The sequence below is a fragment of the Mycobacterium sp. 2YAF39 genome, assembly GCF_052114565.1.
Lineage (GTDB): Bacteria > Actinomycetota > Actinomycetes > Mycobacteriales > Mycobacteriaceae > Mycobacterium.
Genome location: NZ_JBFREZ010000001.1, coordinates 171,163 through 228,059, shown reverse-complemented (window position 1 = coordinate 228,059; position 56,897 = coordinate 171,163). Strand labels below are relative to the sequence as shown.

56 protein-coding genes and 1 pseudogene (2 of these 57 only partly in view) are annotated in these 56,897 nt (G+C 66.0%); 23 read left to right on the top strand and 34 right to left on the bottom strand.

Translation table 11 applies throughout. From position 1 onward, the window contains the following. The 5 genes and pseudogenes from AB4Z42_RS01090 to AB4Z42_RS01070 all read right to left on the bottom strand — a co-directional run. Nucleotides 1-178, bottom strand: the 5' portion of a protein-coding gene (locus AB4Z42_RS01090; RefSeq protein WP_442008067.1) for a DUF2599 domain-containing protein. The gene continues 233 nt to the left of window position 1, outside the view; 178 of the gene's 411 nt are visible here — the first part of the coding sequence; it begins with the start codon at nt 176-178; its stop codon lies off the left edge, out of view. 5 nt (nt 179-183) lie between these two features. Continuing rightward, nucleotides 184-480, bottom strand: coding sequence for a DUF2516 family protein (locus tag AB4Z42_RS01085; RefSeq protein WP_442007282.1), 297 nt, complete (start codon nt 478-480; stop codon nt 184-186). Between the two features lie 91 nt (nt 481-571). Next, nucleotides 572-652 (bottom strand): annotated as a pseudogene (locus tag AB4Z42_RS01080) (heparin-binding hemagglutinin); the annotation flags it as partial. Nucleotides 653-1,241: 589 nt separating this feature from the next. Then, nucleotides 1,242-1,646 carry a helix-turn-helix domain-containing protein gene (locus AB4Z42_RS01075; protein WP_442007281.1) on the bottom strand — a complete coding sequence of 135 codons (405 nt, stop codon included), beginning with the start codon at nt 1,644-1,646 and terminating at the stop codon, nt 1,242-1,244. 91 nt (nt 1,647-1,737) lie between these two features. Then, on the bottom strand, nt 1,738-3,045 hold the full coding sequence (locus AB4Z42_RS01070; protein ID WP_442007280.1) for a DUF445 domain-containing protein: 1,308 nt from the start codon (nt 3,043-3,045) through the stop codon (nt 1,738-1,740). 139 nt (nt 3,046-3,184) lie between these two features. Between AB4Z42_RS01070 and AB4Z42_RS01065 the strand changes: the two genes are divergently transcribed. After that, a complete protein-coding gene (locus AB4Z42_RS01065; protein ID WP_442007279.1) occupies nt 3,185-3,889 on the top strand; it encodes a TetR/AcrR family transcriptional regulator in 705 nt (234 codons plus the stop codon). Between the two features lie 4 nt (nt 3,890-3,893). Beyond that, the gene (locus tag AB4Z42_RS01060; protein ID WP_442007278.1) at nt 3,894-4,757 is read left to right on the top strand and encodes a polyphosphate kinase 2 family protein; all 864 of its coding nucleotides are present in this window, start codon (nt 3,894-3,896) and stop codon (nt 4,755-4,757) included. 22 nt (nt 4,758-4,779) lie between these two features. Here the strand turns inward: AB4Z42_RS01060 and AB4Z42_RS01055 are convergent, their stop codons facing one another. The 3 genes from AB4Z42_RS01055 to AB4Z42_RS01045 form a co-directional block, all read right to left on the bottom strand. Further along, nucleotides 4,780-5,634, bottom strand: coding sequence for a 3-hydroxybutyryl-CoA dehydrogenase (locus tag AB4Z42_RS01055; RefSeq protein ID WP_442007277.1), 855 nt, complete (start codon nt 5,632-5,634; stop codon nt 4,780-4,782). A gap of 134 nt (nt 5,635-5,768) precedes the next feature. Next, a complete protein-coding gene (gene aceA, locus AB4Z42_RS01050; protein WP_442007276.1) occupies nt 5,769-7,055 on the bottom strand; it encodes an isocitrate lyase in 1,287 nt (428 codons plus the stop codon). A 235-nt stretch (nt 7,056-7,290) separates the two neighbouring features. Then, on the bottom strand, nt 7,291-8,097 hold the full coding sequence (locus AB4Z42_RS01045) for an acyl-ACP thioesterase domain-containing protein (protein WP_442007275.1): 807 nt from the start codon (nt 8,095-8,097) through the stop codon (nt 7,291-7,293). 77 nt (nt 8,098-8,174) lie between these two features. Here AB4Z42_RS01045 and ramB point away from each other — a divergent pair, with 77 nt between their 5' ends. Both ramB and AB4Z42_RS01035 read left to right on the top strand, forming a co-directional pair. Further along, nucleotides 8,175-9,602 carry an acetate metabolism transcriptional regulator RamB gene (ramB, locus tag AB4Z42_RS01040; protein WP_442007274.1) on the top strand — a complete coding sequence of 476 codons (1,428 nt, stop codon included), beginning with the start codon at nt 8,175-8,177 and terminating at the stop codon, nt 9,600-9,602. Nucleotides 9,603-9,616: 14 nt separating this feature from the next. After that, nucleotides 9,617-10,168, top strand: coding sequence for a carboxymuconolactone decarboxylase family protein (locus tag AB4Z42_RS01035; protein ID WP_442007273.1), 552 nt, complete (start codon nt 9,617-9,619; stop codon nt 10,166-10,168). Here the strand turns inward: AB4Z42_RS01035 and AB4Z42_RS01030 are convergent. The 7 genes from AB4Z42_RS01030 to adh all read right to left on the bottom strand — a co-directional run bounded on the left by AB4Z42_RS01030 (nt 10,165) and on the right by adh (nt 15,357). Then, nucleotides 10,165-10,842, bottom strand: a complete 678-nt coding sequence (locus AB4Z42_RS01030) for a hypothetical protein (RefSeq protein WP_442007272.1) — start codon at nt 10,840-10,842, stop codon at nt 10,165-10,167. The two genes, AB4Z42_RS01035 and AB4Z42_RS01030, sit on opposite strands and share 4 nt — an antisense overlap. Nucleotides 10,843-10,849: 7 nt before the next feature. Next, on the bottom strand, nt 10,850-11,158 hold the full coding sequence (locus AB4Z42_RS01025) for a hypothetical protein (RefSeq protein ID WP_442007271.1): 309 nt from the start codon (nt 11,156-11,158) through the stop codon (nt 10,850-10,852). Continuing rightward, nucleotides 11,119-12,519, bottom strand: coding sequence for a dihydrolipoyl dehydrogenase (gene lpdA / locus AB4Z42_RS01020; protein ID WP_442007270.1), 1,401 nt, complete (start codon nt 12,517-12,519; stop codon nt 11,119-11,121). Before lpdA ends, AB4Z42_RS01025 begins: the two co-directional genes overlap by 40 nt. A gap of 9 nt (nt 12,520-12,528) precedes the next feature. Beyond that, on the bottom strand, nt 12,529-13,005 hold the full coding sequence (locus AB4Z42_RS01015) for a hypothetical protein (protein ID WP_442007269.1): 477 nt from the start codon (nt 13,003-13,005) through the stop codon (nt 12,529-12,531). Nucleotide 13,006: 1 nt separating this feature from the next. Beyond that, on the bottom strand, nt 13,007-13,285 hold the full coding sequence (locus tag AB4Z42_RS01010) for a putative holin (RefSeq protein ID WP_442007268.1): 279 nt from the start codon (nt 13,283-13,285) through the stop codon (nt 13,007-13,009). A gap of 99 nt (nt 13,286-13,384) precedes the next feature. Further along, nucleotides 13,385-13,825 (bottom strand): DUF779 domain-containing protein, encoded by a 441-nt coding sequence (locus AB4Z42_RS01005; RefSeq protein ID WP_442008066.1) that lies wholly within the window; start codon nt 13,823-13,825, stop codon nt 13,385-13,387. Continuing rightward, entirely contained in the window at nt 13,822-15,357 is a 1,536-nt protein-coding gene (adh, locus tag AB4Z42_RS01000; protein WP_442007267.1) for an aldehyde dehydrogenase, read from the bottom strand. The genes AB4Z42_RS01005 and adh overlap by 4 nt, the downstream gene beginning before the upstream one ends. A gap of 77 nt (nt 15,358-15,434) precedes the next feature. Between adh and AB4Z42_RS00995 the strand changes: the two genes are divergently transcribed. Next, complete coding sequence (locus tag AB4Z42_RS00995) at nt 15,435-17,432, top strand: prolyl oligopeptidase family serine peptidase (RefSeq protein WP_442007266.1); 1,998 nt, start codon at nt 15,435-15,437, stop codon at nt 17,430-17,432. Here AB4Z42_RS00995 and AB4Z42_RS00990 read toward each other — a convergent pair. Then, nucleotides 17,425-18,696, bottom strand: coding sequence for a Dyp-type peroxidase (locus AB4Z42_RS00990; RefSeq protein ID WP_442007265.1), 1,272 nt, complete (start codon nt 18,694-18,696; stop codon nt 17,425-17,427). The two genes, AB4Z42_RS00995 and AB4Z42_RS00990, sit on opposite strands and share 8 nt — an antisense overlap. Then, nucleotides 18,693-19,622 carry an EfeM/EfeO family lipoprotein gene (locus AB4Z42_RS00985; RefSeq protein WP_442007264.1) on the bottom strand — a complete coding sequence of 310 codons (930 nt, stop codon included), beginning with the start codon at nt 19,620-19,622 and terminating at the stop codon, nt 18,693-18,695. The genes AB4Z42_RS00990 and AB4Z42_RS00985 overlap by 4 nt, the downstream gene beginning before the upstream one ends. Before the next feature lie 98 nt (nt 19,623-19,720). Between AB4Z42_RS00985 and AB4Z42_RS00980 the strand changes: the two genes are divergently transcribed. Then, on the top strand, nt 19,721-20,617 hold the full coding sequence (locus AB4Z42_RS00980; protein WP_442007263.1) for a crotonase/enoyl-CoA hydratase family protein: 897 nt from the start codon (nt 19,721-19,723) through the stop codon (nt 20,615-20,617). On the opposite strand, the gene AB4Z42_RS00975 is transcribed toward AB4Z42_RS00980, so the two are convergent. The 7 genes from AB4Z42_RS00975 to AB4Z42_RS00945 form a co-directional block, all read right to left on the bottom strand. Continuing rightward, complete coding sequence (locus AB4Z42_RS00975) at nt 20,614-21,597, bottom strand: DUF2889 domain-containing protein (protein WP_442007262.1); 984 nt, start codon at nt 21,595-21,597, stop codon at nt 20,614-20,616. The genes AB4Z42_RS00980 and AB4Z42_RS00975 overlap by 4 nt on opposite strands. A gap of 31 nt (nt 21,598-21,628) precedes the next feature. Beyond that, complete coding sequence (locus AB4Z42_RS00970) at nt 21,629-22,483, bottom strand: hypothetical protein (RefSeq protein WP_442007261.1); 855 nt, start codon at nt 22,481-22,483, stop codon at nt 21,629-21,631. A gap of 28 nt (nt 22,484-22,511) precedes the next feature. Beyond that, entirely contained in the window at nt 22,512-23,369 is an 858-nt protein-coding gene (ppk2, locus tag AB4Z42_RS00965) for a polyphosphate kinase 2 (protein ID WP_442007260.1), read from the bottom strand. A gap of 71 nt (nt 23,370-23,440) precedes the next feature. Beyond that, complete coding sequence (locus tag AB4Z42_RS00960) at nt 23,441-24,967, bottom strand: aldehyde dehydrogenase family protein (protein ID WP_442007259.1); 1,527 nt, start codon at nt 24,965-24,967, stop codon at nt 23,441-23,443. Nucleotides 24,968-24,977: 10 nt separating this feature from the next. Then, nucleotides 24,978-25,547 carry a phosphoesterase PA-phosphatase gene (locus tag AB4Z42_RS00955; protein ID WP_442007258.1) on the bottom strand — a complete coding sequence of 190 codons (570 nt, stop codon included), beginning with the start codon at nt 25,545-25,547 and terminating at the stop codon, nt 24,978-24,980. Continuing rightward, on the bottom strand, nt 25,544-26,059 hold the full coding sequence (locus AB4Z42_RS00950) for a mycothiol transferase (protein WP_442007257.1): 516 nt from the start codon (nt 26,057-26,059) through the stop codon (nt 25,544-25,546). Before AB4Z42_RS00950 ends, AB4Z42_RS00955 begins: the two co-directional genes overlap by 4 nt. A gap of 18 nt (nt 26,060-26,077) precedes the next feature. Beyond that, entirely contained in the window at nt 26,078-26,467 is a 390-nt protein-coding gene (locus AB4Z42_RS00945) for a VOC family protein (RefSeq protein WP_442007256.1), read from the bottom strand. A 22-nt stretch (nt 26,468-26,489) separates the two neighbouring features. On the opposite strand from AB4Z42_RS00945, the gene AB4Z42_RS00940 reads away from it, so the two are divergent. Then, entirely contained in the window at nt 26,490-28,217 is a 1,728-nt protein-coding gene (locus AB4Z42_RS00940) for an N-acyl-D-amino-acid deacylase family protein (RefSeq protein ID WP_442007255.1), read from the top strand. Further along, complete coding sequence (locus AB4Z42_RS00935; protein WP_442007254.1) at nt 28,214-28,777, top strand: carboxymuconolactone decarboxylase family protein; 564 nt, start codon at nt 28,214-28,216, stop codon at nt 28,775-28,777. The genes AB4Z42_RS00940 and AB4Z42_RS00935 overlap by 4 nt, the downstream gene beginning before the upstream one ends. Here AB4Z42_RS00935 and AB4Z42_RS00930 read toward each other — a convergent pair. Together AB4Z42_RS00930 and AB4Z42_RS00925 are read right to left on the bottom strand one after the other, a co-directional pair. Further along, entirely contained in the window at nt 28,766-29,593 is an 828-nt protein-coding gene (locus tag AB4Z42_RS00930; RefSeq protein ID WP_442007253.1) for an SDR family NAD(P)-dependent oxidoreductase, read from the bottom strand. The genes AB4Z42_RS00935 and AB4Z42_RS00930 overlap by 12 nt on opposite strands. A 14-nt stretch (nt 29,594-29,607) precedes the next feature. Next, entirely contained in the window at nt 29,608-30,609 is a 1,002-nt protein-coding gene (locus tag AB4Z42_RS00925; RefSeq protein ID WP_442007252.1) for a zinc-binding alcohol dehydrogenase family protein, read from the bottom strand. 59 nt (nt 30,610-30,668) lie between these two features. On the opposite strand from AB4Z42_RS00925, the gene AB4Z42_RS00920 reads away from it, so the two are divergent. After that, nucleotides 30,669-31,043: a pyridoxamine 5'-phosphate oxidase family protein gene (locus tag AB4Z42_RS00920; RefSeq protein WP_442007251.1), complete on the top strand. Its 375-nt coding sequence runs from the start codon at nt 30,669-30,671 to the stop codon at nt 31,041-31,043. Nucleotides 31,044-31,174: 131 nt separating this feature from the next. On the opposite strand, the gene groL is transcribed toward AB4Z42_RS00920, so the two are convergent. After that, entirely contained in the window at nt 31,175-32,800 is a 1,626-nt protein-coding gene (gene groL / locus AB4Z42_RS00915; RefSeq protein WP_442007250.1) for a chaperonin GroEL, read from the bottom strand. 179 nt (nt 32,801-32,979) lie between these two features. Then, nucleotides 32,980-33,543 (bottom strand): TetR/AcrR family transcriptional regulator, encoded by a 564-nt coding sequence (locus tag AB4Z42_RS00910; protein WP_442007249.1) that lies wholly within the window; start codon nt 33,541-33,543, stop codon nt 32,980-32,982. 96 nt (nt 33,544-33,639) lie between these two features. On the opposite strand from AB4Z42_RS00910, the gene AB4Z42_RS00905 reads away from it, so the two are divergent. Together AB4Z42_RS00905 and AB4Z42_RS00900 are read left to right on the top strand one after the other, a co-directional pair. Beyond that, the gene (locus AB4Z42_RS00905; protein WP_442007248.1) at nt 33,640-34,548 is read left to right on the top strand and encodes an SDR family NAD(P)-dependent oxidoreductase; all 909 of its coding nucleotides are present in this window, start codon (nt 33,640-33,642) and stop codon (nt 34,546-34,548) included. Between the two features lie 127 nt (nt 34,549-34,675). Beyond that, nucleotides 34,676-35,197, top strand: a complete 522-nt coding sequence (locus AB4Z42_RS00900; RefSeq protein WP_442007247.1) for a cupin domain-containing protein — start codon at nt 34,676-34,678, stop codon at nt 35,195-35,197. Here the strand turns inward: AB4Z42_RS00900 and AB4Z42_RS00895 are convergent. Further along, a complete protein-coding gene (locus AB4Z42_RS00895; protein ID WP_442007246.1) occupies nt 35,187-37,733 on the bottom strand; it encodes an ABC transporter in 2,547 nt (848 codons plus the stop codon). The genes AB4Z42_RS00900 and AB4Z42_RS00895 overlap by 11 nt on opposite strands. A 229-nt stretch (nt 37,734-37,962) precedes the next feature. Here AB4Z42_RS00895 and AB4Z42_RS00890 point away from each other — a divergent pair, with 229 nt between their 5' ends. Continuing rightward, the gene (locus tag AB4Z42_RS00890) at nt 37,963-39,648 is read left to right on the top strand and encodes a DEAD/DEAH box helicase (protein WP_442007245.1); all 1,686 of its coding nucleotides are present in this window, start codon (nt 37,963-37,965) and stop codon (nt 39,646-39,648) included. On the opposite strand, the gene AB4Z42_RS00885 is transcribed toward AB4Z42_RS00890, so the two are convergent. From AB4Z42_RS00885 to AB4Z42_RS00865, 5 genes are all read right to left on the bottom strand, one after another. After that, nucleotides 39,645-40,784 (bottom strand): BTAD domain-containing putative transcriptional regulator, encoded by a 1,140-nt coding sequence (locus tag AB4Z42_RS00885; protein ID WP_442007244.1) that lies wholly within the window; start codon nt 40,782-40,784, stop codon nt 39,645-39,647. The two genes, AB4Z42_RS00890 and AB4Z42_RS00885, sit on opposite strands and share 4 nt — an antisense overlap. 151 nt (nt 40,785-40,935) lie before the next feature. Continuing rightward, a complete protein-coding gene (locus tag AB4Z42_RS00880) occupies nt 40,936-41,751 on the bottom strand; it encodes an HAD-IIA family hydrolase (RefSeq protein WP_442007243.1) in 816 nt (271 codons plus the stop codon). A 42-nt stretch (nt 41,752-41,793) separates the two neighbouring features. Next, nucleotides 41,794-43,248, bottom strand: coding sequence for a PH domain-containing protein (locus AB4Z42_RS00875; protein ID WP_442008065.1), 1,455 nt, complete (start codon nt 43,246-43,248; stop codon nt 41,794-41,796). Nucleotides 43,249-43,256: 8 nt separating this feature from the next. After that, entirely contained in the window at nt 43,257-43,739 is a 483-nt protein-coding gene (locus AB4Z42_RS00870; RefSeq protein WP_442007242.1) for a PH domain-containing protein, read from the bottom strand. Between the two features lie 5 nt (nt 43,740-43,744). Next, nucleotides 43,745-44,218 carry a nitroreductase family deazaflavin-dependent oxidoreductase gene (locus tag AB4Z42_RS00865; protein WP_442007241.1) on the bottom strand — a complete coding sequence of 158 codons (474 nt, stop codon included), beginning with the start codon at nt 44,216-44,218 and terminating at the stop codon, nt 43,745-43,747. A 53-nt stretch (nt 44,219-44,271) separates the two neighbouring features. Between AB4Z42_RS00865 and AB4Z42_RS00860 the strand changes: the two genes are divergently transcribed. The 11 genes from AB4Z42_RS00860 to AB4Z42_RS00810 all read left to right on the top strand — a co-directional run. Next, nucleotides 44,272-45,192: an SDR family NAD(P)-dependent oxidoreductase gene (locus AB4Z42_RS00860; RefSeq protein ID WP_442007240.1), complete on the top strand. Its 921-nt coding sequence runs from the start codon at nt 44,272-44,274 to the stop codon at nt 45,190-45,192. A 4-nt stretch (nt 45,193-45,196) separates the two neighbouring features. After that, nucleotides 45,197-46,111, top strand: a complete 915-nt coding sequence (locus AB4Z42_RS00855; protein ID WP_442007239.1) for an SDR family NAD(P)-dependent oxidoreductase — start codon at nt 45,197-45,199, stop codon at nt 46,109-46,111. Continuing rightward, nucleotides 46,111-47,307 (top strand): molybdopterin molybdotransferase MoeA, encoded by a 1,197-nt coding sequence (gene moeA, locus AB4Z42_RS00850; RefSeq protein WP_442007238.1) that lies wholly within the window; start codon nt 46,111-46,113, stop codon nt 47,305-47,307. The genes AB4Z42_RS00855 and moeA overlap by 1 nt, the downstream gene beginning before the upstream one ends. Before the next feature lie 40 nt (nt 47,308-47,347). Then, nucleotides 47,348-48,064, top strand: a complete 717-nt coding sequence (locus tag AB4Z42_RS00845) for a phosphatidylserine decarboxylase (RefSeq protein ID WP_442007237.1) — start codon at nt 47,348-47,350, stop codon at nt 48,062-48,064. After that, nucleotides 48,061-48,912: a CDP-diacylglycerol--serine O-phosphatidyltransferase gene (gene pssA, locus AB4Z42_RS00840; RefSeq protein WP_442007236.1), complete on the top strand. Its 852-nt coding sequence runs from the start codon at nt 48,061-48,063 to the stop codon at nt 48,910-48,912. Before AB4Z42_RS00845 ends, pssA begins: the two co-directional genes overlap by 4 nt. Before the next feature lies 1 nt (nt 48,913). Then, complete coding sequence (locus tag AB4Z42_RS00835) at nt 48,914-51,133, top strand: AAA family ATPase (RefSeq protein ID WP_442007235.1); 2,220 nt, start codon at nt 48,914-48,916, stop codon at nt 51,131-51,133. 41 nt (nt 51,134-51,174) lie between these two features. Continuing rightward, nucleotides 51,175-51,627, top strand: coding sequence for a DUF1707 domain-containing protein (locus AB4Z42_RS00830; RefSeq protein ID WP_442008064.1), 453 nt, complete (start codon nt 51,175-51,177; stop codon nt 51,625-51,627). A 123-nt stretch (nt 51,628-51,750) separates the two neighbouring features. Beyond that, nucleotides 51,751-54,627: a Na+/H+ antiporter subunit A gene (locus AB4Z42_RS00825; protein WP_442008063.1), complete on the top strand. Its 2,877-nt coding sequence runs from the start codon at nt 51,751-51,753 to the stop codon at nt 54,625-54,627. Further along, nucleotides 54,624-55,094: a Na(+)/H(+) antiporter subunit C gene (locus AB4Z42_RS00820; protein ID WP_442007234.1), complete on the top strand. Its 471-nt coding sequence runs from the start codon at nt 54,624-54,626 to the stop codon at nt 55,092-55,094. Before AB4Z42_RS00825 ends, AB4Z42_RS00820 begins: the two co-directional genes overlap by 4 nt. Beyond that, the gene (locus tag AB4Z42_RS00815) at nt 55,091-56,683 is read left to right on the top strand and encodes a Na+/H+ antiporter subunit D (RefSeq protein ID WP_442007233.1); all 1,593 of its coding nucleotides are present in this window, start codon (nt 55,091-55,093) and stop codon (nt 56,681-56,683) included. The genes AB4Z42_RS00820 and AB4Z42_RS00815 overlap by 4 nt, the downstream gene beginning before the upstream one ends. Next, nucleotides 56,680-56,897: the start of a Na+/H+ antiporter subunit E gene (locus AB4Z42_RS00810; RefSeq protein WP_442007232.1), read on the top strand. The gene runs 322 nt beyond the window's last position; the window shows 218 of its 540 coding nt (coding positions 1-218); the start codon lies at nt 56,680-56,682; its stop codon lies beyond the right edge, outside the window. The genes AB4Z42_RS00815 and AB4Z42_RS00810 overlap by 4 nt, the downstream gene beginning before the upstream one ends.

Here is a 56,897-nt window from a genome sequence, read left to right as displayed (position 1 = left end):
AAGCCTGACGTCCCGCGGCGGTCGGGTACACCCGCAGACTGGACAGGTCGCCCCATTTCGCCCACTCGACGTGGTCGACATACGGCGGGGCAGGCACCGGATTGGCGGCGGCGAGAGGCGCGAAGCCAAGGGACGCAAGCACACCGGCCGTCGCGATCGCCGCCGCGAAGAGACGCAGCTGACTCAACGGGACTTTCCCTGGATCTCCAGGATCTTCGGGCGTACGTCGACGAGATAGATGCCCGTCGCGACCGCAGCGATCGCGATGGCGAAGACGGACACCCCGGCGAGACTGGTGAGCACGCCGAACGCCCCTGCGCCGCCGATGATCAGCAACCACACCGGCTTGGTGAGCTTGCCGGCCGCGGTGTACGCGTCAGGCCGCTGCATGGCGGCGTGGACGAAGGCGTACAACGTGGCAGCCAGCACTACGACGGCCAAAAGTAAGAGGACGTAACCCGCCAGTGTTTGGAGCTGCACGCTCCAAGCGTATGCGGGCTACGTCCCCTGGTCGACTCTGAGCCGCCCGAGTCGGCGACTCAGAGCCGAAATGCTACTTCTGGGTGACCTTCTTGGCGGCCGCCTTCTTGGCCGGAGCCTTCTTGGCGGGAGCCTTCTTGGCCGGAACCTTCTTGGCGGCCTTCTTGGCAGGAGCCGCGGCCTTCTGGGCCTTCTTCGGCAGCTCGACGCCGACCAGCTTGGCGGCACGCTCGCCGACCGCGCGGGTCTGGGTCGCCACGTTGCCAAGCGCTTCCTGGGTCAGCTCGACGGCCTGGTCCGAAAGCGCCTCGACGCGACCGGCGGCACCTTCGAGGGCCGGCTGGCTGCGCAGCCGCTCGAGGGCGGCCTCGCCGCGCTCGACCAGCTTGTTGTAGGAGGTCGTTGCGGCCTCGGCGTAGGTCTCGGCGAACTTGCGCAGCTCGTCGGAGGTCAGCCGATCGCGCAGGTCACCGAACTGCGTCGGCAGCTCCTCCTGCAGCTTCGTCACGCGGGCGCGGGTCCCCTCGACGCGCGACTCGGCGTCGGTGCGGGCCTCGCCGGCACGCTCACGCAGGGTGGCGACGATCTCGTTGACGCGCTCGAGGGCCAGATCGGCTGCGCCGACCGCGGCAAGCAGCGGGGCCTTCAGGTCGTCAGCGGTGGGCTGGTTCTTGGCCGGAGTCTTCTTGGCCATGTCGGTGGTTCCTTTCGTTTCGTTTGTCGTGGTGATCGGTTCGAACTAATTCGGACGTTGAGGTGCTCTAGTCAGTCGTCGGCTCCTCATCGGTCTCGATGACTGCGGCTTCGTTCTGCTGACAGAACGAGGTGTAGATCTCGAGCAGCACCTGCTTCTGCCGCTCGGTGATCGCCGAGTCAGTGATGATCACGTCGCGGACCTGGTTGTTCTCGCTAGGTTCCAGAATCCCGGCCCTTATGTAGAGAACTTCCGCGGACACTCTGAGCGCCTTCGCGATCTGGTTGAGCACGTCGGCGGAGGGTTTCCGCAATCCCCGCTCGATCTGGCTGAGGTAGGGATTGCTCACGCCGGCCTTCTCGGCCAGCTGCCGCACCGATACCTGTGCTGCCTCGCGCTGCGTACGGATGAAGGTGCCGATGTCCTGCGCAGCGTTGGACACAACAGCGGCGATCTTCTCATCCTGCGTCACGCGTGACTCCCTCCCGCATCGGGTAACCCGATAGCGACACGCCCTACCGTACGACCGGGTGCTAACTTTTGCAAGCACTAGTTAGCGCAGGTCAGAAGAGTAGCTGAGCTATCGAATAGATCACAAGGCCCGCCAGCGAGCCCACCACGGTGCCGTTGATACGGATGAACTGCAGGTCACGGCCAACGTGCAATTCGATGCGTTGGCTGGCCTCATCTGCGTCCCACCGCTCGATCGTCTCGGTGATGATCGCTGTGATTTCCGCCCCATATTGCGTGACGAGGTGCTGAGCCGCCCGAACGATCCAGTTGTCGACCTTGTCCCGCAGGTCGACGTCGTCTCGCAGCGCTTCGCCGATGTGCACCACGGAGTCGGCGATGCGCGTCCGCAGCGCCGAATTCGGGTCGTCGACCGACTCGAGGAAAATCCGCTTGGCCGTCGTCCATGCGGTCTCGGCGGCCTTGGCGACCTCGTCGCGGGCCAGGATCTGCTCCTTGACGTTCTCGGCCCGCCGAATCGTGTCATCGTCGTGCTGCAGGTCATCTGCGAATTCGAAGAGGAACCGGGTGGCCGACCGTCGCAGTTCGTGTTCGGGGTTACGGCGCACCTTGTCGGTGAAGTCCATCAGCTCGCGGTGGATGCGGTCGCCGACGAGGTGGTCGACCCAGCGGGGCGACCAGGTCGGCGAGTCCCGCTCGACGACCCGCTCGATGATGTCGCCCCCATTGAGCGACCACTGGAAGGCGCGGTCGGCCAGCAGCTGGATCAGGGCTTCCTGACGTCCCTCAGCCAGCAGCGAGGCGAGCACCCGCCCGATCGGGGGGCCCCACTTCGGTTCGGCGACGCGCTTGACGATCATCCGGTCCAGCACGTGCTGGACATCCTCGTCGCGCAGCATCTCCACCAGAACCCGCAGGACCGTTGAGGTTTCGGCCGCCACACGCTCAGCGTGGGCGGAATCGGAGAGCCACTTGCCCAGCCGGCCCGCGACCTGGGCGTCGCGCAGTTTGGTCTCGACGACTTCGGCCGACATGAAGTTCTCCCGAACGAAGGTGCCGAGGCCTTCGCCGAGTTGGTCCTTCTTGCGCTTGATGATCGCGGTGTGCGGTATCGGAATGCCCATCGGGTGCTTGAAAAGCGCGGTGACCGCAAACCAGTCGGCCAGCGCGCCGATCATGCCCGCTTCGGCCGCGGCACGGACGTATCCGACCCACCCCGGCGCGCCGGTGGACTGGGCCCATGTGCAGACCAGGAAAATCGCCGTGGCGCCGAGCAGGAACGAGAGCGCGACCAGTTTCATCCGCCGCAGCCCGCGCCGACGCTCGTCATCCGCGGCACTGTCGACACCGGCCAGCGACTCGGCGATGCTGCGCCGTGGAGCGATCGGCGGCTCCGTCATTGTGTGTGCGCCGAGGTTTGGTCTGTGTGCCACACCTACATCATCCGCTACGACGCGGAGTGCGGGGCCGAGCCGACAACGCCTGAAACCCGGCTCGCCCGTACTATCAAGAAGAACTAGGGAATGGATTACGGCGATCGTGGCACAAGAGACCTCGTCCGTCACGGTCAAGAGCGATGGACGCAAGCGGCGCTGGCACCAGCACAAGGTGGAACGGCGCAATGAGTTGGTCGACGGCACCCTAGAGGCGATCCGGCGTCGCGGCAGCAACGTCAGCATGGACGAGATCGCGGCCGAGATCGGCGTGTCCAAGACGGTGCTCTACCGCTACTTCGTCGACAAGAACGACCTGACGACCGCCGTGATGATGCGGTTCGCGCAGACCACGCTCATCCCGAACATGGCTTCGGCGCTGTCGTCGAACCTCGACGGCTTTGAGCTGACCCGCGAGATCATCAAGGTCTACGTCGAAACTGTGGCCTCCGAGCCGGAGCCCTACATGTTCGTGATGGCGAACAACTCGGCCAGCAAGAGCAAGGCGGTCGCGGACTCCGAGCAGATCATCGCCCGCATGCTCGGCGTCATGCTCCGCCGCCGGATGTCCGAGGTGGGTATGGACACCGGTGGCGCGGCGGCATGGGCGTTCCACACCGTCGGCGGTGTGCAGTTGGCGACGCACTCGTGGATGTCGAACCCCCGCATCAGCTCCGACGAGCTCATCGACTACTTGACGATGCTGTCCTGGAGTGCGCTCTGCGGCATCGTCGAGGTCGGCGGATCGCTGGAGAAGTTCAGGCAAGAGCCGCATCCTCAGCCGGTTCTGCCACCGCAACTGCTTGACTGAGCGGATGAGCGAGTCCGACCTCCCGTCCCTGTGGACGCATGAGCCGCATATACACCTCGAGTTTCGTGCCGGCGACAAGGTCGCCGACATCGACACCAGCGCGACGCCGGGCTTCAAGGGGAAGAAGGCCGATGCACCGGGGCTGCAGGCCGAGCGCAACGAGCGTTTCGCGGAATTGCAGGAGATGCTCTACGCGAACAGCCGCTCCGGCGACACCCGATCGATACTCCTCGTACTCCAGGGCATGGATACCGCAGGCAAGGGCGGCATCGTCAAACACGTTGTGGGAGCGGGTAATCCACAAGGCATTCGGTACAGGAGCTTCGGAAAGCCGACCGAGGAAGAGATGTCGCACCACTACCTGTGGCGCATCCGCAACGCGCTGCCGACTCCTGGCCATATCGGGGTCTTCGATCGCAGCCACTACGAGGACGTGTTGATCGTGCGGGTGCACGACTTGGTGGCACCCGATGTGTGGGGCGCACGCTACGACGAGATCAACGCCTTCGAGAAGGCGCTCGTCGACGACGGCATGACGCTGATCAAGGTTGCGATGTTCGTGTCGCTCGATGAGCAGAAGCAGCGCCTGGCCGAGCGTCTCGACCGTCCGGACAAATACTGGAAGTACAACCCCGCCGATGTCGACGAACGGCTGAAGTGGCCGCTGTATCAGGAGGCGTACCAGGCGCTGCTGGACAAGACGTCGACCGACTACGCGCCGTGGCACGTGATCCCGTGCGACCGGAAGTGGTACAGCAGGCTGGCGATCACCGAACTGCTGATCGAAGCGCTCGAAGCGCTCGACTTGTCTTGGCCGCCAGCTGATTTCGATATCGAGGCGGAGAAGAAGCGCCTAGCTGAGGCCTAGTTCTCCGCCGAGTGCACGCTTGTCAGTACGTGTAGAAGCCCTGGCCTGACTTCTTGCCCAGTTGACCGGCTTCGACCATGCGCAGCAGCAGCGGCGGCGGTGCGTAGCTCGGGTCCTTGTACTCGTCGTACATCGAGTCGGCGATGAGCTTCATCGTGTCGAGGCCGATCAGATCGGACAGCCGCAGCGGGCCCATCGGATGCGACAGCCCGGCGACGATCGCCGTGTCGATGTCCTCGACTGCTGCGACACCCGCTTCCGCCATCCGGATGGCGGACAACAGATAAGGCACCAGCAGCGCGTTGACGACGAAACCCGAGCGATCCCCGCAGCGCACCACCTTCTTGCCGAGTACCTCGCTCGCGAACTGCTCGGTGCGCGCGGCGGCCTCGGGAGAAGTGACGAGCGTGCTGACGAGTTCCACCAATGGCAGGACGGGCACCGGATTGAAGAAGTGCAGACCCAGCACTCGACTCGGATTCCCCGTTGCCGCAGCAATTTTCATGATCGGAATGCTCGACGTGTTCGACGCGAGTACGGCGTCGGGATCGGCGATGATCTTGTCCAGCTCGGCGAAGATCTTGCCCTTGACGGTCTCGTCTTCGACGACCGCCTCGATCACGAGCTGACGGTCGGCGAGGTCGCCGAGGTCGGTGGTGAACTTCAGCCGCGCGAGTGCGGCGTCGCGATCGGCTTCGCTCAGCTTGCCCTTGGCCGCCGCGCGCTCCAGCGATTTGGTGAGCCGCGAGTGACCGGCGGTCACCAACTCGTCCGTCGGTTCATAGACGACGACGTCCGCGCCGGCCTTGGCCGACACCTCGGCGATGCCCGAACCCATCTGCCCGGCGCCGATGACGCCGACTCTTTCGATGCTCACTACTGATAACTCCTCATCACAGCTGCAGGCCCCGCCCAAGGGTTCTGGGCGGGGCCTGCACTGTCAAGCCGTCGGCCTCGTGAGCCTAGGACCTGGTCTCAGTGACTCCGTCTCGTTGGTTCCACTTCGCAAGCTCAGTGGAACTGACCCTCTTCGGTCGAGCCCGCGAGTGCGGTGGTCGAGCTGGTCGGGTCGACGGTCGTGGCGATCCGGTCGAAGTAACCGGCGCCGACCTCGCGCTGGTGCTTGGTGGCGGTGTAACCCCGCTCCTCGGCGTCGAACTCGCGCTCCTGCAGCTCGACGTACGCCGACATCTGGTTGCGGGCGTAGCCGTAGGCCAGATCGAACATCGAGTAGTTCAGGGCGTGGAAGCCGGCCAGCGTGATGAACTGGAACTTGAAGCCCATCGCGCCGAGTTCCTTCTGGAACTTCGCGATCGTCGCGTCGTCCAGGTGCTTGCGCCAGTTGAACGACGGCGAGCAGTTGTACGCCAGCATCTGGTCGGGGAACTCGCTCTTGACGCCCTCGGCGAACTGCTTGGCCAGGTCGAGGTCCGGGGTGCCGGTCTCCATCCAGATCAGATCGGAGTACGGCGCGTACGCCTTGGCGCGGGCGATGCACGGCTCGAGGCCGTTGCGCACTCGGTAGAAGCCCTCGGCAGTGCGCTCACCGGTGACGAACGGGCGATCGCGCTCGTCCACGTCGGAGGTGATGAGCGTGGCGGCCTCGGCGTCGGTACGGGCGATCACGACGGTCGGCACGTCCGCGACGTCGGCCGCAAGGCGAGCCGAGGTGAGGGTGCGGATGTGCTGCTGGGTGGGGATGAGCACCTTGCCACCGAGGTGGCCGCACTTCTTCTCCGACGCCAGCTGATCTTCCCAGTGCGACCCCGCGACGCCTGCGGCGATCATCGCCTTCTGCAGCTCGTAGACGTTCAGGGCGCCACCGAAGCCGGCCTCGCCGTCGGCAACGATCGGAGCCAGCCAGTTCTCGATGGAGGTGTCACCCTCGACCTTGGCGATCTGGTCGGCGCGCATCAGCGCGTTGTTGATGCGGCGGACGACCTGCGGCACCGAGTTGGCCGGGTACAGGCTCTGATCGGGGTAGGTATGGCCGGACAGGTTCGCGTCGCCGGCGACCTGCCAACCCGACAGGTAGATGGCCTTCAGGCCGGCGCGGACCTGCTGAACCGCCATGTTGCCGGTCAGTGCGCCCAGCGCGTTGACGAACTCCAGATCGTGCAGCTGGCTCCACAGCACCTCGGCGCCGCGACGGGCCAGGGTGGACTCCTCGACGACGGAGCCCTGCAGGGCCACCACGTCGGCCGGGGTGTAGGTGCGCTCGATGCCCTTCCACCGCGGATTGGTGTCCCAATCCTTCTGGATTTCTTCGGGTGACTTCGGCTGACCGACGGTCGACATGGGGATGCTCCTTCGAATGGCTTGCTAATACTCCAACAACTTCGCTGTTGCGCTATTACGAGGATGCATCACGACATATGCGCAGGTCCACCTGTTTTGATTGCCAATTTTCGCCAACGCGCCAGTCCATGTTGCAAAGTTTGCGAAGGTGGCGATCACCTGAACCGGTTCAGTAGTTACTCGCCAGTAGCAGGTTTGCGCACGTCAGTACGGTCGTACTGTTAGGCAGACGGACTCAGAGCGCGAAGATCGAAGCGATGGCTTTGGTCTCGTCGCCGACGGCATATGTGAGCGTTGTAACAGTGCGATCCGCCAATTCGGGACCGAACTTATCCGTCGAACCGGCCGGATGGACGTGAGTGATGATCTCGAGCTTGTCGCCGAGCGCGACCGGGGCGTCGTGCTCGATGGTCACCCGCAACGGTGCGCGCAGAAGCTCGGGTGTGGTGAAGAGGTGGTCCTCGATCACCGACCAGTACACCGAGTTGTTCATGTGGTCGAAGATGTCGATGTCGCTGACGCGAACCGGATAGTCGACGATCTCATCGGCGTCCTCGCGGCTGCCCGCCTTCAGGTAGGCCTTCCACCGCAGCCGGTCGACATCGGTGGTGCGTCGCAGACCCTCGAGAAAGTCGTCGGAAATGCGCGCAGGCCCCTGGGTCTCCTGGTTGATGTTGATCCAGAACGCCTCGGATTCGATCAGCCCGCCCTTGCGGCCGTCGACCCGGACCCGCATTTCACACCACCGGTTGGAGGTCCCGGAGCACCAGCGGCGCAGGCGCAGCATGTCCTTGAACTCGATGGGCCTGATCAAATCGACCATCGTGCGGCGGACGATCCATAGCGGATGGGTTTCCTCGTAGCCCATTTCCCGGAGTTGATCCGAGCCGATGTCCTGGATGTGCCTGGTGGCCGCGTCGAACTTGAGCCTGCCTTCGCGATCGACGTCGGCGACCCGCAGCGGCCACTCGATGTCGAACACGTCGGGGTGCGGATCGGGCACAGGCATCATCGCCTTCGCCAGACCGGTGCTGTCAGCCATGCCGCCCGATCCTGCCACAGCCCTAGAACTGCCAACGATGCGAAGGCATTCTTCGCAACGTTGTTACGCTGGTGACCGTGGCAAAAACGTTCGTCGGGTCGCGCGTTCGGCAGCTTCGCGGCGAACGTGGCTTCAGCCAGGCTGCGCTGGCCCAGATGCTCGAGATCTCACCGAGTTACCTGAACCAGATCGAGCACGACGTGCGTCCACTGACGGTGTCCGTCCTGCTCCGCATCACCGAGGTGTTCGGGGTGGACGCGACCTTCTTCGCCTCCGAGGACGACACCCGGCTGGTGGCCGAGCTGCGCGAGGTCACGCTGGATCGCGACGTGGCCACCGATGTCGACCTGACCGAAGTCTCCGACATGGTCAGCTCGCATCCCGCGCTCGCGCGCGCGATGGTCAACCTGCACCGGCGCTACCGGCTGACCATCGCGCAGTTGGCGGCCGCGACCGAGGACAGGCATTCCGACAGCAGCGGCTTCAGCTCGGGGTCCGGCTCGATCACCATGCCGCACGAGGAAGTCCGCGACTACTTCTACGAGCGGCAGAACTACCTCCACGAACTGGACACCGCCGCCGAGGACCTCACCATCCGGATGCGGATGCACCGTGCCGAGCTCGCCCGCGAGCTGGCCGACCGGCTGACCAGGGTGCACGGTGTGCACATCAAGCGACGAATCGATTTGGGCGGCACGGTGTTACACCGCTACGACCCGGACACCAAGACACTCGAGATCAGTGACCATCTGTCGTCCGGTCAGACGGTCTTCAAAATGGCGGCAGAGCTGGCATACCTCGAGTTCGGCGACCTGATCGACAAGCTGGTGGGTGAGGGCAACTTCACCAGCGAGGAGTCCACGGTGCTGGCCCGGCTCGGGCTGGCGAATTACTTCGCGGCCGCGACGGTGTTGCCATACCGCCAGTTTCACGAGGTCGCGGAGAACTTCCGCTATGACGTCGAACGTCTCTCGGCGTCCTACGCGGTCTCCTACGAGACGATCGCGCACCGCTTGTCGACTCTGCAGCGGCCCTCCATGCGGGGCGTGCCGCTGTCGTTCGTGCGCGTCGACCGCGCAGGCAACATGTCGAAAAGACAGTCCGCCACAGGCTTTCACTTCTCATCCAGCGGTGGAACCTGCCCGCTGTGGAATGTGTACGAGACGTTCGCGAGCCCCGGAAAGATCGGGGTGCAGGTCGCACAGATGCCCGACGGGCGCAACTACATGTGGGTGGCCCGCACGGTCGAACGCCGCGCCCACCGATACGGCCAGCCGGGTAAGACCTTCGCGATCGGCCTCGGCTGCGAACTACGGCATGCGCACCGTCTGGTCTATTCGGAAGGGCTGGATCTGTCGGGCGACAATTCGACGCCGATCGGCGCCGGCTGTCGCGTCTGTGAACGCGACAACTGCCCGCAGCGGGCCTTCCCCGCGCTCGGCAGGGCACTGGACGTCGACGAGCACCGCAGCACCGTGTCGCCCTATCTGGTCAAACAGTCCTAGATACACTCGTCACGGTGAGTGCTATCGAGCCCGCGCGCATTGCGCCCGGCGGATTCAAGGAACTCGGACCGGTCAATTGGGCCATTGCCAAGGTCGGCGCCAGGGCAATCCGGGCGCCGAGGTTCAGTCTCGTCAATGTGCTTGGCCAGCACCGACTTCTGTTTCTGGCCTGGGCGCCGTATAGCGCAATGCTGTTGGGAACGCTGTCCAAGCTGCCGCTGAAGGACGCCGAGACGGTCATCCTGCGGGTCGGTCACCTCCGCGACTGCGAATACGAACTGCAGCAGCATCGGCGGCTGGCCCGCAGCCGGGGCATCAGTCCCGAGATCCAGGCCAAGATCTTCGAAGGCCCCGACGCCGACGGCCTGACCGATCGCCAGCGTGCCCTCATCACCGCCACCGACGAGTTCGTCGTCACCCGCGGCGTCTCCCCCGAAACCTGGGCGGTGCTGGCTCGACACCTCACCAAGCAGCAGCTCATCGAGTTCTGCATGCTTGCCGCACAGTACGACGGGTTGGCGGCGACCATCACCACGCTCAACGTGCCGCTGGACTTTCCCGACTAGCGAGCGCACACCGTCCACATCTCGTGCGCGCGCGACAGTTGCGCGGAGGCGTCGTCGGAATCGGCGGCGAAGAAGGCGGCCTGGAGACGCTCGCCGATCGACGGGTCACGCAACCAGTTGCGCACGGTGGTGTTCGATGCCGATTCGAACGGATCTCTCATCGTGAACACCGCATCGATCAGATCAGCGAGATGTCTTGCAGCAGAGTGCGTCTCGGCGGTCTTCAGTAGATCGAGGTGCACCGCGAGATCGAGATCGCACCACGCCAGCAGGTCGAGCGCCGAGGGACAGTCGCTGAAGTATCCGAGCCTGCACGGGTAGGAGTCCAGCCGCTGTGACCAGATGGCCTCGGCGAGCCTGCGGACGGCCTGCTGCTCATCCGGCTGCCACATCGGCAACCGCGAGCTGAGGTCGGCAAGCCGGAAGTCGAAAACCGGTGCGGGCGTGGTCAGCATGAGTTCCATCAGCCGCGGAAAGAAATGCCGCAGCGAGTCGTCGTCGAGCGACATGACGTGAAGGGCGGTCAGTTGCGGCAGCGACAACGACCGAAGCGGTGCGGCACGAATGGATTCCGCCGTCCACTCCGGTCCACATTGTTCACACACCCAGATGTCCGCCGGGACCGGATAGCGGGCGAGGAGTTCATACATCTCCTCAACGCGCGCCGCTTGCATCGGCCGACTATAGGTACGTCACACCGAGGACCACCAGCGAGAGAAGTACCGGTGAGGCGGGCAGCGCCCACAGGAACGCCGCCCACAGGTCGGACTTCCTTCGGTATGCGCGCCAGCCGAGCGTGCCGACGATGGCGCCGAGTACGAAGGACACCACCGCCACCACAAGGACCCAGGTGCTGATCGTCGACGTGCTCGTCGCAGCCGTGATCCCGGCCAGCCACAGGATGTGGCCGAGCACCAACCCGCCGATCCCGGCGACCCAGATCGCGGCTCTCAAAAGTTGATCATGTGGCCGGCCAAGCCGTGGAAGCATTCCTGCAGGGCTTCCGACAGCGTCGGGTGGGTGTGCACGTTGCGGGCCAATTCGTTGACGGTCAGATCCCACTTCTGCGCCAGCGTCAGCTCCGGCAGCAGTTCGGAGACGTCATGCCCGATCAGGTGCCCGCCGAGCAGCTCGCCGTACTTCGCGTCGGCGATCAGTTTGACGAAGCCGCTCGGGTCACCGAGCCCGTGCGCCTTGGCGTTGGCGGTGAGCGGGAACTTGGCGACCTTGACGTCGTAGCCCTCGTCGCGGGCCTGCTCCTCGGTCAGCCCGAAGCTGGCGACCTGCGGCTGACAGAAGGTGGCACGCGGCATCATCCGGTAGTCGCCGAGCGCCAAAGTCTCTGCGCCCGCGATGGTTTCGGCTGCCACAACGCCCTGCGCCTCGGCGACGTGGGCCAGCTGCAGCAGCCCGGTGACATCGCCGATCGCATAGATGTGCGGCACATTGGTGCGCATGTAGTCGTCGATGCCGATCGCCTTGCGGTCGGTAAGCTTCACGCCGGCAACGTCAAGGCCGTATCCCTCGACGTTAGGTGCGAAGCCGATGGCCTGAAGAACCTTGTCGGCCTTCAGCTCTTCGCTCTTACCGTCCTTGCTGACGGTGACCAGGACGGAGCCATCGCCCCCTTCGTCTTTGATGGACTCCACCTTGGTGCCGGTGAGGATCTTCACGCCGAGCTTCTTGAACTGCTTCTCGATCTCCTTGGACACCTCGGCGTCCTCGTTCGGCAGCGCCCGCGGCAGGAACTCGACGATCGTGACGTCGACGCCGAAGTTGCGCAGCACGTACCCGAACTCCATGCCGATCGCTCCGGCACCGGCGATGACGATCGAACCCGGCAGCTCACGGGAGAGGATCTGCTTCTCGTAGGTGACGACGTTCTCCGACAGCGATGTGCCCGGCACCAACCGGGTGCTGGCACCGGTCGCGATGATGCAGTTGTCGAAGGTGACCGTCTCGGTGCCGCCCTCATTGAGGTCGACCTCCAGCGTGTTGGCGTCGGAGAACTTTCCGTAGCCGTGGATCTCGGTGATCTTGTTCTTCTTCATCAGGAAGTGCACACCGGCGACGCGGCCGTCGGCGACCTTGCGGCTGCGGTCGAACGCCACCCCGTAGTCCATGGTGGCTTCACCGTTGATGCCAAAGGTCTTGGCTTCCTTGGTGATGATGTGGGAGAGCTCGGCGTTGCGCAGCAGCGACTTGGACGGGATACAGCCGACGTTGAGGCATACACCGCCCCAGTACTTCGGTTCGACGACTGCGGTGTTCAGTCCGAGTTGGGCGGCGCGGATGGCCGCGACGTATCCGCCGGGGCCTGCTCCGAGAACGACGACGTCATAGTGGGTCACACCTCAACTCTAGTAAGGAATCAACCCCACAAAGCATCGAGTGGCCCATTCGCAGAAGTAGAGACCGTGCAGCACCGCGGCACCTGCGGTCGCGGCCAGGGGCGCCGACGTGAACGCGATGGCCACAGCGGACGCGACGGGCCTGTTGGGCACCATCGCGACGAGTAGGCCCACGACGGTGCACAGGATCAGGAAGACGAGCACGACGAACACCGGCGCGGTCTTGTCGATCGAGTGGTACCACCAGTGGTAGAGCCCCCATCCCGCCGCGGCCGCGATCGCCCAGACGCAGCCGACGACAAGGGCGAAGTGCCAGCGCTTGATGTACTGGTAGTCACCCGCTACCACCACCGAGCGGGCAGGCAACGGCAACGGCCCCGACGGGTTCTCGTCGAGTCCGTTGCTTGGGTCGGGTTGCGCTTCGAATTCGCCGGTATCCCAGGTCGGGGTGAACTCCTGGGTGTCGACGAGCAGGTCGCGGTCCACGTCAGGCTCCGTTCACCGACTGAATCGCGACCAGCACACCGAACCAGCCGGGCGCGACGGCGATGATGAATGCGCCGACCGCGGTCAACCAGCGCCGGCGCGACAGCAGGATCGTCAGCATTCCGATCGCACCGGGCACGCCGACGACGAGCGCAATCACCACATCGGGCCGAATCTTGGCGCTGACCAGCAAGGCCAGCCCGATCCCGAGGAGGAGCCCGACCGCCGTGCCGATCAGTAGTGCACTGGTCAGCAACCGCGGGCGCGGCAGCGGTATCACCCTTCGAGGTTAACGCCGGGAAAACGCTAGGCCCTTGAGGCACGCCCAGGAATCGGGCACGCGTCGACGCCTTCGGCCACGATGTGGCTGCTCCCCTAACTACGTTGTGGGCCCAGAGGCCTGAGGTCTCACACCTTGCGCAAAGTCGGCACCGGTCACCGGCGGCGACTGTTCCAACGCCGCGTTCTCGTCGTCATTGAATGCGCGGCCGCGCGACAGGAAGCGCATCCCTTCGGGGGCTTCGACGCTGAACCCGCCGCCGCGGCCGGGCACCACGTCGATGACCAGTTGTGTGTGCTTCCACGCCTCGAACTGCGGCCCAGAGATCCATACCGGCACCCCGTCACCGACGTCGAAGATCGCCAGCAGGATGTCGCGGTCGCCGACGATGAAGTCGCCGTCGGGGTAACACATCGGCGACGACCCATCGCAGCATCCGCCGGACTGGTGGAACATCAGCGCGCCGTGCCGGTTCTGCAGTTTGGCCAGCAGATCGGCGGCGGCCGCCGTGATCAACGCCCGCGCGGGAGCGCTCGTCAGAAGAACCCCTGCGCCTTGTTCGAGTACGACACCAGCAGGTTCTTGGTCTGCTGGTAGTGGTCGAGCATCATCTTGTGGTTCTCCCGGCCGATGCCAGACTGCTTGTAGCCACCGAACGCCGCATGCGCCGGATACGCGTGATAGCAGTTGGTCCACACCCGGCCGGCCTTGATGTCGCGACCGGCCCGGTAGGCGACGTTGCCGTCGCGCGACCACACGCCCGCACCGAGTCCGTACAGCGTGTCGTTGGCGATGCTGATGGCGTCGTCGTAGTCGGAGAACGACGTCACCGCGACGACGGGTCCGAAGATCTCCTCCTGGAAGATCCGCATCTTGTTGTTGCCCTCGAAGATCGTGGGCTGCACGTAGTAACCGCCATTGAGGTCCCCGCCGAGTTCGGCGCGCTCCCCGCCCGCAATGACCCTCGCGCCTTCGTCCTTGCCGACCTCGATGTAGGACAGCACCTTCTCCAGCTGGTCGTTGGACGCCTGCGAGCCGATCATCGTCTCGGTGTCGAGCGGGTCGCCCTGGCGCACGGCCTTGGTCCGGATCGCCGCGAGTTCGAGGAACTCGTCGTAGATATCGGCCTGGATCAGGCTGCGCGACGGGCAGGTGCACACCTCGCCCTGGTTGAGGGCGAACATCGTGAAGCCCTCCAGCGCCTTGTCCTGGAAGTCGTCAGCCCCCACTTTCGGGCTGGCCATCACATCGGAGAAGAAGATGTTCGGGCTCTTGCCGCCGAGTTCCAGCGTGACGGGGATCAGGTTCTGCGACGCGTACTGCATGATCAGCCGGCCGGTGGTCGTCTCACCGGTGAACGCGATCTTCGCGATGCGATTGCTCGACGCCAGCGGTTTACCCGCCTCGAACCCGAATCCGTTGACGACGTTGAGCACTCCTGCAGGCAAGAGGTCGCCGATCAGGCTCATCAGATACAGGATCGATGCCGGCGTCTGCTCGGCCGGCTTGAGGACGACCGCGTTACCTGCCGCCAGCGCGGGCGCCAGCTTCCACGTGGCCATCAGGATCGGGAAGTTCCACGGAATGATCTGGCCGACCACGCCGAGCGGTTCGTGGAAGTGATACGCGACGGTGTCGTCGTCGATCTGGCTCAGCGAGCCCTCCTGCGCACGAATTGCGCCGGCGAAGTACCGGAAGTGATCGACCGCCAGCGGTAGGTCGGCGTTGAGCGTCTCGCGGATCGGCTTGCCGTTGTCCCACGCCTCCGCCAGTGCCAGTGATTCGAGATTGGTCTCGATGCGGTCGGCGATCTTGTTGAGGATGTTCGCGCGCTCACCGGCGGCCGTCTTGCCCCACGCGGTCGCGGCGCCGTGCGCGGCGTCGAGCGCCTTCTCGATGTCCGCCTCGGTGGACCGCGGGATCTCACAGAACGGTTGGCCGGTCACCGGCGTCGGGTTCTCGAAGTACTCACCGGACGCCGGCGGCACCCATTCCCCACCGATGAAGTTGCCGTAGCGGGACTCGTAGGCCATCAAGGCATCTGCGGAACCAGGGCGTGCATAGACAGTCATCAGCGACTCCCTCTCTGAGCGCGGGAACGAATGGGTGTAACGGGGCTCACACTACGCCCGGCAGCGACAATGGGTTTGTGGCACAAGACCCCTATCTATGGCTCGAGGACATCACCGGCGACGACGCGCTGGACTGGGTGCGCAAGCACAACGAGCCGACCCTGGCCGAGTTCGGCGGCGAGCGCTTCGAGCAGATGCGCACCGAGGCGCTGGAGATACTCGACACCGACGCGCGGATTCCCTATGTGCGCCGGCGCGGCGAGTACCTCTACAACTTCTGGCGCGATGGGGCCAATCCGCGTGGGCTGTGGCGGCGCACCACACTGGAGCGATACCGAACTGACGAACCCGACTGGGACGTGATCCTGGACCTCGACGCGCTCGCCGACGCCGAGGATGAGAACTGGGTGTGGGCCGGCGCCGACGTCCTCGAACCCGACCACTCCCTCGCTCTGCTCGAGTTGTCCCGCGGTGGCGCCGACGCAACCGTGGTCCGCGAATTCGATATGGCGAAAAGGCAATTCGTCGCCGACGGGTTCGAGCTACCGGAAGCGAAGTCGAGTGTCACGTGGCAGGATCGCGACACCGTCCTGGTGGGCACCGAATTCGGACCGGGTTCGATGACGGACTCCGGCTATCCGCGGATCGTCAAACGGTGGCTGCGCGGTCAACCCCTCGGAGAGGCACGCACCCTGTTCGAGGGCGAGTCCTCTGATGTCAGCGTCGGCGGTGGCTACGATCCGACGCCGGGCTTCGAGCGCCTGCTGATCACAAGGTCTTTCGACTTCTTCAACCGCGACCGCTACGAATTACGCGGCGATGCCCTGATCCCCATCGACGTGCCCACCGACGCGGGTATGTCGGTGCATCGCGAATGGCTGCTGATCCGGCCGCGATCCGAATGGACCGTCGGTGGCCGCACCTACCGTCCCGGCTCTCTGCTGGCGGTCCGCTATGACGAATTTCTCTCCGGGGCGGGCGAACTGGCTGTCGTGTTCGAGCCGGACGAACATTCAAGTCTGGAGAACTACGCGTGGACGCGGGAGCACCTGGTGCTCACCACGCTTGTCGACGTGTCCAGCCACGTGGAACTGGTGACGCCTGCAACGTGGGAACGGTCGGCGATCACCGGCATACCGCCGAATACCAACACGGTGCTGGTGGACGTCGACGAATATGGCGACGAGATGTTCCTGGATTCAAGCGGTTTCGACACGCCATCGCAGCTGCTGTGGGGTCGCGCGGGTACCGAGATGACGTGCGTCAAAAGTGCGCCCGCGTTCTTCGACGCATCCGACATCGAGGTGACTCAGCACTTCGTGGCCTCGGCCGACGGCACTGAGATCCCGTACTTCGTTGTGGGCCATCGCAGTTCGACCGGCCCCGGGCCGACGCTGCTTGGCGGGTACGGCGGGTTCGAGGTCGCCAACACGCCGGGTTACGCCGGCGTGCTCGGCCGGTTGTGGCTCGCGCGCGGCGGCACTTACGTGCTCGCCAACATCCGCGGCGGCGGCGAGTACGGACCGACATGGCACACCCAGGCGATGCGCGAGAACAGACACCTGGTGTACGAGGACTTCGCCGCGGTGGCATCCGATCTCGTCGAGCGAGGCATCACCACGGTCGAGGGTCTCGGCGCCCAAGGTGGCAGCAACGGCGGCCTGCTGATGGGCGTCATGCTGACGCGGTACCCCGAACTGTTCGGTGCGCTGGTGTGCAGTGTGCCCCTGCTGGACATGCGCCGGTTCCACCTGCTGCTCGCCGGCGCCTCGTGGATGGCCGAGTACGGCGACCCGGACGACCCCGACGACTGGGCCTTCATCTCCGAATACTCGCCCTACCAGAACATCTCCGCCGACCGTCGCTATCCGCCGGTGCTGATCACCACGTCAACCCGGGATGACCGGGTCCACCCGGGCCATGCCAGGAAGATGACCGCGGCGCTGGAGGAACTGGGACATCCGGTGCAGTACTACGAGAACATCGAAGGCGGCCACGCCGGCGCTGCCGACAACGCCCAGACGGCGTTCAAATCGGCGCTGATCTACAGCTATCTGTGGACGATGCTCACTTGACCAACTGATCGCCGAGGAAGCGATCCGGGCCCGTGACGCCCGGCAGGATGAAGAAGAAGCCACCGCCCACCGGCATGATGTATTCCTCCAGTGGCTCACCCTTGAGCCGACGCTGCACGGTGAGAAAGCCCTTCTCGAGGCTGCGTTGATAGGCGACGAACGCCAGCCCTTGGTCGAGTCTGCCTGCGCCGTCGAATCCGCGTGAGTAGTTGAAACCGCGTCGCAGAATGCGGTTTTCGTCCGTCTCGGGCGTGCGCGGGTTCGCCAGTCGGATGTGCGCATCAAGCGGGATCCGCTTACCGTCGGGGTCCGAGGGATAGTCGGGATCGGTGAACTCCCCCGTCAGGCCCAGCGGCGCGCCGCTGACCTTGGCGCGCCCGATGAGCTGCTCCTGCTCGATGAGCCGGGTGCGGTCCCAGAACTCGACGAAATTCCGGATGATGCGGATGGCCTGATACGAACCGCCGACCGCCCACTCGGGTTCGCCGTCCCCGGCATTGACCCAGACGTGACGATCCATCAGCGCTGCGTCGTCGACGTCCAGATTGGCCGTACCATCCTTGAACCCCAACAGGTTTCGAGGAGTAACCGCTTCCGACGCCTGGCCCGCGCCGATCCCGCGCGCGTAACCGTCGATCATCCACCGCAGAACCAGATCGCTTCGCGTCCGCCTCATCACCTGGCGCAGTGCGAACTGGACGGTGTCGTTGTGTCCGGCCTCGAAGATGACTGAGATGTCGCCGTGCGAAATCTTGGGGTCCAGCTTGTCGTTGGCCAGGAACGGCATCGTCTCGAGTTCCTTGGGCTTGCGTTGCGCAAGGCCGAACCGGTCGTCGAACAAGGATGCCCCGACACCGACGACGATCGAAAGGTTGTCTGCGGGCGGCTTTTCACCGAGGATGCCGGAGTCGACGGGTGGGTAGGCCCCATCCCGCGTTTCCGGCGGCTTGCCTGCCATCAGCCCGCGGATCTCTTCGGTCAACTCTTTGAGCGCCGTCGTCAGCCCGTCGCGGTCCTTCGACAGGACGTTGAACGAGGCGACCATGCCCTGCTCGGGTATCGGCAGCGAGGTGACACCTGTCTGATGCTCACCCTCGAAGGCAACGAACTTTTCCGCCCTCTCGGGCGCGGGACCCCGATGGTGTCCGGAGTTCGTCAACGCGTACGTAGCACCGGCGCCGACCGCGGCTCCGGCGCCTGCGCCCAGGGCACCCGTGACGAACCCTCGTCGCGAGATGCCCTGGCGCGGCGGCTGTTCGGTCACGAAAGCTTCAGGACGCCCGCGATCTGCGACACGTTCTCCGACAGGCCGGCCAGTTGCGCCTTGAGCTTGTCGATGGTCGCCGGGTCAACGGTCACACCGGTGCACCGCGGCGACGGATAGGGGTCGTTCTCGGTGCAGTAGAGCACCCAGCCGTCGCCCTTCTTGAGCGGCGCCAGCGTGGCGTTGATGTCGGCGAAGCCGGCGTCGATCTTGCCCAGCAGCTCCGGATCAGCCTTCTCCAGAGCCGGCTTCAGCTTGTCGACTGCGGCCTGCGAACCCTGCAGGTTGGCGTCGAAGTCCCACAGGTCGGTCTTGGAGTAGCGATCCTCCTCGCCGGTGATCTTGCCCTCGGAGACCTCTTCGATCAGATCCGCAGCGCCACTCGCCACATCGATGGGCTTCACCTCGACCGAGGGGAACTGCTCCTTGAGGGATGCGATGTCCTTGTCGAGTTGATCAGCGAACGGTGCGCCGCCCTCGGTGGTGTTCTTCTCGAACAGCAGGTATTCGAGGCGGTGCCAGCCGGTGAACGCCGGATCGTCGACATTCTCGAAATCGTCGACGCGGGAGTCGACCTTGCCGTCGATCTCCTCGACCAGGCCGGCCAGTGGCTCGATCCGCTCCCACGGGACACGGGACGGCTCGTACGCCGCCTGCGCGGCCTGCAGATCGTTGGCCCGCACTGCGTCGGTCAACACCTTGACTCTGGCGACGAGATCGTCGATCTGGCCGATCGCATAGGTCGTGTAATCCTCCGCGGCCTGCTGGGCCAGCGGGTCGGGAGCTGCAGCCGCGGCGCTCGAAGAGGTTGCTGATCCACTGGCGGACGACGCCTCTTCGGAACCGCCGGATTTGTCACTGGAGCAGCCCGCGAGGATCAGGCTCGCGGCTGCGATCGGCACCGACAAGGCGAAAAATCGATTCATTTGCACCCTCTAAGTTAGGAGAGGCAAAACATAGCATTGGCGCTGGCCGCAGGGTAGGCACACCTTAGTTTTTGGTTCCCTCTGCCAGACTTCGAGCTATGCCGACGTTCGAAACCCTCCTGTACAAGACCGCACCGCCGGTCGCCACGATCACCCTGAATCGGCCCGACCATCTCAACACCATCGTTCCGCCCATGCCCGACGAGATCGAGAAGGCCATCGGACTGGCCGAGCGCGACCCAGCGATGAAGGTGATCGTGCTGCGCGGCGCCGGACGCGCGTTCTCCGGTGGTTACGACTTCGGCGGCGGCTTCGCTCACTGGGGCGACGCGATGAACACCGACGGTCGCTGGGATCCGGGCAAGGACTTCGTGATGACGACGGCGCGCGAGACGAGTCCCAGCCAGAAGTTCATGGCGATATGGCGGGCATCCAAACCCGTCATCGCCCAGGTGCATGGCTGGTGCGTCGGCGGCGCCAGTGACTATGCGTTGTGCGCCGACATCATCATCGCCAGCGACGACGCCGTCATCGGCACCCCGTACGCCCGCATGTGGGGCGCATACCTCACCGGCATGTGGATCTACCGGCTCGGCCTGGCGAAGGTCAAATGGCACTCGCTGACCGGTGAACCGCTCACCGGAAAGGAGGCCGCCGCAATCGAACTCATCAACGAGTCGGTGCCGTTCGAAAACCTCGAAGCGCGCGTGGCCGAGATCGCGGACAAGCTCGCCCGGATCCCGCTCTCACAACTCCAGGCGCAGAAGCTGATCGTCAACCAGGCCTACGAGAACATGGGCCTGGCGTCCACCCAGACGCTCGGCTCCATCCTCGACGGGTTGATGCGGAACACCCCCGATGCGCTCTCCTTCATCGAAACCGCTGGATCACAAGGGGTTCGGACGGCCGTCGAGCAGCGCGACGGACCGTGGGGCGACTACAGCCAGGCGCCGCCAGACCGCAGGCCCGACCCCTCGCACATCATCGAGCCCTAGCTTCCGGCGCGAAGGTCGAGGAGCGCACCGAGGTCGGCGACGGCGCGCAGCGTGTCGTTGAGATGTGTGCAGGTGGTGGTGCCGACGAACTCACCGCGGATGCGTTCCCGCAACTCCGACAGCGACATTCCGCGAACGCGCGCCGCACTGCCGATCGCGCCGGGGCATTCCTGCCACGGCAGCACCCGCACATCGGCCGTGATCGACGTGATGGTTCGCGTCGACGTGTCCACCGAGCCGCCGACGGTGTACTCGTGCACGATCGTCTCGATGCCGTCGCCGTCGACGTGCGAATCCCGGAAATGGGCATCAAAGCCGGCCGACGTGGCCAGCGCAACGGCCGGATGCAGGTCCAGCCTGCGGAATCGGCGCATCCCGTGTGCACGCAACGGTTCGACCGCGTGCAACCCGTCCAGCGGCGGTGCCACCGGCCCATGTACGGAGGGAATGGTGTCGTTGCGCCGCGCATAGCCGACGAGCGAAGCCTCCGGCGCGAACCCGGCGCAGATACCCGCCATGTGGTCGGCCGTACCGGCGGGCAACTTCTCCTCGACGCCGAGGGTGATCGCCGCGTGCTGCACCGAGTAGCCGGATACCAGTGCCGCACCGACCCAGTCGTCGAGCAGGAGATAGAGCAGGCTGGCGCGCTGAGCCTCACCGGGAAGGAGTTTGGCCACCGTCGAGCGGAACCCGGGACCGACCCGCACACCACTCAGCCGCTCGAGGCGCCCGTCGACCGGGGTGGAGCTGATCTCGTCGATCACGCGTTGCGACAGGTGCGCCCGAACCCGGATCTCGCCGAGGACGTCGACCGAACTCTCCCCCGCCACCACATCGCGCGCCCGCAGCTCGACATCGGAATCGCCGGTCCCTGCCGGATACGTGTCGATGGTGCTGGTTCGGCGAAGCGAGCCGGTGACCAGCGTCGCCGGCGCACCGACGGGCTGCTGTGGGCCCACGATGTCCGAGACGAATGGCATGGCGCAACGGTACTCGGGTCGCCGCGGGCGCCTATTCGCGCCGGCGCAGACCGCCGAGCAGCGATATCGCGACCGCGAACACCACGAGCACACCGCCTGCGGCGAGGGTGAGGTTGCACCAGTGGTGCATGCTCGCGTCGGCCTGGCCGACCATGACCTCGGCGACCTGCCGGATGTCGCCGACCGTCTGGTTCAGTGCGTAGTTGACGTAGCTCCGCGACACCTCGAGCGCCGCCCACCCGCCGGCACCGATCAGCAGCGCCGAAACTCCCAGTGCTGCAAGCGCTTTACCCCGCGATCGAGCCGCGGCCAGCATCAGCAGCGCGGCTATGCCCGCCAGTATCGTGGACCCGACACTCACCCACGGCCCCCAGGTCGACAACATCTTCAACTGGCCGGGCCGCAGCGCCGAGGACTCGGGTACCGCGATCGGCACCTCCAGCGTCTGCGGAACGTCGAGGTCGAGATCGCCGAGTGTCTGCTTGATCGACGGATCGTTGAGCATCGGCGCGATGTCGACGAGCCAGCGGCCACCCGAACCGTCCTCGTGCTGAACCGAGTCGGTGAACATCCAGCGATGCGCGATCCGGTTGGCCTGCGCGAACTGCCCGGGGAATCCGTCGTTGGTCGTGTAGGCCGTGACGACGCCGGACACCAGGTCCCTGTTCAGGGTGCCGTATCCGTTGCTCGCGGCGAACGCGATGATCTGCGTCGTCAACTCCGACGCCATGGCCCGCTGCAGTTTCGGATCGTGCGCCGCAGCCGTCGCCAGCGCGGCGTAGCCGTCCTCGCTCACCACAGTCCGCTGCGCCCACATCGTCGGGACCGCCACGGCGAGCAGAACGGTCGTGACGAGCCACAGGAACGCCGTCACGACGAACCGCACGCGTCCTCCCTAACGGGACGCGCTGCGATCAATCCGCAAGGGCACGTCCCACGATGAGGGGGTCGGGCCTGCCGACCACCTCGTGGTCCTTGTTGTCGTAGTCGAACTTACTCAATACGTGGCGCATGGCATTGACGCGTGCACGCTTCTTGTCGTTGCTCTTGACGACGGTCCACGGCGCGACCTCGGTGTCCGTCCACGCGAACATGTCTTCCTTGGCCGCGGTGTAGTCATCCCATTTGTCCAGCGAGGCAAGGTCGGTCGGCGACAGCTTCCACTGCCGGACCGGGTCGACCTGGCGGATCGTGAACCGGGTGCGCTGCTCGGAGGACGTCACGGAGAACCACAGCTTGGTCAGGCTGATGCCGTCGTTGACCAGCATCTGCTCGAACAGCGGCGCCTGGCGGATGAACTCGGCGTGCTGCTTGGCATTGCAGAACCCCATCACCCGTTCCACGCCGGCGCGGTTGTACCAGGAGCGGTCGAACATCACGATCTCGCCAGCGTTGGGCAGGTGCTGCACATAGCGCTGGAAGTACCACTGGGTGCGTTCCTTCTCGGTGGGCTTCTCCAGCGCCACCACCCGGGCACCGCGCGGGTTCAGATGCTCCGTGAACCGCTTGATCGTGCCGCCCTTGCCCGCCGCGTCGCGGCCCTCGAACACGATGACGTGCCGGTGCCCGTGAGCCTGGCTCCACTTCTGGAGCTTCAGCAGTTCGATCTGAAGGAGCCGCTTCTGCTCCTCGTACTCTTCGCGCGACATCCGCCTGTCGTACGGATAGTTCTCCCGCCACGTGTCGACGACCTCTCCGCTGGGCTGAAGGATCAGCTCGGGGTCGTCGTCATCGTCATCGCGCACGGTGTAGCCCGTTGAATCCAGAATCACCGGCAGAAAGTATCTACCCACGCGTAAGCAAGGGTGACGAGAAGATGAACGGCCGATGGCGCCCGGTGATGCTATTTGGCGGTGCGCTTGGGCCGGATCAGTGCGAACTTCGTCATCATCGTGTTCATCCGCTTGAGCGCCCGTAGCGAGTTGTTGTAGTAGTTGCCGCCGGCACCCACATTGGTTCGGGGAGCGATGACTGCTTCCTGACGGCAGAACTTGCGCAGACCGTCGGCGCCGCCGAAGCGGGCTCCAATTCCCGAGGTCTTCCATCCGCCCATCGGCGCAGTGGTGCACATCAGGTTCGAGATGACGTCGTTGATGTTGACTGCGCCACAATCCAGCTCCACCGCAACGTCTTTCGCACGCTCGATATCCTTCGAGAACACCGATGCGCTGAGGCCGTACGGGCTGTCGTTCGACAGTCGCACCGCTTCGGCGACGGTGGACACCTTCATGATGGGCAGCGTTGGGCCGAACGTCTCCTCGGTCATGGCGTCCATCGTGTGGTCGACGTCGACGAGCACCGTCGGCTCATAGAAGCTGCCGGGTCCGGCTGCGCGCTTGCCGCCGGTGAGCACCTTTGCGCCCTTGGCGACGGCGTCGGCGACATGACGCTCGGTCACGGTGAGTTGGGATTCGTCGATCAGCGCGCCGAAATCGTGCCCGTCGCCGGCCCCCATCTTCAGATTCTTGACGTCACGCACGACGGCGGCGACGAACTCCTCGTAGACCGAGTCGAGCACGTACACCCGCTCGACGGACACGCACGTCTGCCCGGCATTGAAGAACGCGCCCCAGACCGCCGCGTGCGCGGCCAGGTCGACGTCAGCGTCCTCGAGCACGATCATCGGGTCCTTGCCACCGAGTTCCAGGCTGATCGGGGTGAGCTTGCGGGCGGCGCGTTCGGCCACCTTCGCGCCCGTGGCGGACGAGCCGGTGAACTGGATGTAGTCGGCGTTGTCGACCACGGCCTCGACGGCGTCCCTCGCCCCCTGAACAATCGCCATGACCTCGGGGGCACCCGAGTCGGTCCAGCCGCGCAACAGCAGCTCTGCGGTCAGCGGGGTGCGCTCCGAGGGTTTGAGCAGGACCGCGCAGCCCGCCGCCAACGCGGCGATGCCGTCCATCAGAAGGTTGGCGACGGGGTAGTTCCACGGCGCGACGATGGCGACGACCGGGCGCGGCCGGTAATGCACCGCCACCTTCTTGATGTTCAGGAATGGCAGCGACGCAGGCCGGGTCTCGGGCGCGAGCGCCTTCTCCATGGTCTTGATGTAATACGAGGCGATCATGATCAGCAACGGCACCTCTTGGGCGGCGTCGGTCGCCGACTTGCCGGTCTCCTTGATCAGAAGCTCTTCGATTTCGTCGCGGTGCTCGCCCATCCACACGGCGAAACGGGCCAGCACCTTGGCGCGGCCCTTCGCGCCGCGGGCCTCCCACTCGCGCTGCGCACGACGCAGGCCCGCGGCGATGCGCGGCACGTCGGCGGGGTCGGTCCACCGCACGGTCCCGGCTACGGCGCCGGTCGCGGGATTGCGGACGGTGGTGGCTTGCGATTCCGGGGGTAGATCAACATCTGGCGTCGCGGTCATGACCTCTATGCTAGCTACCGCGTGTGACGTGGATCGCAGCGGGGTTGACACGTGTCAAGTCATGCCGGGCGATGAGCGCCGCGACGCACACGATCGTCGTACCCAACAGCATTCCGCCCACTGTGTCGGTGAAGTAGTGGAACGTCGATCCCACACCAAGCATGGCGAGCGCGACGTACGCGACCCCGATGAGCAACGCCCACAGCGCAACACCTGCGACCAGGACGAAGAAACCCAGCACGACCGTCGTCAGCGTGATGTGGCCACTCGGGTAGGCCAGACCGTCGTCCACCGCGCGCCCGAACAACGGCTTGATGAACTGCACCAGCCAATACGCGGCCGGCGGGCACACCACAGCGAGCGCCGCAAACAGCCACCACCGTCGAAACAGGGCCACGCCCACCACCGTGAGCCCGATCGCAGCGAGCGCCAGCGGGTTCGCGAGATAGGTCAGAAACCGGACAGGGGTGTGGCCGAACCTGTCGAACCAGTCGTCGAGAGGGGTGGAACTCTTGCCCACCACCAGTCCGAGCAGGATCATCGCGGCCAACCCGATCGGCGGCCACCACCACCGAATCACACGATGCCGCGCACGTAGGCCGCCTGCCCCAGGTGCTGAGCACTGTCATCGACGATGCTCACCAAGCGCACGCCTGCCGTCACCGGCGGATCCCAGTTGTCGTCGACGACGCGGTCCAGCTCTTCGGGCGTGACCGAGGCGAGGTATTCGAGCGTCGCCTTGTGTACGGCGAAGTAGTAGCCGGCCAGCAGGTCTGCCGACGCGCGCACCTTGTCAACCTCGTCGGGGCCGTCGCCGTAACCCATCGCATCGCGCGGCAGGTCGAGGCCGAACCGGTCGACCCAGCCGTCGGAGAACCACACCTGTTCGGTGCCAGCGATGCCCGCCAGCTGGAGGTCGTGCTGACGTGCGCTGTGCCAGATCAACCACGAGATGCTGTTCGCATTCGCGGTCGGCCTGAAGAACGCCACCTCGTCCGTCAGTCCGTCGGTCAGCCCCTCGACATGCTCGATCAGCCGGGTGAAGGAGTCCCGAAGCAGTGCGCGCACCGCCGTCGCATCAGAGGTAGCCATGCCCTGACCGTACCCAGTTCAGCCATTCGGCTGTGCGCCGTGGAACACCGCTTCGATGTTGTTGCCGTCGGGGTCGCGTACGAAAGCGCCGAAGTAGCCGGGGTGATACTCCGGCCACAGCCGGGGCTCATGCAGCGATTCGGCGCCCGCCTCGACCGCAGCATCGTAAAACGCCTGCACGGCGTCGGTGTCGGCGGCCTGGAACGCGAAGTGCACCTCACGGTTGGGCCCGCCCGCCTCGCCGGCGGCCATATCGGCGATCCAGAAGTCGGGCTTGCCTGCCGTGCCGTAACCGATGGCTACCTCAAAGTCCATTTGGCGGGTGTATCCGAGCGCCCCGAGGACTTTGTCGTAGAAGGCTTTGGATTCATCCCAGTTCGCACAGTTGATTCCGAAGTGGTCAATCACCCGGCCATCGTAGATTCGATGTATGACATTCGAATTGGTCATTCGCAACGGCACCATCGTGGACGGCCTGGGCGGTGACCCCTACATCGGCGATGTCGCGGTCTCCGACGGCGTGATCGAGGCGGTTGGCGCCGTGGAAGGCACTGGTGAGCGGGAGATCGACGCGACGGGCCTGCTCGTCACACCCGGCTTCGTCGACCTGCACACGCACTACGACGGCCAGGCCATCTGGAGCGATCGCATGACGCCGTCGTCCGCGCACGGTGTGACGACCGCCGTGATGGGCAACTGCGGCGTGGGCTTCGCCCCGTGCCGCCCCGAGGACCACGACGTGCTCGTCGACGTCATGGCCGGCGTCGAGGACATCCCTGGCGTCGTGATGGTCGACGGGCTGCCGTGGACGTGGGAGACGTTCCCCGAATTTCTCGACGCGCTCGACTCGCGCCGCCGTGACATTGACGTGGCCGCTTTCCTTCCGCACTCCCCGCTGCGGGTGTACGTGATGGGGCAGCGCGGGGTGGACCGCGAGCCCGCAACCGACGAAGACCTTTCGCTGATGCGCAAACTCGCGGCCGAAGCTGTGCGGGCCGGTGCGCTCGGCTTCGCATCATCGCGCCTGACCCTGCACAAAACCATCAAGGGACAACCGATCCCGAGCTACAACGTGGACTATGCGGAGATCGAGGCGATCGCGCGCGGCGTGGACGACGCCGGCGGCGGGCTGCTGCAGTTCGTGCCTGACCTGATGGCGGGTGACTACGAAGCGTCCCTTGGCGCGGTGTTCGACGTCGCGGGCGTTGTCGGGCTACCCGTGACGTTCACGATGGCGATCGGCAACGCAGGCCCGCCGATCCACCTCGACGCGCTGACCATGGTGGAGAAGGCCAACGCGAACGGCGGAGACGTCACCGGCCAGATCTTCCCGCGGCCCATCGGTCTGATCCTCGGCCTGGATCTGTCGGGTAATCCGTTTGTGATGTACCCGTCCTACCAGGAGATCGCGGACCTGCCGCTGGCCGAACGCGTCGCCAAGATGCGCGACCCGCAAGTGCGCGAACGCATTCTCACCGATACCCCGAGCAGCGACGGACATCCGTTGATGTTCGCCGCCCAGGCGTGGAACTACATGTTCCCGCTCGGCGATCCGCCGAACTATGAACCGGCGGCGTCGGATTCGATCGGTGCACGGGCCTCCGCGCGCGGGGTGAATCCGTTGGAGGAGGCATACGACCGCCTTCTCGACGACGACGGTCACGCGATGCTGCTGGTCACTTTGGCCAATTTCCGCGACCAGTCTCTGGACACCGTCGCCGAACTCATTCAGCGCGACGACGTAGTGCTCGGTCTCGGCGACGGCGGTGCGCACTACGGAATGATCTGCGACGCAAGCTTTCCCACGTACCTGCTGACACACTGGGTCCGCGACCGCGAGTCAGGACGGCTATCGCTCACGCAGGTCATCAAGGAGCTCACGTCAGTACCCGCCCGGATCGGCGGGCTGAACGACCGTGGTCGCCTCGCCGTCGGGTACAAGGCGGACATCAACATCATCGACGCCGCTGCGATGCGTCTGCATCGGCCGACCGTCAAATCCGATCTGCCCGCGGGCGGTCGCCGCCTGGACCAGACCGCCGACGGCTATGTGATGACGATGGTGTCCGGTGAGGTCATCAGCGAGAATGGCGAACCGACCGCCGCCCGTCCCGGCAAGTTGATCCGCGGCCGCCAGCCCGCACCGGCGAGCGCATGAGCAGAGTCTCTCCCGTCGCTCCGCCGTGGAGCGACGAGGACGCCGCGGGCATCACCAGCTGGGGACATCCCGACCGGACATATGAACCCCTGCTGCTGGTGCGGTGCCTGCAGCGGCACCCCAATCTGGCGTCGCGGCTGCGCAAGCTCGGCGAATCCCTTTACATCGAAGCGCTTTTGCCGGCGCGGTTGCGCACGATCGCGATTCTCCGGATATGCGCACTGGTGCGCTGCGAGTACGAATGGGGCGGACAGGCCGCGTTCTGGGGCCCGATCGCGGGCGTCAGCGACGAGGAATGCGACGCACTGGTCACCGGCAGCGCCGAGGACCAGCGGTGGGGCGATTCCGAACGGATGCTGATCGCGGCCGTCGACGAATTGGAGAGCACCGGATCGTGGTCCGAGCAGACATGGAATCGACTGGGAGACAGCCTCACTGATGAGCAGCGACTGGAATTGCTGATAGCCGTCGGCTGGTATCGCACCATCTGCACACTGTGCAACGGGATGGCGCTACCGACCGAAGGCTGGATGCGACGGTGGCCGGAGTCAGCCCACTGACCTACGGTCGCGGCGCAGGGCCGGGTGGTTACCGGCGAGCGTCTTGAGCAACACCGGCCGCGGAAGTGCTTGCATCAGACGGGTACTGAGCACATTGCGCTTGCCCGCGATCACCGATCCACGATCATGCTCGAGCGCGTCGACACCGGCCCTTGCCACGTCGCGCGACGGCATCCATAGGAACTTCGGAAACGCGGCCTCGAACTTGTCCTCGTCCATACCAGCCGATTTCACGAACTCTGTGCGTACCGGCCCCGGGCACAAGGTCGCGACGGTGACGCCCGTGCCTGCCAGCTCACCGCGCACGCCCTCGGTGTAGGTGTTCACGAAAGCTTTTGTGCCCGCGTAGCCGGCCTGTCCCGGAAACGGGTGGAAGCCCGCGGTGGACCCGACGTTGAGGATGGCACCGCGGCCACGCGGCACCATCTGCTGGACCGCGCGCGTGGTCAGGTCGATCACGGCCTCGACGTTCACGCGCACCTGAGCGATTTCGGCGGCGGGTGTTGACCGCTCGATCGCGCCCATCGTGCCGATACCCGCGTTGTTCACCAGGATGTCGATGGTCAGACCACGGCCCTCGATCTCGTCGAACAGCGCGGCGCGCGCATCGGGGTCGGCGACGTCGCAGGCGATCACCTCGACGCGCACGGCGTCGCCCAGTTCGGCGGCCAGATCGCGCAGCTTGTCCTCGCGGCGCGCGACCAGCGTGACGCCGTGGCCACGGCCCGCGAGCTCACGGGCGATATCTGCGCCGATTCCCGACGATGCTCCGGTCACGACAGCGGTGGTGGTGGGCGAGGGCTTCGGTAGCGGCATGGGTTGACGCTAGCTCAGCGGGTGACGACCACCTTGCCGGTCATCCGTCCCGTCTCGACATCGCGGTGCGCTTCGCGAAAACCGGCCGCCGTGAACTCGCCAATCGTCTTGGTGACCGTCGTACGCAGTGCGCCGTCATCGACGAGTGCCGCGGTACGGGCCAGCAGGCGCTGCTGCTCGATCATGTCCGGCGTCTCGAACATCGAGCGGGTGAACATCAGTTCCCAATGCCACGCGATGCTCTTCTGCTTGAGTTCGAGCAGGTCGAGGCCCGGTGGTTCGTCGATCGCGGTGATGTGGCCGAACGGCCTGACGATCGCGGCGTAGTCGGTGATGTTGTCCTTCGAGTGCGGAGAGAAGAGGTAGTCGACGCCGCCGGGGGCGACAGCGAGCGCCTCCTCGCGCAGGTTGTGGTGGTTGATGACGGCGTCGGCGCCCATGCGTTCGGCCCATGCACGCGACGCGTCGCGGCTCGCCGTCGCGATCACTCGGACGCCGGTCAGCGCCTTCGCCAACTGGATCATGATGGAGCCGACCCCGCCCGCGGCCGCGAGCACCAGCAGGTCGCCGGTCGAGTCCTTGGTCAGGCCGAATCGATCGAACAGCGTCTCCCACGCGGTGATGGTCGTCAACGGCAGTGCCGCCGCATCGGCGAACGACAGCGACGTGGGCTTGCGCGAGACGATGCGCTCGTCGACCGCCTGGAACTGGGCGTTGCTGCCCTGACGTGTGAGGTCGCCTGCGTACCAGACCTCATCGCCGACGGACAGCGTTTCCACCTGCGGCCCAACGGCTTCCACCACCCCGGCGGCGTCGTACCCGAGAATGGCAGGTGCGGACGACGGCTTCAGATCGGCGCGCACCTTGACGTCGGCGGGGTTCACCGAGACGGCGAGCACACGGACCAGCACGTCTCGCGGTCGGAGTTCGGGCACGTCGACAGTGACATCCAGCAGGGCTTCGTCGTCATCGATGGGCTTGGCGGCGAACGATCCGATCGCGGTCATCGTGGTCATGTTTTCGCTCAACGCCGGGGTGCGGCATAAAACTTCCCCTCGGCTCGTATCCTCGGCTTATGAGCGTCAAGGTGGATCTGGACAAACTCGCCGACGCGCTGGCGGATTACACGTTCGGCTATCTGATCACCGTCGGCGACGACTACCGCGCGCACACCGTCGCTGTCGAACCGGTGCTCACGGCGGGCGCATTCGATGTCGGCCAGATGGGGTCGGGCACCCGCCGCAACGCAGGCGAGCATCCCGACGTCACCGTCGTGTGGCCACCGGCCGAACCCGGCGGGTACACCCTGATCGTCGACGGCCGCGCCGAACTATTCGATGACGGAATGAAAGTCGTCCCGACCCGCGCGGTCATGCATCGCAGGGCCACATCGGACTCCGCCGCAACGAGCCCCGACGGTCTTCACGACTGCCTGCCCCTCAAGAAATAGCCCGCTCGCCGGGTGTGGGCTTGTGTCACGCTTTTCGCGAGATAGCGTGCGGGTAACCCACGTTCGGCGCGGAGTAGGAAAGAAAAAGCCCCGACTCGCCAAGCGAGCCGGGGCTTTTCCGTTGGACAGACTTAGAAGTCCATGCCGCCCATGCCACCGGTCGGGTCGCCCGCAGGTGCGGCCGCCTTCTCCGGCTTGTCGGCGACAACGGCCTCGGTGGTCAGGAACAGCGCCGCGATGGACGCCGCGTTCTGCAGCGCCGAACGCGTCACCTTGACCGGGTCGGCCACGCCAGCCTTGAGCAGGTCCTCGTACTCGCCGGTGGCGGCGTTGAGGCCAACACCCGGCTTGGAATTGGTGACCTTCTCGGCGACAACGCCGGGCTCGAGCCCACCGTTGAAGGCGATCTGCTTCAGCGGAGCCGACAGCGCCACGCGGACGATGTTGGCGCCGGTGGCCTCGTCACCCGTGAGCTTCAGCTCGTCGAGCGCAGGAGCCGACTGCAGCAGCGCAACGCCGCCACCGGCGACGATGCCCTCTTCGACGGCGGCCTTCGCGTTGCGAACGGCGTCCTCGATGCGGTGCTTGCGCTCCTTGAGCTCCACCTCGGTGGCAGCTCCGGCCTTGATCACCGCAACACCGCCGGCCAGCTTGGCCAGGCGCTCCTGCAGCTTCTCGCGGTCGTAGTCGGAGTCGCTGTTCTCGATCTCGGCGCGGATCTGGGCCACGCGGCCCGCGATGGCGTCGGAATCGCCGGCACCCTCGATGACCGTGGTCTCGTCCTTGGTCACGACGACCTTGCGGGCCTGACCAAGCAGCGCGACGTCAGCGGTCTCGAGCGAGAGGCCGACCTCCTCGCTGATGACCTGGCCACCGGTCAGGATCGCGATGTCCTGCAGCATGGCCTTACGGCGGTCACCGAAGCCAGGTGCCTTGACGGCGACGGACTTGAAGGTGCCACGGATCTTGTTGACCACCAGGGTGGAGAGGGCTTCGCCCTCGACATCCTCGGCGATGATCAGCAGCGGCTTGCCCGACTGGATGACCTTCTCCAGCAGCGGCAGCAGGTCCTTGACCGTCGAAACCTTCGACGAAACGAGCAGGATGTACGGATCCTCGAGGACCGCTTCCTGACGCTCGGCGTCGGTGACGAAGTAACCCGAGATGTAGCCCTTGTCGAAGCGCATGCCTTCGGTGAGCTCCAGCTGCAGGCCGAAGGTGTTGGACTCCTCGACGGTGATGACACCCTCGTTGCCGACCTTGTCCATGGCCTCGGCGATCAGCTCGCCGATCTGGACATCGCCCGCGGAGATGGCGGCGGTGGCAGCGATCTGCTCCTTGGTCTCGACCTCTTTGGCCGACTTGAGCAGCGTCTCGGTGATCTTCTCGACGGCCTTCTCGATGCCGCGCTTCAGGCCGAGCGGGTTGGCGCCGGCGGCCACGTTGCGCAGACCCTCGCGAACGAGTGCCTGAGCCAGAACGGTGGCGGTGGTGGTGCCGTCACCCGCGACGTCGTCGGTCTTCTTGGCGACTTCCTTGACCAGCTCTGCGCCGATCTTCTCGTACGGGTCCTCCAGCTCGATCTCCTTGGCGATGGACACACCATCGTTGGTGATCGTGGGGGCGCCCCACTTCTTCTCGAGGACGACGTTGCGGCCCTTGGGGCCCAGCGTCACCTTTACCGCGTCGGCGAGGGCGTTGAGTCCCCGCTCGAGGCCGCGGCGGGCCTCTTCGTCATACGCAATTGTCTTGGCCATTGCGAAGTGATTCCTCCGTTAGGGGATGGCACGTTTGTTGGTCGGGCTCGGTGCCCGCGACGGACGACTGGGGTGTGCTCCCGCAGGTGCGGCCCCGGTCTCACCTTCCCGACCTAGCACTCACCGATCGCGAGTGCCAGTTCTATTTTTAGCACTCGGCCATGGCGAGTGCAAGGTCGCTACCGGGTCCGCAGCCCGTCCACGATCACCTCAAACAGTCGCTTGGCCCCCGCAGGGCGATAGGCCTGCATGGCCTGGGATCCGACGACCAACGCCTTGAGGTCGCGCACGTCCACATCGCGGCGCACGGTTCCCGCGTCCTGCGCCGCGCGTAACAGCTCGTCGAGTAGACCGAGAAACAGCTCTTCTGCCTCTGGCATAACCGTGGCGACGTCGATGCCCTGGCCCGCGAGCGCGTCGGTCAATCCCTGATCGGTGGCGCCCCAGTCGAGGACCATCGACCGAAGAAAGTCGAAGAGCGCCTCCCCGCGGTCCCCGCCGTCCGCCAGCGCACGGCCGTTGTCGACGATCCCGCGGATCCGGTTTTCGACGACGGCCCGGTACAGATCCTCTTTCGTCGGGAAGTGCCGGTAGACCGTCCCCGCGCCGACGCCGGCGCGCCTGGCGATCTCGTCTATCGGCACCGCGAGCCCATCCGCGGCGAAGGTCTCGTAGGCGACCTCGAGCACGCGAGCGCGATTGCGGGCCGCGTCTGCGCGCAGCGGTCGCTCGGTTTCGGTCATGTCTCCCTCGGGAATGGACTAAGCGGGGCGCGCGTTCCGTATGATCGGACGCAACCGGGGCGCACGCTCCGCTTAACACTTTACCGAGGAGACCTCATGTCCAAGTGGAACACCGCCGACATACCCGATCAGAGCGGACGTACCGCCGTCATCACCGGCGCCAATACCGGCCTGGGATACGAGACCGCGGCCGCGCTCGCGGCCAAGGGTGCGCACGTCGTACTCGCCGTCCGCAATCTCGACAAGGGCCGCGAAGCCGTACGGCGCATCGGCCAGGCCACCCCCGGGGCGAGTGTCGCGTTGCAGGAACTGGACCTGACATCGCTGGACTCCGTCCGCACCGCCGCCGACGACCTGCGCGCCGCAAACGACACCATCGATCTGCTGATCAACAACGCCGGCGTGATGTTCACACCCAAGTCGACCACCAAGGACGGCTTCGAATTGCAGTTCGGCACAAACCATCTGGGCCACTTCGCCTTCACCGGTCTGCTGCTCGACCGCGTGCTCGCCACGCCGGGCTCGCGCGTGGTGACCGTGAGCAGCACCGGTCATCGCCTGATCGACGCCATCCGCTTCGACGACCTCCAGTGGGAGCGCGGCTACAACCGGTTCCGCGCATACGGGCAGTCCAAGCTCGCCAATCTGCTGTTCACCTACGAATTGCAGCGGCGACTGGACGGCACCAAGACCATCGCCACCGCGGCGCACCCCGGCGGATCCAACACCGAGTTGATGCGTAATCTCCCGCGGCTGGTACAGCCGTTGACGGCACTGGCCCGGCCGTTCTTCCAGGGCGCCGATATGGGTGCGCTGCCGACCCTGCGGGCGGCAACCGATCCGAACGTCGTCGGCGGGCAGTACTTCGGCCCCGACGGTTTCGCCGAACAGCGCGGATACGCCACGCTCGTCCCATCCAACGCCGCCTCCCACGACGTCGACGCGCAAAAGCGACTATGGGCGGTGTCGGAGGAACTGACGAAGGTCGTCTATCCGGTCGGTTAACCGGTCAACTGCGGATGGGTGCGTAGAAGCTCGGCAGCGAACGCGCGGTTCGCGTGGACAGGGGCATGCTGGCATCTTGCTGAAAGATGCGCGCCCCAAAGGCCTTTCACTACTAGAATCGCCAGTGATGTCACTCTGGGATCCCCGCAACGTGCCACCGTATCCGCCGGTCCGCTTCACCAAGGACAAACCCGAAGTCAGCGCGCGGATGCGACGCGCGCCCGAGAACGGCGGGCCCGGCGCGGACTACGACTCGTTCGGCCTGGTGAAGTACCACTACCTGGCCAACCAGCAGGCGACCGACGGTGACTACGGCCTGTACCGGGTGGAGATCGCGCCGAAGGGCGGCGGACCGGGCCCGCACTTTCATCGGGCGATGTCCGAGGCGTTCTTCGTGTTGTCCGGCACCGTCAAGCTCTACGACGGCAGCGACTGGATCGACGGTCATCCGAACGACTTCTTGTATGTGCCACCAGGCGGCATCCACGGTTTCCGCAACGAAGCCGACTTGCCTACTTCGATCTTGATGCTGTTTGCTCCGGGGGCGCCGCGGGAGCACTACTTCGAGGGCCTGGCTCAGCTCGGCGAAATGAGCGACGAGCTACGCCGGGAATGGTTCATCAAGAACGACAACTTCTTCATCGAATAGCACTTGGCGCCAAGCGCTTTGCCAGATACGGCGCCGTGCGGCTGCGCTTCGCGCGTGCGACCTTCTCCGGCGGCCCTGCCGCAACGACTCGACCGCCGTCGTTTCCCGCGCCCGGCCCCAGGTCGACCACCCAGTCCGCACCGGCGACCATCCGCATGTCGTGTTCGGCCACCACCACGGTATTGCCCGCGTCGACGAGGCGGTGCAATTGAAGATCCAGCAGATCCACGTCGGCGGGATGCAGCCCCGTCGAAGGCTCGTCGAGGACGTAGAGGGTATGTCCCCGCCGTGGCCGTTGCAGTTCGGAAGCGAGCTTGATCCGCTGGGCCTCGCCACCCGACAGCTCGGTCGCGGGTTGTCCGAGTCGTAGATATCCCAGCCCGACCTCTTGCAGCGTGGTCAGGCTGCGCGCCGCGGCCGCGACGCCTGCGAGAAACTCCGAGGCCTCGTCGACCGTCATCGCGAGCACGTCGGCGATCGTGCGGTCGCGGTAGCGCACCTCCAGCGTCTCGTCGGAGTAGCGCGCGCCTCGGCACTCCGGGCATGTGGAGTACGTCCCGGGCAGGAACAACAATTCGACGGAAACAAACCCCTCCCCCTGACAGGTGGGGCAGCGGCCTTCGGCCACGTTGAACGAAAACCTGCCCGCGGTCCAACCGCGGCGACGCGCTTTCGGGGTGGCTGCGAATTCGCGGCGCACGGCGTCGAACAAACCGGTGTAGGTCGCCAGCGTCGATCGCGGTGTGCGTCCGATGGGACGCTGGTCGACCGATACCAGCCGGTTGATCTGCTCGACCCCCTCGGCCGTCACACCGACGCTCGCGTCGTGGTCGAGATCGATGATCTCGGTGTCGGCGTCGTCATCGTTGGATTCGGCCTGCTCGACTGCGCGTCCCGTGCCGAGATGGATGTTGACGACATCGCCGAGGACCTTGACGACGAGCGTCGACTTGCCTGAACCGGACACCCCGGTGACCGCGGTGTACACCCCCAGTGGCAGATCCACGTCGAGGTCCCTCAGATTGTGGAAGCAGATCCCGCGCAGCCGCAACTGCCCCGACCGCGTGCGGCGTTGACGAGACGGGAGCCCCGCCTCGTCGAAAAGGTATCTGCGAGTGACCGACCCCTCGATGTCGGCGAGACCTGGCACCGGCCCGCTGTAGAGGACGTCCCCGCCGAGCTCTCCGGCCCCGGGTCCGACGTCGACGATCCAATCGGCACGGCGTACCACGTCCATATCGTGCTCGACGACAAACAACGAATTGCCCGCCCGCCGGAGGCGATCCAGCACGTCGAGTAGCGGCTCGGCATCAGCGGGGTGCAGTCCAGCCGACGGCTCGTCGAGCACGTAGAGCACGCCGAAAAGGCCGGCACGCAGTTGAGTCGCCAGCCGCAACCGCTGCAATTCGCCCGGTGACACCGTCGGAGTGCGGCGACTGAGCGTGAGATAGCCGAGACCGAGATCGATGAGTATCTGCAGGCGCGCGACGAGGTCGGCGGCGATCATTGTTGCGACTTCAGTCAGCTCACCGGATTTCATGGACTCGTAGGCGGCAGCGGCATCGGTGCGGCCAGCCGTCGGGCGCAGTGTGTCCGCGAGGTCGGCCAGCGGCATCGCCGCATAGTCGGCGATGTTGCGTCCGGCGAATGTCACCTTCAGGGCCTCCGGCCGCAGCCCGGAGCCGTCGCAGCGCGGGCATTCGACGCTGTCGACGAACTGCAGCACGCGGCGGCGCATCATCGCGCTGTGCGAGTTGGCCAACGTGTGGCGGACGTGGCGCTCGGCGCTGGAGAACGTGCCGTTGTAGTAGTAATCGGCCTGAACGGGGTGCTGGCCCGGGTCAATCTCGACGGTCGGCTGCTCCTCGGTGAACAGAATCCAATCGCGTTGCCGCTTAGGTAGTTTCCGCCAGGGCCTATCGATGTCGTAGCCGAGCGTGACGAGTATGTCCCGCAGATTCTGGCCCTGCCACGCCCCCGGCCATGCGGCGACGGCGCCTTCGCGGATGGTCAGCGATGGGTCTGGTACCAAAGTCTCTTCGGTCACCCGGTGAATCCGTCCGAGCCCGTGGCACTCGGGACACGCACCGACTGCGGTGTTTGGGGAGAACGCGTCGGAGTCCAGTCGTTCCGTGGCTCCGCGGGGGTACGTTCCGGCGCGGGAGAAAAGCATCCTCAGCAAGTTCGACAGGGTGGTGACGGTGCCGACCGTCGACCGCGAGGTCGCCGAACCGCGGCGCTGCTGCAATGCGACGGCGGGCGGCAGCCCGGTGATGTCATCCACCTTCGGCGCGCCGGTGGGCAGCAACAGGCGTCGGGCGTACGGAGCGACCGATTCGAAGTAGCGGCGCTGCGCCTCGGCATAGATGGTCCCGAAGGCGAGTGACGACTTGCCGGATCCGGAGATCCCGGTGAACGCCACCAGCGCGTCACGCGGCGCTGCGACGTCGACACCCCGTAAGTTATGCACTCGCGTCCCGAAAACGCGCACGCAGGGGTCGATCTCGTCACTGCTCGGGTAGGACTTTTCTGACATCGTGGGCTAATGAGTACCCACCCTGCCACCCGGCAAGCGTGAGTTTGCTGCTCGGACACGGCCAGAGGCTGCTCAATCATTCCCGTGTACAGCTCCGCGCGGGCGCACAACCGGTACCGGTTTGCCTTCTGCCCAGCGAAACGCTGACCTCGACGACTCGCTCTCCAGTAGAGATGCGAACCCGTAATCCGTTGCGCTAGTCTGATGTCCGATCAGTGAGGAGCTTTGGGTGCGGGCTTATGCAGCGCCCGACACCCAGGCTTTGCGGGGCTGGCAGCGTCGGGCATTGGTGCGGTATCTTACCGCTGCGCCGCGCGATTTCCTTGCGGTCGCGACCCCCGGATCGGGTAAGACGGCGTTTGCCCTGCGGGTTGCTGGAGAGCTGCTTACCGAGGGCGTCGTCGACAAGATCACCGTCGTCGTGCCGACCGAACATCTCAAGATCCAGTGGGCGCTGGCGGCGTCCGGTGTCGGTATCGCACTCGACCCGAGGTTCTCCAACTCGTCGGCACAGACCTCCTCGGAGTACCACGGCGTCGTCGTCACATACGCACAGGTGGCCAGCCATCCGACGCGTCATCGGGTGCGCACCGAGAATCACCGCACACTCGTCGTGTTCGACGAGATCCACCACGGCGGCGACGCGAAGAGTTGGGGCGAGGCGATCCGCGAGGCGTTCGGCGACGCCACGCGACGCCTGTCGCTGACCGGCACGCCGTTCCGCAGCGACGACAGCCCGATTCCCTTCATCAACTACGAGCGCGGCGCCGACGGCTTGATGCGCTCGCAGGCAGACCACACTTACGGCTACAGCGACGCGTTGGCCGACGGCGTGGTCCGGCCTGTGGTGTTCATGGCCTACTCGAGTGAGTCACGGTGGCGCGACAGCGCCGGCGAAGAACACTCGGCGCGGCTCGGCGAGCCACTGAACGCCGAGCAGACGGCACGAGCCTGGCGCACCGCGCTGAACCCGGCCGGTGAGTGGATGCCCGCGGTGATCGCGGCCGCCGACAAGCGGCTGCAGCAGAAGCGTCAGCACGTGCCCGATGCCGGCGGCATGATCATCGCCTCGGACCAGACCGCCGCGCGTGCATACGCCGAGCTCCTGACCCGGCTCACCGGTGAGGCGCCCACGCTCGTGCTGTCCGACGACAAAGGTTCCTCCGACCGCATCTCCGCCTACTCGCAGGGCACCAGCCGTTGGCTCGTCGCGGTGCGGATGGTCTCCGAGGGCGTGGACGTCCCGCGGCTGGCGGTAGGGGTTTATGCGACGAGTGCGTCGACCCCGCTGTTCTTCGCTCAGGTGATCGGCCGCTTTGTCCGGTCCCGTCGGCCCGGTGAGACGGCGAGCGTGTTCCTTCCCTCGGTGCCCAACCTCCTGCATCTGGCAAGCGAGATGGAAGCGCAGCGCAACCACGTGCTCGGCCAGCCGCACCGGGAGTCCGAAGGCTTCGACGACGATCTGATCGCGGACGCCGCGAAGCAGAAGGACGAGTCCACCGACATGGACAACGGCTTCGAGATGCTGGGCGCCGACGCGGAGCTGGATCAGGTGATCTTCGACGGCTCGTCCTTCGGCACGGCGACGCCCGCGGGCAGCGAAGAAGAGGCCGACTTCCTCGGTATCCCCGGCCTTCTCGACGCCGAACAGATGCGCGATCTGTTGCGGCGCAGGCAGGACGAGCAGATTTCAAAACGGACCGCATCCGGCGAAGCGCCCCGGCCGTCGAAACACGGACAGCTGCGCGAACTCCGGCGCGAACTCAACACGCTGGTGTCGATCGCACATCACCGCACCGGTAAACCGCACGGCTGGATCCACAACGAGCTGCGCAGGCTCTGCGGCGGCCCGCCCATGGCGGCCGCGACGTCGGACCAGCTGAGCGCGCGCATCGAAGCAGTGCGCGGCCTCTAGTCCGATAGTGGCTGAAGCTCGAAGGTGAAATCGAGCTCGCCGATACGCACATGGCACCCGTCGACCATGGGGGCGCTTCCGCGAACTCGAGTGTGGTTCAGTTCAACTCCGTTCGCCGAGCCGGCATCGATGAGCATGAAGCTGGTGCCGGTGTCGATGATCACCGCGTGGTGCCGACTGACCCTCGGATCCGACAGGACGATGTCGTTGTCAGACCGCCGCCCGATCCTGGTGGACGTGCCCTTCACCCGAAAGCACTCGCCGTTGGGTGCCCTCAGCTGCGCGCGCGCCTTGCCGGTGTTGATCGCGGTGCGGTTCGCCAGGCTGATGAAAGTGCGCGTGATCGTGTTTTCGGATGCTGCCACGGCATCCATCGGCTCCTGCCGCAGGATCCGTGCGTGAAGATCTCGTAGCGGCGGACTGGGGTCGATCCCGAGTTCGTCGGCCAGAATCGTCTTGAGCCGCTGATAGGCATCGAGGGCATCCGACTGTCGCCTCGAGATGTAGTAGGCAATCATCAACTGTTCCCATGCCGGCTCCCGGAACGGATGCTCGGTCACCAGCCGCTCGAGATCGGAGATGACGGTCTTGGCGCGCCCGCATGCGATCTCGGACTCGGCGAGCGCGATGTGGGTGGCGACCCTGTCCTCGGACATCGCGGTGGCGAATACCGAAACGAAGTCGAAACCACGGAGGTCCTCGAGCACGTGGCCGCGCCACTGGGCCAGCGCGGCCGAGTAGTGCCTGCTCGCGTCATTGAAGCGACCGGCCGTGGCGGCCTGAACCCCTTGGTTCTTCTCGTGGATGAACCGGCCGAGGTCGACGTCCAACTCCGCGATGTTCAGCCGGTACCCCGGCGACACCTTCTCGAGCGTGCTCTTACCGTCAACGCCGACGGTCCCGAGCAGGCGCCGCAGATTGGACACATACGCATGAAGGCTCGCGCGGGCCTCCGACGGGGCATCCTCACCCCAAACGGCGTTGATCAGTGAATCGGCAGCCATCGGCCTGTTGCGATTCATCACCAGATATGCCAACACCGCCCGTTGTTTCGGCGTGCCGATCGGCACCGTGGTGCCGTCGACAGACAGCTGCAACGGCCCGAGAAGGCCGAAGCCAGGGCCCCTCTGCGGCATTGGCTGCCCTACCCCTCAGCGAGAAATGACGTCAGCCAACGATACGACCTAGAGCACTACGGCTCGGCCAGCGCGGCCGGGTTCCTCAGCGAATTGTCCAGGTGTTGCGCCCCGAACGGCGGAACTCGTCGCCGTACGACCAGGTTGATCGCTAGAACCCCAGCAATCGCGGCAGGTCAGCGACCGAACTCAGGACGTGATTGGGCTGCATCGCGAACTCGTCGGCGGCCCAGCGGTCCAGCGTGTCCTGGCGGAACTTGCCAGTGCGCACCAGCACTCCGGTCATGCCGACCACCTGTGCGGGCAGCACGTCGTTGTTGAGGTCGTCGCCGATCATGTACATCTCATCGGGGTCGACGCCGAGGCGGCTCGCGGCGGCGAGAAATCCTTCGGGCGCGGGCTTGCCGACGGCGGTGGCTTTGCGCCCGGAAGTCTGCTCCATACCGATCAGGTACATGCCGGTATCCACGCGCAGACCATCGGTCGTGGTCCATGCCGTGCTGCGGTGCATCGCCACGACCGGGACCCCCTTGGCCATCCAGTCGTACACCCACGACAGCGTCAGATGGCTGTACTCCGGCCCGGCGCCGCCGAGCAGCACCACGTCGGGGGTGTCCGGGGCCCCGGGTCCGGCGAACTCGCTCGAGTAGACGATGTCGATGCCGGGCATGTCCTCGGCGATCTGACCGCTGTTGACCAGGAAGCATCGCGCATCGGGGTAGTTGTGCCGAACATAGTCCGCGGTCAGCACGGCCGCCGTGATCACTTCGTCGGCGCGCACGCTCATCCCCGCCTCGGTGAGCAGCTCGGCGATCTGCACCCGGGTCTTGGTGGTGGTGTTCGTCAGGTACGAACATGCGATCTGATGGTGGGCCAAGGTCTGCAGCGTTCCCGCGGCGCCGTCGATCGGTTTCCATGAGGTCACCAGGACGCCATCGATGTCGAACAGCACGCCACCGATCGCCATGGCCCCGACAGTAAACGGCAGATGAATCAGTGCAACTCGGGGCTAGGAGAAATCAACGGCCCATTTGCTGCCTGCGACCCACGGCGACGCCTCCGCAGCAACGGACCACGCGATGGCTGCGGGTACATCGACCACCTGGTAGTGCTTGACGCCGGCCGCGGTGGCGGCGATCAGTGTGGCCACGCCGGCCCGGCGCTGCATGAAGGTCTGGCGCACCGTCCATCCGATGATGCCGGGGGCGGCGATGCAATCACGCCTGCGTTGCAGACTTCCGGTCCGCGCGACCAGCCAGCCGTCACCCACCCGGTGTCCGAGTGACCGCGACCGGTCGACGGCCAACAGCGCACAGCAGATGGTCAGCAGCGTCAGCGCCATCCATGCCCAGCCGGGCACCGGCGCGACCACCAGCACCACCGCTGTCAGCGCGGGCAAGACAAACGCACGCGTCCAGCGTCTGCGGGTCGCGGCGGGCCCGTGACGGCGAAGCGCTCCGCTCACCGCGTCCGGTCGCGCGATCAAATCGGCCAGAACCGTCTCCGCGGTCGACTTCGGGCACGGCGGCAACAACATCGACGCTTCGCCCGAGCCGTCGACCCCCGTCATCACCGCATCCAGCCGCGCCCCGCCAAACAGCCTGACCAGCAACGGCTCCCGCAGTGTTCCGCCTCGCAACCTGCGCATGTCGAACGTATGCTCCCGCACCCGCAGCAGACCGTGTCTCAGGTGCAGAACGTCGGCGTCGCGACGCAGATCAAGATTCGCGTACGTCAGCAGTGACTGCAGGACCGACAACACCGACGATGCAAGCAGCACCACGACCGTGCCACCGGCGATGGTCGCCGCCAAACCGTAGCGGTCTGCCACGGCGGCGCCGGACTGTTCTAATCCTGAATTTCGCAGGGCCGCAGCGGCTCCCACCTGATACGCCACGGCGACGGCGGCGGCGATCATCGCGAGACCGGCAAAGCTCAGCGGGCTGTATCGCAACCAGGACGGCTGCCACTTGGCGAGTGCCCGCCCCGCTGGCACCGGCTGGCCGACGTCGACCGTCAACGACTCAGCGAGCAGAAGGGCGCGCAGCCGGGGCGCCTCCGTGGCTGCCACCGCATCGAGTGCGAACGCGTCGTCGCCCTTGGCCTCCTGCCCGGTGCTCACCCTCAGTACCGTCAGACCGAGCAGCCGGTGCAGCAATCTGGAATCTGTTGATACCGAACGAATCCTGTTGCGCGGCAGGGATAGCGCCTTGCGCTGCAGGATTCCTTTTCGCAGCTGCACCTCGCCGGGGCCGATGCGGTAACTCGTGGTGAACCAGCGCGCGAGGCCGATGCCTATCGTCACCACGAGGACGGCGACGGCGAGGATCGGGTTGCCGGTCGCCGACCCAAGCACGAGCGTGCCGATGATCACCGGGATCTGCCGCAGCACCTCGTGCACCGGATGCACGAACAGCATGCGGGGGCTGAGCCGGCTCCAGTCAGCGTCGGTGTCTGTGGTCATGCCGGTACTCACGTCGCGTCCTCGCCCCCGATCGCAGCGATGTCGGTGAGCTGCGCGACGACGCGGTCGGCGACATCGACGTCCAGTGCGACGATGCGCACCGCGCCCGCGGACGACGCGGTGGTCACGGTGACGTTGGCGAGGCCGAACATGCGATCCAGCGGTCCGCGTTCGGTGTCGACGGTCTGCACCCGCGATATCGGGGCGATGCGACGTTCCTGCACAAGCCATCCCGAGCGGGTGTACACCGCATCGGGACTGACATCCCATCGGTGGACGCGGAACCGCCACAACGGCACCACGACGACGAACACCAGGACACCGACGACCGTGGCCGCCGAGGCGACCGCGTTCAGCCACCACCTGCTGTGGTCGATCACGAACCACACCACCTGCCCCAGCGCCGCGACCGTCCACGGAATCGCCGCGCCCAGCGCCCACACCATCGGCGCCTTGTGGCTCGGCGGATTCGCGGGGTCCTTCAGGTTCACGGGGCTCACGATTTCTCGAGACTCAGGCATTGGCTCACGCCGAACACCTTCAGGGTCAGCAGCGTGCGCGCCGGGATCAGGTCCACGACGTCGGCCGTCGAGACTAGCGAAGGCCGACCGACCCGGACGTGTTCACCGCGGGTCACCACGGTGGCGGACCCGGCGTCGAGGACATTGCGCAACCAGTCGGTGCGCGAGCCGTAGGGCAGGGCGATCAACAGCGTCGTCGTGGTTTCGATGATGTCGACGGGCGTCTCGTAGGTTTTTCCGGATTTGCGTCCAACATGCTCGATGACCGATGTCTGCGTTCCCGCAGTTCCTGCGGTGCGCATCACGCGCGGGTTCGTCACCGATCGGTTCATCCGCCGCACGGTGTCCACCACCGGACTCACCTGCCATCGCATGCCTGCCACCAGGAGTCCCAACAACACCGCGCAGACACCGACCAGGCTTCCGACAATCAGGGCGAGCACTCGCATAGAACGAAACTATCCGGCGACGCGGGGTGAGTGCGCCTGAGTATGTTGATCGCATGAGCGCCAAGTGGACCGCGGACGATGTGCCGGATCAGACCGGTCGGGTTGCGATCATCACCGGCTCGAACACGGGAATCGGCTACGGAGCTGCGGCTGTACTCGCCGCCAAGGGCGCACACGTGGTGCTGGCCGTGCGCAACCTCGACAAAGGCAGCCAGGCCGCCGAACGGATCACGACTGCGAGCCCCAACGCCACCGTCACGCTGCAAGAACTGGACCTGACCTCGCTGGAGAACATTCGCACCGCGGCCGACGAACTGCGCGCCACGTTCCCGCGCATCGATCTGCTGATCAACAACGCAGGCGTGATGTACACGGACAAGGCGAGCACCAGGGACGGTTTCGAGCTGCAGTTCGGCACCAACCACCTCGGCCACTACGCCCTCACCGGACGGCTGCTCGACCACATGCTGGGTGTCGAAGGCTCCCGGGTGGTGACGGTCAGCAGCGTCGGCCACCGGATCCGGGCCAGGATTCATTTCGACGACCTGAACCTGGACCGCAACTACAACCGGGTTGTGGCCTACGGCCAGTCCAAACTGGCCAACCTCTTGTTCACCTACGAGCTGGCGCGACGGCTGGCCGCCAAAGGGGCGCCAACGATCGCGACCGCCGCGCACCCTGGCGCGGCGGACACCGATCTGCTTCGCAACATGCCGGGCGGCATCCGGCAGGTCAGCCAGTTCTTCTGGTCGACCTTCATCGCGCAGAACGCCGATATGGGGGCAGAGCCGACATTGAGGGCCGCGGCCGATCCGAGTGTGCAGAACGGGCAGTACTTCGGCCCCGGCGGGTTTGGCGAACAAAAGGGTCACCCGAAAATCGTTGCCTCGAGCCCGCAGTCACACGACGAGGACATCCAGCGCCGGTTGTGGACGGTGTCCGAGGAACTGACCGGCGTCACCTACCCCCTGTGATCGCATGAGCAACTGGACAGCGGCACACGTACCGGATCAGTCCGGCCGCACGGCGATCATCACCGGCTCGAATACGGGCATCGGCTACGAGGCCGCGGCCGTGCTCGCCGCCAAGGGCGCACACGTGGTGCTTGCGGTACGCAACACCGAAAAGGGCGGCGAGGCCGCCGAGCGGATCAAGAGCGCGAGCCCCCATGCCGTCGCCTCAGTGCAGGAACTCGATCTGACCTCGCTCGAGAGCATCCGTGCGGCGGCCGTCGCACTGCGCACCGCCCATCCGCGCATCGACCTGCTCATCAACAACGCCGGCGTCATGCACACCCCGAGAGCCGCGACGAAGGACGGCTTCGAGCTACAGTTCGGCACCAACCATCTCGGCCACTTCGCGCTCACCGGTCAACTGCTGGACAACATGCTGTCCGTCGAGGGGTCGCGGGTCGTGACGATCAGCAGCCAGGCCCACCGCTTCCGCGGCGCCATCGACTTCGACGACCTGCACGCGGCGAAGAAGTACGACCGGGCCGCCGCGTACGCCCGGTCCAAGGTGGCCAACCTGATGTTCACCTATGAATTGGCGCGGCGGCTGGAAAGCAAAGGGGCACAGACGATCGCGACGGCCGCCCACCCCGGCAGCTCGAACACCGAACTGACGCGCAACTACCCGGCCCTGTTGCGGGCGCCCACCGAACTCGTGTGGGGGTTGATGGCGCAGAGCGCGGAGATGGGTGCGTTGCCGACGCTGAGGGCGGCCACCGATCCCGGTGTGCGCAACGGCGAGTATTACGGCCCCGGCGGCCTGGGCCAACAGCGTGGCTATCCGAAACGCGTTGAGTCCAACACATACTCATACGACGAGGAAGTTCAGCGACGGCTATGGGACGTGTCCGAGAAAACGACCAACGTGACCTATCCCGTCTGATGCGCTCCGTCGAGGAACATCGTCGCGCAGTGGCCGCACTCATCACGTCCAAGCCTGCGGCGACCGTGGCGATCGCCGATGCCCTTGGACTCGTACTGGCCGAGGACGTGGTGGCTCCGCTGTCGCTGCCCGGCTTCGACAATTCCGCGATGGACGGGTATGCCGTTGTCGCCGAGGACATCTCGGGCGCGACGGCAGAGCAGCCCGTGCTTCTTCCCGTCGCCGAGGACATCCCGGCCGGCCGGACCGATCCACTCACGCTCACACAGGGAACCGCGCACCGCATCATGACCGGTGCGCCGCTGCCAAGCGGCGCCACCGCCGTGATCCCCGTCGAGGCCACCAACGCCGCCACCGACACCGTCGAGATCCGTGCGAGCGCGAAACCGGGCCAGCACATCCGCCGTGCCGGCGAGGACGTCACCGCGGGCACCACGGTGCTGCGGGCCGGCCAGCTCGTCACGCCCGCGGCGCTCGGACTGGCCGCCGCGCTCGGCCTCGGCGAGTTGACGGTCATCCCGCGCCAGCGGGTGCTGGTGATGTCGACGGGCACCGAACTCGTCGCGCCGGGCACCCCACTCGCCCCGGGCCAAATCTACGAATCGAACGCGGTGATGCTCGCCGCGGCGCTGCGCGACGCAGGTGCCGAGGTGGTGGCCGCACCGACGACCGGTGACGACGTCGCCGTGTTCCGTGACACCCTCGCGCGCCATAAGGGCGACGCCGACTTGATCATCACCACCGGCGGGGTGAGCGCAGGCGCCTATGAGGTCGTCAAAGACGCACTCGGAGCCGGGCAGGTGGAATTCGTCAAGGTGGCGATGCAGCCCGGGATGCCGCAGGGCTCGGGCGTCGTGGACGGCACGCCGATCATCACCCTGCCGGGCAACCCGGTCAGCGCGCTGGTGTCGTTCGAGGTATTCCTGCGCGCACCCCTGCGACGTGCGATGGGGCTTCCCAACGCCGAGCGGCCGCGGCGCTCGGCCGTCCTGACGGAGGACCTCACCTCACCGCGCGGTAAGCGCCAGTTCCGTCGCGGCGTGTTTGACGCCGATGCGGGCACGGTGACCAGCTACGGGCCGCCGGCATCGCATCACCTGCGCTGGTTGGCGTCGTCGAACTGTCTTTTGGAGATCGACGAGGACGTCGCCGAACTCGCCGGTGGATCCGATGTTCTTCTCTGGGACTTGGGATAGCCCTATTGGCGGCACATCTCGCCCGTAGAATCGGCCCACGATGGCCAAACGCCCAGACATTGAATCCGGCCCGGCACGGTTCGCCGCGCTGGTGCGCTCCACTATTCCTCCGATGCACCCTGCCGGACTCCCCTTCGTCGGCGCGAGTCTCGCGGTGGCCGCACTCGGCTACCGGAGTCGGTGGCTGCGCCGCGCCGGGCTGGCTTCCGCTGCGGCCAACGCCGCGTTCTTCCGGCATCCGCCGCGGGTACCGCCGGACCGCCCCGGCCTTGTCGTCGCGCCGGCCGACGGACTGATCTGCCTCATCGAGGAGGCGGTGCCGCCTGCCGAACTCGGTCTGGCCGCAACGCCATTGCCGCGTGTCAGCATCTTCTTGTCGATCTTGGACACCCACGTACAGCGCACCCCCATCAGCGGTGAGGTGGTCGCGGTCTCGCACCAGCCCGGAAAGTTTCACTCCGCCGAACTGGAGGCCGCCAGCGCGGACAACGAGCGCAACAGCGTGGTGATCCGTACTCCGGATGGTGTTGAGGTGATCGCGGTGCAGATCGCCGGCCTGGTGGCCCGCCGCATCGTGTGCGACGCCAAGGTGGGCGACAAGCTGACGATCGGCGACACGTATGGCCTGATCCGGTTCGGTTCGCGCCTGGACACCTACCTGCCTGCCGGCTCGAACCTCCTGGTCACTGTGGGTCAGCGCGCACTCGGCGGCGAAACGGTGTTGGCCGAGTTGCCCGCCGCCGGGACAGCTTCGTGATCAGACCCCGCGTCAAGGCGCCGGTGGTCAGCCTGCGCATCCTGCCCAGCGCGATGACCGTGGCCGCCATCTGCTTCGGTTTGAGTGCGGTCAAGTTCGCCCTCGACGATCGGCCGACCGAGTCGATGGCTTTCCTTGCCATCGCCGCGATTCTCGACGCGCTCGATGGCCGCATTGCCCGGATCCTGAACGCGACGTCGCGGATGGGTCAGGAGATCGACTCGCTCGCCGACGCCGTGAACTTCGGTGTCGCTCCGGCGTTCATCGTCTATGGGACGCTGCTCTCACACTCCCGTATCGGGTGGATCGTGGTGCTGCTGTACTCGGTGTGCATCGTGTTGAGACTGGCCCGATTCAACGCAATGCTCGACGTAGCCAAGCCCGACTATGAGAACAAGTACTTCGTCGGCATGCCCGCTCCTGCGGGTGCGATCGGGGCGATCGGTCCGCTGGCGGCGAAGATGCAGTTCGGTGAGGGATGGTGGACATCCGAACCCGTGGTGGTGATTTGGATAATCGGCGTCTCGCTGCTGGCGGTCAGTTCACTCCCGATGCGCAAGATCCATACCTTCTCGGTGTCGTCGAACATGATCCCGCCGCTGCTGGCGCTGCTGGCCATCGGCGTCGCGGCGTCGATTCTCTTCCCCTATCTGGTGATCCTGGCGATCATCTTCGGCTACGTCATCCACATCCCGTTCGCGATCCGGACCCGGCGCTTCCTGGCCGCCCATCCCGAGGTGTGGGACGACAAACCTCGACAGCAGCGGGCTGCACGACGGGCGATCCGCCGCGCGCAGCCGCACCGGCGGTCCGTGACGCGACTCGGATTGCGCAGGCCGGGCTCCTGACGTGACCGGTTTCGACTCGGGGCGCTCTGCAACCGACCGCCCCGCCCTCAGGCAGCAGCTCACGCTGACCGCGCGCCTGAACACCTCGGCGTTGGACACCCGCCGCGGCGTGGTCAGACTCCATCCGGAAGTCATTGCCGCGCTGGGCATCCGGGAGTGGGACGCGGTGACGCTGACGGGTTCTCGGACCACCGCCGCGGTGGCGGGGGTGGCCCCGTCGGGTACGCCCACCGGTACCGCGTTGCTCGACGACGTCACGCTGTCCAATGCCGGCGTTCGCGAGGACACCACGGTGCTCGTCGCACCGGCGACCGTGTACGGCGCACGTTCGGTGACGGTGTCGGGCAGCAACCTCGCCACCCAGTCGATCTCACCGGCGACGCTGCGTCAGGCCCTGTTGGGCAAGGTGATGACGGTGGGCGACACCGTGTCGCTGCTCCCGCGTGAGCTCGGCCCGGACATCCCCACTTCGGCGGCCACCTCCGCACTCGCTTCGTCCGTAGGCATCACCTGGACATCCGAACTCCTGACGGTGACCGGTGTCGACCCCTCGGGACCGGTGAGCGTACAACCCAATTCGCTCGTGAGCTGGGGCGACGGGGTGACTACTCCGAGTATCACCACGTCGGGCCAACCGACCGTCACAACGCCCAAGGAGTCGACGGTCAACACTTTCGGGTTCGACGATCTCAAGGGCTCGCATGCACAGGCCTCCCGGCTGATCGAATGGCTCAAACTCGCGCTCGACCAGCCGCAACTTCTCGAAACACTAGGCGCCACAGCCAATCTCGGTGTGTTGGTATCCGGGCCTGCCGGTGTCGGCAAGTCCGCCATGGTGCGGACGGTCTGCGCTGACCGGCGACTCGTCGAACTGGACGGCCCCGAGGTGGGTGCACTGCGCGCCGAGGATCGGCTCACCAGCGTGTCCTCGGCGGTGTCCACCGTTCGTGAAGGCGGCGGCGTACTGCTCATCACCGATATCGACGCGCTGCTCCCCTCTCCCGCAGAACCCGTTGCGACGCTGATCCTCGCCGAGTTGCGCAACGCCGTCGCGACCGGCGGCGTGGCGTTTGTCGCCACCTCGGCGGTGCCCGACAACGTCGACCCGCGGCTGCGGGCACCCGACCTCTGCGACCGTGAATTGGGCCTGAGCCTGCCCGACGGGGCCATCCGCAAGCAGCTGCTGGAGGTGCTTCTGCGAGACGTTCCGGCGCAGACGCTGGATCTCGGCGAAATCGCCGAACGCACCCCAGGATTCGTCGTCGCGGACCTGGCAGCGCTGGTGCGCGAAGCCGCGCTCCGGGCGGCGGCCAGGGCCAGCGCCGACGGTAAGTCACCCGAGCTGACGCAGGATGATCTGACCGGTGCGCTGAGCGTTATCCGCCCGTTGTCGCGGTCGGCCACCGAAGAGGTGTCGGTCGGATCGGTGACACTGGAGGACGTCGGCGATATGGCCGAGACCAAGCAGGCGCTCACCGAGGCGGTGTTGTGGCCGCTGCAGCACCCGGAGACCTTCGAGCGGCTCGGCGTCGAACCGCCGCGCGGCGTCCTTCTCTACGGCCCACCCGGTTGCGGGAAGACGTTCGTGGTGCGGGCGCTGGCCAGTTCGGGTCGCCTGAGCGTGCATGCCGTCAAAGGCGCCGAATTGATGGACAAATGGGTCGGTGCCTCGGAGAAGGCGGTGCGCGACCTGTTCCGCCGCGCGCGCGACTCCGCGCCGTCGCTGGTCTTCCTCGACGAACTCGACGCACTGGCGCCGCGGCGGGGACAGAGTTTCGACTCGGGAGTCACCGATCGGGTGGTAGCGGCCCTGCTCACCGAACTCGACGGCATCGAGCCGCTGCGCAACGTGGTGGTCCTCGGTGCGACGAACCGACCCGACCTGATCGACCCGGCCCTGTTGCGGCCGGGCCGACTCGAGAAGCTGGTCTTCGTCGACCCGCCGGACACCGAGGCGCGCCGCGAAATCCTGCGCACCGCAGGCAAATCCGTTCCGCTCGCCGACGACGTCGACCTCGATGCGCTGGCCGGCCAGCTCGAGGGCTACAGCGCAGCCGACTGCGTTGCGCTGTTGCGCGAATCCGCCCTGACAGCGATGCGGCGCTCGATCGACGCAGCCGCCGTCACCGCCGACGATGTCGCCAAGGCCCGCGAGACCGTGCGACCGTCGCTCGACCCGGCTCAGGTCGAGTCGCTGCGGGCGTTCTCCGCCGCGCGTTGATCGAACCCGATTAAATCTTGACAGTGACTAGTTATGGGTGCATAGTCGATTCCGTAACTAGTCACTGTCAAGATCGAGTACCGGGAGGCACGAAGAGAGCCGGTGACCGCGAGCGGGAGCTGACCGCGACGCAACTGGGCCAGGCCCTTGCGCAGGGCTACTTCCCCTTGGACGAATACGAGACCCGCCTGCAGGCGACGTTCGCCGCCCACACCACCGACGACCTGCGCGAACTGGTCGCCGACCTGCCCCTCGACCGTATTCGGCGCAACGATCCGGCGCGCGTGCAAGCTCGCCGGAAGGCGGCGCGGCGCGGCGTGCAGATCCACCTCGCCGCCTACCTGGCGATGGTTTTGATCGTGCTGACCGTGTGGCTGGTCGTCGCCCTCACGGCAGGCGCCTGGTACTTCTGGCCGATCTGGCCGATCCTCGGAGCGGGCATCGGAGTCATCGGCCACGCGGTACCGATCCGGTACGCCGTCCCGGCCACGTAGCACTCGGGACCCGGTCGGCCGCCCACGCTATCCGGTTGCCTTCCGACGACCTGCATCCGCCCACGTAGACTGGCGTTAAGCCAGAGCCCTTACCCGGCTGACACCCCGCTATCCGGAGTGCCTTTGCTCGCCATTCTCGTTGCCCACGCGGTCGCTACCGCGGCGGCTCCCCTGCTCGTGTACCGCTTCGGGCGAATGGCGTTCTACCCGCTTGCGCTGGTGCCACTCGGCTCACTCGTCTGGGTCGTGGCGAACTGGCCTGCGCCCGGCGGGGCGACGACGGTCGACGTGCCGTGGGTGCCGGAGTTGGCGATGAACTTCGTGCTGCGGTTCGATTCGCTCGCGGCCATCATGAGCGTGCTGGTGCTGGCCATCGGCGCTCTCGTTCTTTTCTATTGCGCCGACTACTTCCAGCACCACGACGGACGCACCGAGAAGCGACTGCCGAGCTTCGCGGCCGAGCTGGTCGCGTTCTCCGGTGCGATGTTCGGCCTGGTGACCAGTGACAACATGCTGCTGCTCTACGTGTTCTGGGAGCTGACCACGGTGTTGTCGTTCCTGCTCGTCGGCCACTACGCCGAGCGTGCCACCAGCCGCCGTGCCGCCACCCAGGCCTTGCTGGTCACGACGTTCGGCGGGCTGGCGATGCTCGTCGGCATCGTCGTGCTTGGGAACATGGCGGGCACCTACCTGCTCTCCGAACTGATCGCATCGCCGCCGACCGGGATCGCGGCCTCCGTCGCTGTCGTGCTCATCCTCATCGGGGCGTTGTCCAAATCGGCGATCGTGCCCATGCATTTCTGGCTTCCGGGCGCGATGGCGGCCCCGACACCGGTCAGCGCGTATCTGCACGCCGCGGCGATGGTGAAGGCCGGCGTCTATCTCCTGGCGCGGATGACACCCGGCTTCGCGGATTCCCCGCCGTGGCGCCCCATCGTCATCACGCTCGGCATCCTGACGATGCTGATGGCCGGCTGGCGGGCGGTCCGCGAGTACGACCTCAAGTTGATCCTCGCGTTCGGCACGGTCAGCCAACTGGGGCTGATCACCGTGATGGTCGGCTCAGGTGGCAGCGACATGATGCTCGCCGGGCTGGCAATGCTCTGCGCGCATGCCATGTTCAAAGCGTCGCTGTTCATGGTCGTCGGCGTCATCGACCACGCCACCGGCACCCGCGACATCCGCAGGCTGGCGTGGCTGGGAGCGCGCAGCCCAAGCCTGCTGATCATCGCCGTCGGCGCCACGGCCAGCATGGCGGCGCTGCCGCCGTTCTTCGGCTTCGTCGCAAAGGAGGCCGACCTCGAAACCGTGCTGCACAGCCCGGTGCTTGGCTCGGCCGCACCGTTCGTCCTCGCGGGCATCGTGCTCGGTTCGGTGTTCACCACCATCTACAGCCTGCGCTTCCTGGTCGGCGCGTTCGGTCGCAAAGGACGCCAGGAGCCCAGCACCCGGGTGGCCGAAATGCACCGCCCCGAAGTCGCTTTCATGTTGCCGCCTGCGTTGCTCGCCGCGGCTGGACTGCTGTTCGGCCTGTGGCCGACCCAGCTCGACAACGTGTTGGACAGCTATGCGGACACGGTGCCGGGAGGAGAAGACTACGACCTCGCGCTGTGGCACGGGCTCGGGCTGCCGCTGCTGTTGTCGGTTCTCGTCCTGGCGGTCGGCACTGCGGCGTTCTTTGGCCGGTCGCGCCTGCGCCGCATCCGCACCGTGCGTGAACCCCTCGGCAACGCCGACAAGATCTACGACGCGGCCGTCCGCGGACTCGACGTATTGGCGGTCCAGCTCACCGCGGTGACCCAGCGCGGTTCGATTCCTGCGACGCAGTCGGTGATCCTGTCCACGCTCGTACTCGTCCCTACCGTCGTGCTGGCGATCGGTGCGCGCGATCGACCCGAATTCGTGTTGTGGGGCTCACCGGTTCAGGTCGTGGTCGGGCTGATCGTGCTCGCGGCCGCGCTCAGCGCCACCGTCATGCGTAACCGGCTGGCGGCCGTCCTGCTGGTTGGCGTGACCGGTTACGGCTGCGGCGCGATCTTCGCGTTCCACGGCGCACCCGATCTGGCGCTGACCCAGTTCCTGGTCGAGACGCTGATGCTGGTCATCTTCGTGCTCGTGTTACGGACGCTGCCCGCCGAGGCCGACCGCACCCACATCAACCGGTTCCGGCTGGCGCGAGCGGCGTTGGCGATCGCGGTCGGAGCGACGGTCACCACCCTGGCCGCCTACGCGATGGCTGCCCGCACCGGCACACCGATCGCTGAATTGCTGCCCGACGCAGCATATTTCCGCGGACACGGCGCCAACACGGTGAACGTGCTGCTCGTCGACATCCGCGCGTGGGACACCATGGGCGAGATCATGGTGCTGCTCGTCGCTGCGACCGGTGTGGCGTCGATGGTGTTCCGGCACCAGCGTTTCGGCGCCGCACCCAGGGTTTCCGATGCCGGTCAGCCCGACATCGGACGGCTGCCAACGACGCACAGCCCTGCGGCCGGGGACATCACCTGGTTGCGGGGCAGCGAGTTACGCGATCCGAGGCACCGGTCACTCGTGCTCGAGGTCGCCACGCGCATCATCTTCCCGCTCATCATGATTTTGTCGGCCTACTTCTTCTTCGCCGGCCACAACACCCCCGGAGGCGGTTTCGCGGGAGGCCTCACGGCGGGACTCGCGCTGGTGCTGCGCTACCTCGCAGGCGGTCGCTACGAACTCGGTGAGACCCTTCCGCTGGACGCCGGCAAGATCCTTGGCGCCGGACTCCTGCTGTCGGCGGGCACCGCGGCGGCCTCACTGCTCGTGGGTGCACCTGTGTTGTCGTCGGCGCTGATCGAGGTCGACGTGCCCGTGCTCGGGACGGTCAAGTTCGTCACGGCCATCTTCTTCGATCTCGGGGTGTACCTCATCGTCGTCGGACTCGTGCTCGACGTCCTCCGCAGCCTAGGCGCCCGCATCGACGTGGAGATGGGCCGCCAGAGCGGGGAGGTGAAGTCCGCGTGACCACCTACCTCGTTCCGCTCATCATCATCGGCGGTCTCACCAGCGCAGGGGTCTACCTGCTGCTGGAACGCAACCTGACTCGAATGCTGTTGGGGCTGTTGCTGATCGGTAATGCCATCAACCTGCTGATCCTGACCGTCGGAGGCCCGGCGGGCAACCCGCCGATACGCGGCCGCACCAGCGACGGTCAGACCACCACGGCAGATCCGTTGGCGCAGGGCATGATCCTGACGGCCATCGTCATCAGCTTGGGTATCGCCGCGTTCGTGCTCGCGATGACGTACCGCTCGTACCGACTGACCACCGCGGAGGAGGTCAGTGACGATCCGGAGGATGCCAGGGTCTCCGAGATCGCCGCCAAGGACGCCGTGGCGATCGAGGAGGATCGTCCGCAACCCGATAGGGCCCGCGACACCGATGAGCCCGACGAGTTGGACGCGCTACCCGGGCACGAGGGCTCGCGATGACGTTGGCCGCGGTGTTGACGCCGCTGCCCGTGCTGATCCCGACGCTCGGCGCCGCAGCGACGCTGTTCGCCGGTCGCAGGCCGCGGTTGCAGCGGCTCATCGCGCTCGGCGCACTGTCGGTCGTCGTCGTCGTATGTGCGGTGCTGCTGTTCCTCGCCGACCGCGACGGGACACTGGCCCTTCAGGTCGGCGGCTGGGGTCCGACGGAGCCGGGAATGGGGCCGCTCGGCATCACGCTCGTCGTGGACCGACTGTCGGCGCTGATGCTGCTGGTGTCGTCGATAGTGCTTCTGGCCGTGGTCTTCTACGCCATCGGGCAGGGCATCCGCGACGGGGACCACCGTCAACCCGTTTCGATCTTCCTGCCCACCTATCTCGTGCTGTCGGCCGGCGTCTGCACGGCATTTCTTGCCGGCGATCTGTTCAACCTTTTCGTCGGATTTGAAGTGCTGCTGTCCGCGAGCTTCGTGCTGTTGACGATCGGCGGCAGTAAGGAGCGTGTCCGCGCGGGCATCTCATACGTCATGGTGTCGATGGTGTCGTCACTGGTGTTCCTCTTCGGCATCGCACTCGTCTACGCGGCGACCGGAACGTTGAACATGGCCGAGTTGGCGGTCCGACTCGACGATGTCTCGTCGGGCACCCGCAGCGCGTTGTTCGCGGTGCTCATCGTGGCGTTCGGCATCAAGGCGGCCGTGTTCCCGCTCTCGACGTGGCTGCCCGACTCCTACCCCACCGCACCGGCACCGGTCACCGCGGTCTTCGCCGGCCTGCTCACCAAAGTCGGTGTCTACGCGATCATCCGGGCGCACTCGCTGCTGTTTCCCGGCGGCGGGCTGGACCCCCTTCTGCTCGTCGCGGCGCTGCTGACGATGCTCGTCGGCATCCTCGGCGCGATCGCGCAGAACGATATCAAGCGGCTGCTGTCGTTCACCTTGGTCAGCCACATCGGGTACATGGTGTTCGGCATCGCACTGTCCAGTGAGCTCGGAATGGCCGGAGCGATCTACTACGTGGCGCACCACATCGTGGTGCAGACGACGCTGTTCCTCGTCGTCGGTCTGATCGAGCGTCAAGCAGGCGCATCCACCCTGCAGCGCCTCGGTGGGCTGGCCGCCGCCAGCCCGATCCTCGCGTTCGTGTTCGTGGTCCCCGCGCTCAACCTCGGTGGGATTCCGCCGTTTTCCGGATTCATCGGCAAGGTCGCGCTGCTCGAGGCGGGCGCACAGAACGGCTCGGTGCTGGCGTGGGTTCTCGTCGGCGGAAGCGTGATCACCAGCCTGCTGACGCTGTACGTCATCGTGCGGGTATGGACGAAGGCCTTCTGGCGGTCCCGTGAGGACGCACCCGAGGGACATCTGGCGGCGGCGACTCCGGCGGCGCTGCTCGACGATTCCGAGGATGTCGAGTTCATGGACCGCGACGACGTCGGCAGGATGCCGGTCGGCATGCTGGTGCCGACGGGCGCGCTGATCGTGGTGGGCCTGGCCATGACGGTGCTCGCCGGACCGTTCTTCGCCTACAGCGAGCGCGCCGCCGCCGAGGTGCTCGACCCGGGCCAGTACATCTCGGCGGTGTTGGGCAGATGACGAGGCGCGTCCTTCTCCGCATCTGGGTCGTGTGCTGGCTCGTGCTCGTGTGGATTCTGTTGTGGGGCACGTTCTCTGCGGCCAACATCCTCTCCGGGCTGCTCGTCGCGCTGGTCATCACCCTGATGCTGCCGCTGCCCGCGGTTCCCGTTGAAGGCCGGCTGCACCCGCTGTCGCTGCTGCGGTTGATCGTCACCGTCGCGTACTACCTGGT

Coding starts and splice junctions, on each gene's coding strand:
- AB4Z42_RS01070 (WP_442007280.1), bottom strand. CDS start 3,045: ATGACGGAGCCGCCGATCGCTCCACGGCGCAGCATCGCCGAGTCGCTG.
- AB4Z42_RS01060 (WP_442007278.1), top strand. CDS start 3,894: ATGAGCGAGTCCGACCTCCCGTCCCTGTGGACGCATGAGCCGCATATA.
- aceA (WP_442007276.1), bottom strand. CDS start 7,055: ATGTCGACCGTCGGTCAGCCGAAGTCACCCGAAGAAATCCAGAAGGAT.
- AB4Z42_RS01045 (WP_442007275.1), bottom strand. CDS start 8,097: ATGGCTGACAGCACCGGTCTGGCGAAGGCGATGATGCCTGTGCCCGAT.
- AB4Z42_RS01030 (WP_442007272.1), bottom strand. CDS start 10,842: ATGCAAGCGGCGCGCGTTGAGGAGATGTATGAACTCCTCGCCCGCTAT.
- AB4Z42_RS01025 (WP_442007271.1), bottom strand. CDS start 11,158: ATGCTTCCACGGCTTGGCCGGCCACATGATCAACTTTTGAGAGCCGCG.
- adh (WP_442007267.1), bottom strand. CDS start 15,357: ATGACTGTCTATGCACGCCCTGGTTCCGCAGATGCCTTGATGGCCTAC.
- AB4Z42_RS00985 (WP_442007264.1), bottom strand. CDS start 19,622: ATGAATCGATTTTTCGCCTTGTCGGTGCCGATCGCAGCCGCGAGCCTG.
- AB4Z42_RS00980 (WP_442007263.1), top strand. CDS start 19,721: ATGCCGACGTTCGAAACCCTCCTGTACAAGACCGCACCGCCGGTCGCC.
- AB4Z42_RS00975 (WP_442007262.1), bottom strand. CDS start 21,597: ATGCCATTCGTCTCGGACATCGTGGGCCCACAGCAGCCCGTCGGTGCG.
- AB4Z42_RS00960 (WP_442007259.1), bottom strand. CDS start 24,967: ATGACCGCGACGCCAGATGTTGATCTACCCCCGGAATCGCAAGCCACC.
- AB4Z42_RS00950 (WP_442007257.1), bottom strand. CDS start 26,059: ATGGCTACCTCTGATGCGACGGCGGTGCGCGCACTGCTTCGGGACTCC.
- AB4Z42_RS00940 (WP_442007255.1), top strand. CDS start 26,490: ATGACATTCGAATTGGTCATTCGCAACGGCACCATCGTGGACGGCCTG.
- AB4Z42_RS00935 (WP_442007254.1), top strand. CDS start 28,214: ATGAGCAGAGTCTCTCCCGTCGCTCCGCCGTGGAGCGACGAGGACGCC.
- AB4Z42_RS00930 (WP_442007253.1), bottom strand. CDS start 29,593: ATGCCGCTACCGAAGCCCTCGCCCACCACCACCGCTGTCGTGACCGGA.
- AB4Z42_RS00925 (WP_442007252.1), bottom strand. CDS start 30,609: ATGACCACGATGACCGCGATCGGATCGTTCGCCGCCAAGCCCATCGAT.
- AB4Z42_RS00920 (WP_442007251.1), top strand. CDS start 30,669: ATGAGCGTCAAGGTGGATCTGGACAAACTCGCCGACGCGCTGGCGGAT.
- groL (WP_442007250.1), bottom strand. CDS start 32,800: ATGGCCAAGACAATTGCGTATGACGAAGAGGCCCGCCGCGGCCTCGAG.
- AB4Z42_RS00910 (WP_442007249.1), bottom strand. CDS start 33,543: ATGACCGAAACCGAGCGACCGCTGCGCGCAGACGCGGCCCGCAATCGC.
- AB4Z42_RS00905 (WP_442007248.1), top strand. CDS start 33,640: ATGTCCAAGTGGAACACCGCCGACATACCCGATCAGAGCGGACGTACC.
- AB4Z42_RS00900 (WP_442007247.1), top strand. CDS start 34,676: ATGTCACTCTGGGATCCCCGCAACGTGCCACCGTATCCGCCGGTCCGC.
- AB4Z42_RS00895 (WP_442007246.1), bottom strand. CDS start 37,733: ATGTCAGAAAAGTCCTACCCGAGCAGTGACGAGATCGACCCCTGCGTG.
- AB4Z42_RS00885 (WP_442007244.1), bottom strand. CDS start 40,784: ATGCCGCAGAGGGGCCCTGGCTTCGGCCTTCTCGGGCCGTTGCAGCTG.
- AB4Z42_RS00880 (WP_442007243.1), bottom strand. CDS start 41,751: ATGGCGATCGGTGGCGTGCTGTTCGACATCGATGGCGTCCTGGTGACC.
- AB4Z42_RS00875 (WP_442008065.1), bottom strand. CDS start 43,248: ATGACCACAGACACCGACGCTGACTGGAGCCGGCTCAGCCCCCGCATG.
- AB4Z42_RS00865 (WP_442007241.1), bottom strand. CDS start 44,218: ATGCGAGTGCTCGCCCTGATTGTCGGAAGCCTGGTCGGTGTCTGCGCG.
- AB4Z42_RS00860 (WP_442007240.1), top strand. CDS start 44,272: ATGAGCGCCAAGTGGACCGCGGACGATGTGCCGGATCAGACCGGTCGG.
- AB4Z42_RS00855 (WP_442007239.1), top strand. CDS start 45,197: ATGAGCAACTGGACAGCGGCACACGTACCGGATCAGTCCGGCCGCACG.
- moeA (WP_442007238.1), top strand. CDS start 46,111: ATGCGCTCCGTCGAGGAACATCGTCGCGCAGTGGCCGCACTCATCACG.
- AB4Z42_RS00845 (WP_442007237.1), top strand. CDS start 47,348: ATGGCCAAACGCCCAGACATTGAATCCGGCCCGGCACGGTTCGCCGCG.
- AB4Z42_RS00815 (WP_442007233.1), top strand. CDS start 55,091: ATGACGTTGGCCGCGGTGTTGACGCCGCTGCCCGTGCTGATCCCGACG.